This is a genomic window from Cupriavidus sp. GW823-FHT07A04, from assembly GCF_058794615.1.
The window spans coordinates 107,937-165,342 of sequence record NZ_JBXAHA010000009.1; the positions used below are offsets into that span (position 1 = coordinate 107,937).

General features: G+C 65.5%; 43 protein-coding genes, 5 tRNA genes and 1 other RNA gene. 14 read left to right on the plus strand and 35 right to left on the minus strand.

Annotation, left to right across the window (positions count from 1 at the left end; all coding sequences use genetic code 11):
- Window positions 1–84: 84 nt before the first annotated feature.
- The 10 genes from AC1Q7Q_RS17065 to AC1Q7Q_RS17110 form a co-directional block, all read right to left on the minus strand.
- Entirely contained in the window at window positions 85–1,131 is a 1,047-nt protein-coding gene (locus tag AC1Q7Q_RS17065) for an ABC transporter substrate-binding protein (protein WP_150993111.1), read from the minus strand.
- 232 nt (window positions 1,132–1,363) lie between these two features.
- Complete coding sequence (locus AC1Q7Q_RS17070; RefSeq protein ID WP_416049079.1) at window positions 1,364–2,401, minus strand: Bug family tripartite tricarboxylate transporter substrate binding protein; 1,038 nt, start codon at window positions 2,399–2,401, stop codon at window positions 1,364–1,366.
- A 146-nt stretch (window positions 2,402–2,547) separates the two neighbouring features.
- On the minus strand, window positions 2,548–3,516 hold the full coding sequence (locus AC1Q7Q_RS17075) for a hydroxymethylglutaryl-CoA lyase (RefSeq protein WP_492372444.1): 969 nt from the start codon (window positions 3,514–3,516) through the stop codon (window positions 2,548–2,550).
- Window positions 3,513–4,709: a CaiB/BaiF CoA transferase family protein gene (locus AC1Q7Q_RS17080; protein WP_492372445.1), complete on the minus strand. Its 1,197-nt coding sequence runs from the start codon at window positions 4,707–4,709 to the stop codon at window positions 3,513–3,515. Before AC1Q7Q_RS17080 ends, AC1Q7Q_RS17075 begins: the two co-directional genes overlap by 4 nt.
- A gap of 205 nt (window positions 4,710–4,914) precedes the next feature.
- On the minus strand, window positions 4,915–5,820 hold the full coding sequence (locus AC1Q7Q_RS17085) for a LysR family transcriptional regulator (RefSeq protein WP_492372446.1): 906 nt from the start codon (window positions 5,818–5,820) through the stop codon (window positions 4,915–4,917).
- Window positions 5,821–5,872: 52 nt separating this feature from the next.
- Window positions 5,873–6,487 (minus strand): recombination mediator RecR, encoded by a 615-nt coding sequence (recR, locus tag AC1Q7Q_RS17090; protein ID WP_492372447.1) that lies wholly within the window; start codon window positions 6,485–6,487, stop codon window positions 5,873–5,875.
- The gene (locus AC1Q7Q_RS17095) at window positions 6,484–6,801 is read right to left on the minus strand and encodes an antibiotic biosynthesis monooxygenase family protein (protein WP_174423318.1); all 318 of its coding nucleotides are present in this window, start codon (window positions 6,799–6,801) and stop codon (window positions 6,484–6,486) included. The genes recR and AC1Q7Q_RS17095 overlap by 4 nt, the downstream gene beginning before the upstream one ends.
- 18 nt (window positions 6,802–6,819) lie before the next feature.
- A complete protein-coding gene (locus AC1Q7Q_RS17100; RefSeq protein ID WP_006157727.1) occupies window positions 6,820–7,152 on the minus strand; it encodes a YbaB/EbfC family nucleoid-associated protein in 333 nt (110 codons plus the stop codon).
- Window positions 7,153–7,234: 82 nt separating this feature from the next.
- Window positions 7,235–9,544, minus strand: coding sequence for a DNA polymerase III subunit gamma/tau (locus AC1Q7Q_RS17105; RefSeq protein ID WP_492387188.1), 2,310 nt, complete (start codon window positions 9,542–9,544; stop codon window positions 7,235–7,237).
- 93 nt (window positions 9,545–9,637) lie between these two features.
- Window positions 9,638–12,148 carry an adenosylcobalamin-dependent ribonucleoside-diphosphate reductase gene (locus AC1Q7Q_RS17110; RefSeq protein WP_492373879.1) on the minus strand — a complete coding sequence of 837 codons (2,511 nt, stop codon included), beginning with the start codon at window positions 12,146–12,148 and terminating at the stop codon, window positions 9,638–9,640.
- A 116-nt stretch (window positions 12,149–12,264) separates the two neighbouring features.
- On the opposite strand from AC1Q7Q_RS17110, the gene ffs reads away from it, so the two are divergent.
- Window positions 12,265–12,363: signal recognition particle sRNA small type (gene ffs, locus AC1Q7Q_RS17115), an RNA gene on the plus strand.
- Between the two features lie 184 nt (window positions 12,364–12,547).
- On the opposite strand, the gene AC1Q7Q_RS17120 is transcribed toward ffs, so the two are convergent.
- The 3 genes from AC1Q7Q_RS17120 to AC1Q7Q_RS17130 all read right to left on the minus strand — a co-directional run bounded on the left by AC1Q7Q_RS17120 (window position 12,548) and on the right by AC1Q7Q_RS17130 (window position 19,470).
- A complete protein-coding gene (locus AC1Q7Q_RS17120; RefSeq protein ID WP_492373880.1) occupies window positions 12,548–16,165 on the minus strand; it encodes a UvrD-helicase domain-containing protein in 3,618 nt (1,205 codons plus the stop codon).
- Window positions 16,162–19,077 carry a PD-(D/E)XK nuclease family protein gene (locus AC1Q7Q_RS17125; protein WP_492373881.1) on the minus strand — a complete coding sequence of 972 codons (2,916 nt, stop codon included), beginning with the start codon at window positions 19,075–19,077 and terminating at the stop codon, window positions 16,162–16,164. Before AC1Q7Q_RS17125 ends, AC1Q7Q_RS17120 begins: the two co-directional genes overlap by 4 nt.
- Before the next feature lie 126 nt (window positions 19,078–19,203).
- Window positions 19,204–19,470, minus strand: a complete 267-nt coding sequence (locus AC1Q7Q_RS17130; RefSeq protein ID WP_150983336.1) for a hypothetical protein — start codon at window positions 19,468–19,470, stop codon at window positions 19,204–19,206.
- 532 nt (window positions 19,471–20,002) lie between these two features.
- Here AC1Q7Q_RS17130 and trxA point away from each other — a divergent pair.
- From trxA to AC1Q7Q_RS17160, 6 genes are all read left to right on the plus strand, one after another.
- Window positions 20,003–20,329, plus strand: a complete 327-nt coding sequence (gene trxA, locus AC1Q7Q_RS17135) for a thioredoxin TrxA (protein ID WP_010814265.1) — start codon at window positions 20,003–20,005, stop codon at window positions 20,327–20,329.
- Between the two features lie 188 nt (window positions 20,330–20,517).
- Window positions 20,518–21,780 (plus strand): transcription termination factor Rho, encoded by a 1,263-nt coding sequence (rho, locus tag AC1Q7Q_RS17140; RefSeq protein WP_043347534.1) that lies wholly within the window; start codon window positions 20,518–20,520, stop codon window positions 21,778–21,780.
- Between the two features lie 104 nt (window positions 21,781–21,884).
- Window positions 21,885–22,739: a M90 family metallopeptidase gene (locus tag AC1Q7Q_RS17145; RefSeq protein WP_492373882.1), complete on the plus strand. Its 855-nt coding sequence runs from the start codon at window positions 21,885–21,887 to the stop codon at window positions 22,737–22,739.
- Window positions 22,740–22,982: 243 nt separating this feature from the next.
- Window positions 22,983–23,246 (plus strand): type B 50S ribosomal protein L31, encoded by a 264-nt coding sequence (locus AC1Q7Q_RS17150; RefSeq protein ID WP_006157720.1) that lies wholly within the window; start codon window positions 22,983–22,985, stop codon window positions 23,244–23,246.
- 187 nt (window positions 23,247–23,433) lie between these two features.
- Window positions 23,434–25,221, plus strand: coding sequence for an ArnT family glycosyltransferase (locus tag AC1Q7Q_RS17155; protein ID WP_492373883.1), 1,788 nt, complete (start codon window positions 23,434–23,436; stop codon window positions 25,219–25,221).
- A 24-nt stretch (window positions 25,222–25,245) separates the two neighbouring features.
- Window positions 25,246–26,598, plus strand: a complete 1,353-nt coding sequence (locus tag AC1Q7Q_RS17160) for an MATE family efflux transporter (protein WP_492373884.1) — start codon at window positions 25,246–25,248, stop codon at window positions 26,596–26,598.
- Between the two features lie 250 nt (window positions 26,599–26,848).
- Here AC1Q7Q_RS17160 and AC1Q7Q_RS17165 read toward each other — a convergent pair.
- From AC1Q7Q_RS17165 to gltX, 4 genes are all read right to left on the minus strand, one after another.
- A tRNA-Asp gene (locus AC1Q7Q_RS17165) sits at window positions 26,849–26,925 on the minus strand.
- Window positions 26,926–26,993: 68 nt separating this feature from the next.
- Window positions 26,994–27,069: transfer RNA gene (locus AC1Q7Q_RS17170), tRNA-Glu, on the minus strand.
- A 110-nt stretch (window positions 27,070–27,179) separates the two neighbouring features.
- Window positions 27,180–27,255, minus strand: a tRNA-Ala gene (locus AC1Q7Q_RS17175).
- Window positions 27,256–27,535: 280 nt separating this feature from the next.
- A complete protein-coding gene (gltX, locus tag AC1Q7Q_RS17180; RefSeq protein ID WP_492387189.1) occupies window positions 27,536–28,942 on the minus strand; it encodes a glutamate--tRNA ligase in 1,407 nt (468 codons plus the stop codon).
- Window positions 28,943–29,190: 248 nt separating this feature from the next.
- On the opposite strand from gltX, the gene AC1Q7Q_RS17185 reads away from it, so the two are divergent.
- A complete protein-coding gene (locus AC1Q7Q_RS17185; RefSeq protein WP_492373886.1) occupies window positions 29,191–30,141 on the plus strand; it encodes a patatin-like phospholipase family protein in 951 nt (316 codons plus the stop codon).
- An 80-nt stretch (window positions 30,142–30,221) separates the two neighbouring features.
- Here AC1Q7Q_RS17185 and AC1Q7Q_RS17190 read toward each other — a convergent pair whose 3' ends face one another.
- The 5 genes from AC1Q7Q_RS17190 to AC1Q7Q_RS17210 form a co-directional block, all read right to left on the minus strand.
- Window positions 30,222–30,908, minus strand: coding sequence for a C40 family peptidase (locus AC1Q7Q_RS17190; RefSeq protein WP_150983330.1), 687 nt, complete (start codon window positions 30,906–30,908; stop codon window positions 30,222–30,224).
- A gap of 286 nt (window positions 30,909–31,194) precedes the next feature.
- Window positions 31,195–32,835, minus strand: coding sequence for an ABC transporter ATP-binding protein (locus AC1Q7Q_RS17195; RefSeq protein WP_492373906.1), 1,641 nt, complete (start codon window positions 32,833–32,835; stop codon window positions 31,195–31,197).
- A 101-nt stretch (window positions 32,836–32,936) separates the two neighbouring features.
- Entirely contained in the window at window positions 32,937–34,064 is a 1,128-nt protein-coding gene (locus AC1Q7Q_RS17200; protein WP_150983329.1) for an ABC transporter permease, read from the minus strand.
- The gene (locus AC1Q7Q_RS17205; protein WP_043347554.1) at window positions 34,061–35,113 is read right to left on the minus strand and encodes a microcin C ABC transporter permease YejB; all 1,053 of its coding nucleotides are present in this window, start codon (window positions 35,111–35,113) and stop codon (window positions 34,061–34,063) included. The genes AC1Q7Q_RS17200 and AC1Q7Q_RS17205 overlap by 4 nt, the downstream gene beginning before the upstream one ends.
- Before the next feature lie 18 nt (window positions 35,114–35,131).
- Complete coding sequence (locus tag AC1Q7Q_RS17210; protein WP_492373887.1) at window positions 35,132–37,012, minus strand: extracellular solute-binding protein; 1,881 nt, start codon at window positions 37,010–37,012, stop codon at window positions 35,132–35,134.
- Between the two features lie 238 nt (window positions 37,013–37,250).
- Between AC1Q7Q_RS17210 and fabI the strand changes: the two genes are divergently transcribed.
- Window positions 37,251–38,039, plus strand: a complete 789-nt coding sequence (fabI, locus tag AC1Q7Q_RS17215; RefSeq protein WP_492373888.1) for an enoyl-ACP reductase FabI — start codon at window positions 37,251–37,253, stop codon at window positions 38,037–38,039.
- Window positions 38,040–38,142: 103 nt separating this feature from the next.
- Here fabI and AC1Q7Q_RS17220 read toward each other — a convergent pair whose 3' ends face one another.
- The 3 genes from AC1Q7Q_RS17220 to AC1Q7Q_RS17230 all read right to left on the minus strand — a co-directional run bounded on the left by AC1Q7Q_RS17220 (window position 38,143) and on the right by AC1Q7Q_RS17230 (window position 40,618).
- Window positions 38,143–39,030: an alpha/beta hydrolase gene (locus AC1Q7Q_RS17220; protein ID WP_492373889.1), complete on the minus strand. Its 888-nt coding sequence runs from the start codon at window positions 39,028–39,030 to the stop codon at window positions 38,143–38,145.
- Window positions 39,031–39,194: 164 nt separating this feature from the next.
- A tRNA-Arg gene (locus AC1Q7Q_RS17225) sits at window positions 39,195–39,271 on the minus strand.
- Between the two features lie 129 nt (window positions 39,272–39,400).
- Complete coding sequence (locus AC1Q7Q_RS17230) at window positions 39,401–40,618, minus strand: GGDEF domain-containing protein (protein ID WP_492373890.1); 1,218 nt, start codon at window positions 40,616–40,618, stop codon at window positions 39,401–39,403.
- Between the two features lie 398 nt (window positions 40,619–41,016).
- On the opposite strand from AC1Q7Q_RS17230, the gene AC1Q7Q_RS17235 reads away from it, so the two are divergent.
- The 4 genes from AC1Q7Q_RS17235 (at window position 41,017) to AC1Q7Q_RS17250 (ending at window position 43,931) form a co-directional block, all read left to right on the plus strand.
- Window positions 41,017–41,093: transfer RNA gene (locus AC1Q7Q_RS17235), tRNA-Pro, on the plus strand.
- Window positions 41,094–41,829: 736 nt separating this feature from the next.
- Complete coding sequence (gene infA, locus AC1Q7Q_RS17240) at window positions 41,830–42,051, plus strand: translation initiation factor IF-1 (protein ID WP_006157708.1); 222 nt, start codon at window positions 41,830–41,832, stop codon at window positions 42,049–42,051.
- Between the two features lie 411 nt (window positions 42,052–42,462).
- Entirely contained in the window at window positions 42,463–42,939 is a 477-nt protein-coding gene (locus tag AC1Q7Q_RS17245) for a SixA phosphatase family protein (protein WP_150983323.1), read from the plus strand.
- 137 nt (window positions 42,940–43,076) lie between these two features.
- Window positions 43,077–43,931, plus strand: coding sequence for a GNAT family N-acetyltransferase (locus AC1Q7Q_RS17250; RefSeq protein ID WP_082054896.1), 855 nt, complete (start codon window positions 43,077–43,079; stop codon window positions 43,929–43,931).
- Between the two features lie 66 nt (window positions 43,932–43,997).
- On the opposite strand, the gene ppx is transcribed toward AC1Q7Q_RS17250, so the two are convergent.
- Entirely contained in the window at window positions 43,998–45,530 is a 1,533-nt protein-coding gene (ppx, locus tag AC1Q7Q_RS17255; RefSeq protein ID WP_043347570.1) for an exopolyphosphatase, read from the minus strand.
- 145 nt (window positions 45,531–45,675) lie between these two features.
- Here ppx and ppk1 point away from each other — a divergent pair, with 145 nt between their 5' ends.
- A complete protein-coding gene (ppk1, locus tag AC1Q7Q_RS17260) occupies window positions 45,676–47,799 on the plus strand; it encodes a polyphosphate kinase 1 (RefSeq protein ID WP_492373891.1) in 2,124 nt (707 codons plus the stop codon).
- A gap of 77 nt (window positions 47,800–47,876) precedes the next feature.
- On the opposite strand, the gene phoR is transcribed toward ppk1, so the two are convergent.
- From phoR to folP, 9 genes are all read right to left on the minus strand, one after another.
- A complete protein-coding gene (phoR, locus tag AC1Q7Q_RS17265) occupies window positions 47,877–49,220 on the minus strand; it encodes a phosphate regulon sensor histidine kinase PhoR (protein ID WP_492373892.1) in 1,344 nt (447 codons plus the stop codon).
- 116 nt (window positions 49,221–49,336) lie between these two features.
- On the minus strand, window positions 49,337–50,044 hold the full coding sequence (phoB, locus tag AC1Q7Q_RS17270) for a phosphate regulon transcriptional regulator PhoB (RefSeq protein WP_043347578.1): 708 nt from the start codon (window positions 50,042–50,044) through the stop codon (window positions 49,337–49,339).
- A 23-nt stretch (window positions 50,045–50,067) separates the two neighbouring features.
- Window positions 50,068–50,772 (minus strand): phosphate signaling complex protein PhoU, encoded by a 705-nt coding sequence (gene phoU / locus AC1Q7Q_RS17275; RefSeq protein WP_441636912.1) that lies wholly within the window; start codon window positions 50,770–50,772, stop codon window positions 50,068–50,070.
- 55 nt (window positions 50,773–50,827) lie between these two features.
- Window positions 50,828–51,616: a phosphate ABC transporter ATP-binding protein PstB gene (pstB, locus tag AC1Q7Q_RS17280; RefSeq protein ID WP_492373893.1), complete on the minus strand. Its 789-nt coding sequence runs from the start codon at window positions 51,614–51,616 to the stop codon at window positions 50,828–50,830.
- Window positions 51,617–51,669: 53 nt separating this feature from the next.
- The gene (gene pstA / locus AC1Q7Q_RS17285; protein WP_416049100.1) at window positions 51,670–52,560 is read right to left on the minus strand and encodes a phosphate ABC transporter permease PstA; all 891 of its coding nucleotides are present in this window, start codon (window positions 52,558–52,560) and stop codon (window positions 51,670–51,672) included.
- A gap of 11 nt (window positions 52,561–52,571) precedes the next feature.
- Complete coding sequence (gene pstC / locus AC1Q7Q_RS17290; RefSeq protein WP_174423342.1) at window positions 52,572–53,537, minus strand: phosphate ABC transporter permease PstC; 966 nt, start codon at window positions 53,535–53,537, stop codon at window positions 52,572–52,574.
- Between the two features lie 219 nt (window positions 53,538–53,756).
- Window positions 53,757–54,791: a phosphate ABC transporter substrate-binding protein PstS gene (gene pstS / locus AC1Q7Q_RS17295; RefSeq protein WP_174423343.1), complete on the minus strand. Its 1,035-nt coding sequence runs from the start codon at window positions 54,789–54,791 to the stop codon at window positions 53,757–53,759.
- Between the two features lie 274 nt (window positions 54,792–55,065).
- Window positions 55,066–56,412 (minus strand): phosphoglucosamine mutase, encoded by a 1,347-nt coding sequence (gene glmM / locus AC1Q7Q_RS17300; RefSeq protein WP_183035037.1) that lies wholly within the window; start codon window positions 56,410–56,412, stop codon window positions 55,066–55,068.
- Between the two features lie 88 nt (window positions 56,413–56,500).
- Window positions 56,501–57,298: a dihydropteroate synthase gene (folP, locus tag AC1Q7Q_RS17305; protein WP_492373907.1), complete on the minus strand. Its 798-nt coding sequence runs from the start codon at window positions 57,296–57,298 to the stop codon at window positions 56,501–56,503.
- Window positions 57,299–57,406: the final 108 nt, after the last annotated feature.

Consider the following 57,406-nt stretch of genomic DNA (forward strand, 5'->3'; position numbering starts at 1 on the left):
GATGCCATGCATGGCATCCGGTGCGCCAATGCAAAGGCCCGCTGCACGCAGCGGGCCGCCGGCACCCTGGGCGCGGGCGATGCCTTACTTGTACTTGGCGTTCGCCTTCTGCACGAAGGTGTTGGTGAAGGTGTTTTCCAGCTTGATGGTCTTGCCCTTCAGGTCCGGGTCGAACTGTTGCAGCGTGTTGAGCGCGGTCTTGGGACCGTCGGCCGGCATGGTGCCGTCCGGCGAGATGGCTTCCTTGACCTTTTCCCAGGCGGACAGGTACAGCGCGCGGTCGCCCAGCAGGTAGCTTTCCGGCACGGTCTTGACGATGTCCGACGGGCCAGCCTTCTGCAGCCACTTGAGCGCGCGCACCATGGCGTTGGTCATGGCCTGCGTGGTGTTCGGGTTCTGCTGGATAAAGGCGGTGGACGCGTACAGGCAACCCGACGGCATATTGCCGCCGAAGACAGCCTGGGTGTCCTTGAGCGTGCGGGTGTCAGAGGCGATGTGCACTTCATTCTTCTGGGTCAGCATCGACACCACCGGATCGAGGTTGGCCATCGCGTCGATCTGGCCGGAGCGCATGGCCGCCACCGCGCCAGCGCTGGCGCCGACACCGATGAAGGAGACGTCCGATGCCTTCAGGCCCGCCTTTGCCAGCACGAAGTTGGCCATCATGTTGGTGGAGGATCCCGGCGCGGTCACGCCGATCTTCTTGCCCTTGAGGTCGGCCACCGACTTGAAGTTGGGCATGGTCTTGTTGGAGACCACCAGCACGATCTGCGGGGCGCGGCCCTGCAGCACGAATTCCTGGTACTGCTGGCCCTTGGCCTGCAGGTTGATAGTGTGCTCGTAGGCGCCGGAAACCACATCGGCGCTGCCGCCCACCACGGCCTGCAGCGCCTTGGCACCGCCGGCGAAGTCGACGATCTCGACGTCGAGCCCTTCATCCTTGAAGTAGCCGAGGCGCTCGGCAATGGTCAGCGGCAGGTAGTAGAACAGGTTCTTGCCGCCCACGGCGATGGTGACCTTGGTCTTCTCGGGCTTGCCCTGTGCCTGGGCGTAGCCGCCAAAGGTGAACCAGCCCGCAAGGAACAGCGCCAGCGCGAGCAGCGCCTGCTTCCAGAATTTCTTGTTATACATTTCTCTCTCCTACCTGATTACCCGTCAACTGCAGCTCTCGCGCTGATGCATGCCGCTTGTGCTACGGCTTGCGTCGTGCCGCGTAGCGGCAAGTTGCGATGCTAGCCGATGCCGCAAAGGGCCGCATCGGGATCAACACCTATGCCACGCCGGCATCCGCACCAGCGTGTGGGCATCGAAGATACAGGCTGCGCCTTTCGGCCGGCTTACTACCGGCCCCAGGGCACAGGCATCATTCCGCGTGGATATCGGCCGCCTTGATGACCTTGGCCCAGCGGACCAGCTCGTTGCGCTGATAGGTCGCGAGTTGCTGCGGGCCCATGAACTTCGCCTCGGCGCCGAGCTCTTCCGCCTTCTTGCGGAAGGCCTCGGTCTGCATGATGCGCTCGATCTCGCCGGCGAGCTTGTCGATGATCGGCTTGGGCGTGCCGGCCGGCGCGTACATGGCGAACCAGGACGACACATCGAGATCGGGGTAGCCCGCTTCCGGCGCGGAGGGCACGTCCTTCAGGCTCGGCAGGCGCTGCTTGCTGGTGACCACCAGCGCTCGCAGCTTGCCGCCCGCGATATGCCCCATCAGGGGCGGCGGCGTGGTGATGGTGAGATCCACCGAGCCGCCCAGCAGGTCGGTCATGGCCGGGCCGGTGCCTTTGTACGGGACATGGGTGATCTGGATGCCGGCCATCTGGTTCAGCAGCTCGGTGGAGACATGCTGCAGGGAGCCGTTGCCCGACGAGGCGTAGTTGAGCTTGTTGGGGTTGGCCTTGGCATAGGCCACCAGCTCCTTGAGCGTCTTCACCGGCAAACTCGGGCGCACCACCAGCACCTGCGGGGCCGAGAGGATGTTGGCGACCGGCGCGAAGTCCTTCACCGGGTCCCACGCGTTCTTCATCAGCAGCGGCGAGATGACCTGGTAGCCCGAGTACTGCACCATCAGGGTGTAGCCGTCCGGCTTGGCGCGCGCCACCGTCTGCGCGGCAATGCCGCCCGAGCCACCGGGGCGGTTGTCCACGACCACCGGCTGGCCCAGGGCCTTGGACAGGGGCTCGGAGATCATGCGCGCGGCCAGGTCGGTCGTGCCGCCGGCAGCGGCGGACACCACCAGCGTGACCGGGCGCGTCGGGTAGGCGCCGTCCTGCGCCCATGCGGCCGTGCCGGCCAGGCCGGCGGCAGCCAGCGCCACGGCGGCGGCGAGCGTCTTGCGGCGCGCGCCGGATGCGCACAGGGAAGATTGGGGACGTGCGATGGCAGATGCCGGATTGCGAGGCATGAAGTGTCTCCTGCTTGGTGCTTGTTGATCTTGGTTTTCTGTTCAGCGCCCGCCGGCCCTCGCCGTGCGGTGCGCACCCGTCCTTCGGGATTCTTGCGGCGGGCCCGCTGTCAGCCCTAGCATCAGCCCTGGTGTCAGCCCTAGCATCAGCCCTGCCCGGCGAAATGCTCGGCCAGCCAGGCCGGCGGCTGGTGCGTGCGCAGGCGCGTGCCCGCGCGAAGCAACTGGCTGGCGGTGTCACGCTGGACCAGCGCGGGCAAGCCAGCCACCACGTCGAGCAGGCGCGCCAGGTCCACGCCGGTGTCCACGCCCATGGCATCGAACATATGCACCAGCTCTTCGGTGCTGACGTTGCCGCTGGCGCCGGGCGCAAAGGGGCAACCACCGAGGCCGCCGGCAGCGGCGTCGAAGCGGGTCACGCCCGTCTGCCAGGCGGCCAACGCGTTGGCCAGGCCCATCCCGCGGGTGTTATGCAGGTGAATGGTGAGGCCCGCCTGCGGCAGGCTTCGCTGGAAACGCTCGCACAGCGCCGCCACCTGCGTGGGATACGCCATGCCGGTGGTGTCGCACAGCGTGATACCTGCCGCGCCGGCATGGGCGAAGGACTCGGCCAGCGCCATCACGGCATCGGCATCGACCTCGCCCTCGAAGGGGCAGCCGAACACGGTGGACAGCGAAACATTGACCGGCACAACCGCCGCGTTAGCCGCCTCGATCATTGCCAGCAACTGCGCTTGCGACTGGGCGCGCGTCATGCGCAGGTTGGCGCGGTTATGCGTCTCGCTGGCCGACATCACCAGGTTGAGCTCATCGGGCCGGCACGACAACGCGCGCTCCAGGCCGCGCAGGTTCGGCACCAGCGCGGTGTAGCGCACGTCCGCGCCGCGCTGCATGCGGTGCATGACCGCCTCGGCATCGGCCAAAGCGGGGATGGCCTTGGCCGAGGTAAATGACGTGGCTTCGATGCGGGCAAAGCCACAGGCGGACAAGGCGTCGAGGAAGGCGACCTTGGCATCGGTGGGCACCACGGCCGGCTCGATCTGCAGGCCGTCGCGCGGTGCGACTTCGTTGATCTCGATGCGGGCCGGGCCGCGCAGCATGGATGACGCGCTCATGCCACCACCCCGCGTGCGCGCATGTCAGCGATGGTGGCAGCGTCGAAGCCGGCCGCCTCCAGCACGCTGTCGGTGTGTTCGCCCAACGTGGGCGCACGGTCGTGGATGGCGCCCGGGCTGGCCGAAAGCTTGGGCATGATGCCCGGCACTTCGACGGTCAGGCCGCTGGCCGCGGTCACGCTCTCGATCACGCCGCGCGCACGGTAGTGCGGGTCTTCCGAGATGTCCTTGACGGTGTAGATGCGCCCGGATGGCACTTCGGCCTGCTTGAGCACCACCAGCGCGTCTTCCACGCTTTGCGTGCGGGTCCACGCCGTGATGGCGGCATCGATCTCGTCGACGCGTTTCACGCGCCCGTCGTTGCGCACGAGCGCCGGGTCGTCGCCCAGGTCGGCGCGGCCGATCGCGTGCATCAGGCGCTTGAAAATGGCGTCTCCGTTGGCGGCCACCAGCACGTACTCGCCACTGGCGCAGGGATAGGCGTTGGACGGCGCGATGCCGGGCAAGGCGCCGCCAGCCGGCTGGCGCACGGCACCAAACGCCGAATACTCCGGCAGCAGGCTTTCGCTCAGGTTGAACAGCGACTCGTACAGCGCCACGTCGATCACCTGCCCTTCACCGCCGCGCGCATCGCGTTCGTACAGCGCCAGCAGCACGCCGAGCGCGCCATGCAGCCCGGCAATGGTGTCGCCTAGCGACAGACCGGCGCGCACCGGCGCACGGCCCGGCTCGCCCGTGAGGTAGCGCAGGCCGCCCATGGCCTCGGCCACCGCGGCAAAGCCCGGCTCGTCCTTCTTCGGGCCGGTCTGGCCGTAGCCGGACACGCGCACCATGATCAGGCCGGGGTTTTCCGCGCGCAGCGCTTCATAGCCCAGGCCCCATTTTTCCATGGTGCCCGGGCGGAAGTTCTCGATCAGCACGTCGGCCTCGGCGGCCAGCTTGCGCACCACGGCCTGCCCTTCCGGAATGCGCAGGTCGATGCAGATGGATTGCTTGTTGCGCGATTGCGCTTCCCACCAGACAGAGGTGTCCTCGTAAAGCATGCGCCATTTGCGCAGCGGGTCGCCCTGTCCGGGCGGCTCCACCTTGACCACGTGAGCGCCGAAATCGGCGAGGGTCTTGGCGGCGAAGGGGCCGGCAATCAGTTGCCCGAGTTCGAGGACCCGAATGCCTTCAAGGATCTGTCGCGCCATGGTGGGGGTGTCTCCGTGCGGTGTGGGTTACAGCGGGCGTGTGCCGATGGGAAGCGCCGCGGCTAGTGCGGCCGGTGCGGCTGGCAGCACGCCTTGTTTCGACGCAGTGTGCCCCAGCCGGGCGGCTGGCGGAATCGGCATTCGGAGAAGCGGGCCTTCTCGGAACGCGAAAGCCCCGAACGAGCCACGTTGAAGCCCAAGGGCGTCAGAACGGCGCGCGGTCGCCGCAGAGATGGGTAATGAGCAGCCGCGCCGACACCGTCAGCGCCGCAGGGTCACGCATGCCGATCAGCAGCGTGCGGCGTGCCCACGCATCCTGCAGCCCCACCAGCGACAACCCCATCGACTGCACGTGCGGCTCGGCCGCGATGCGCGGCAGCACGCCCACGCCCAGCCCCGCCATCACCATGCGGCACATGGCGTCGAAGCTGCGCACCTGGATGCGCAGGCGGAAAGGCCGGTCCAGCCGGCTGCTTTCCTCCAGCAGGCGAGCCGCCAGCGAGGTGACCTGCGGCAAACTGACGAAGTCGTATTCCAGCGTGTCCGCATAGCGCACGGGCCCGCGCTCCGACAGCGGATGGCCCGGCGGCGTGACCAGCACCAGTTCGTCCTGCCGGTACTCCACCGTGACCAGGCCCGCGCTGGGCGTGCGGTCGGCAAAGATGCCCACGTCCGCGCGGTTTTCCACCAGCGCGGCCACGATCTCGCTGCTGTTCTGCTCTTCGAGCTCGATGCGGATGGTGGGATGCAGCGCCATGAAGGTCGCCAGGTCGTCGGGCAGGAACTGCGTGATGGCCGAGGTATTGGCGCACACGCGCACCTGGCCACGCACGCCGCTGGCGTAGTCCGACATCACGCCGGCCATGCGCTCCACGTCCTGCAGGATGGTCAGCGCATGGTGGAAGCAGGCCTGCCCGGCCTCGGTCAGCTGCACCCCGGCCGCGTGGCGAAAGAACAGCGGCGCGCCAACGGCGGCCTCCAGGTCGGAAATGCGCTTGCTGGCCGCCGCCACCGCCAGGTGAGACTGGCGCGCGCCGGCGGAAATGCTGCCCTGGCGGGCCACGGCCACGAACAGGCCAAGTGTGACAAGGTCGAAACGGGCGAGATTCATGCGGTTGTGGCCCCGCGCACGGACCCAGGCATGGCAATACGACCGGGCACGGCTACACCGCGCGCCGGTCCATCACCGCGCGGGCAATGGTGCCGGCATCGACGTATTCGAGTTCGCCGCCCACCGGCACGCCGCGCGCCAGGCGCGACACCTTGAGGCCGCGCGCCTTCAGCATCTCCCCAACATAGTGCGCCGTGGCCTCGCCTTCGCTCGTGAAATTGGTGGCGACGATCACCTCCGTCACCGGGCCGCCCATGGCGGGGTCGGTGGCGCGCGCCAGCAACCGGTCCAGGTGGATTTCGCGCGGGCCGATGCCGTCGAGCGGAGAGAGCCGGCCCATCAGCACAAAATACTGGCCGCGATAGGTCAGCGTCTGCTCGATCATGATCTGGTCGGACGGCGTCTCCACCACGCACAGCAGCGAGGCGTCGCGCCGCTGGTCCAGGCAGGTCGCGCAGATTTCCTGCTCGGTGAAGGTATTGCAGCGCGAGCAATGCTTGATGCCGTCGGCCGCGCCGCGCAAGGCGTCGCCCAGCTTGCGGGCACCTTCGCGGTCGTGCTGCAGCAGGTGGTAAGCCATGCGCTGGGCCGACTTCGGCCCCACGCCCGGCAAGACCCGCAACGCCTCGATCAGCGCCTGCAGCGACGTCGGGGGGGCGCCCTTCATGCCGCCCCCCCGGACGCCGCCATGCTCACCACCGGCAAGTGATGCAGCACGGTGGGAAACGGCTCATAGAAATGATGCAGCAAGGCTTTCCACTGCTGGTACTCGGGCGAGCCGCGGAAACCCTCGGTGTGGTCTTCCAGCGTGCGCCAGCGCACTGTCAGCAGGTACTCCGACGGCTGCTCGATGCCGCGATGCAACTCAAGCCCAAGAAAGCCCGGCATGCCCGCGATGATATGACGCGCCTGCCCGAAGGCCGCTTCAAAGGCGGCTTCCTGGCCGGGGCGCACCGGCAGCACTGCGGATTCGAGAATCATGCGGGCTCCGTGTCAGGCTCAGAACGGCAGCTTGAAGCCCGGGGGCAACGGCAGGCCGGAGGTCATCGAGCCCATCTTTTCCTGCGAGGTGGCCTCGGCCTTGCGCACGGCGTCGTTGAACGCAGCGGCGACCAGGTCTTCCAGCAGTTCCTTGTCTTCGCCTTCGGCAAGCAGGCTGGGGTCGATGGAGACGCGCTTGACATCGTTCTTGCAGGTCATCACCACCTTGACCAGGCCGGCGCCGGACTGGCCCTCGACCTCGATCAGGGCAAGCTGCTCCTGCATCTTCTTCATGTTTTCCTGCATCTGCTGGGCTTGCTTCATCAGCCCGGCCAGTTGGCCCTTCATCATGGAGTGCTCCTGATTAGCGTTTGGATAGAAGTTACGGGCCGCCGCGCGTCATGGGCGCCGGCAGCCTGGCAAAAATAAGAGGTCAGGCGGCGCGCGGCTGGATCGATCCCTCCAGGATCGTGCCACCGAACTCGCGCAGCAGACCCTGCACGAAGGGATCCCCTTCGATGGTGGCCTCGGCTTCGCGCTGGCGCTCCGCGCGAGCCTGCGCATCCGCGGCGGCGGCGGTATCGGCTACCGCGCCAATCTCGCACTGCACCCGCACGTCGGTGCCGAGGTGCTCGGCCAGCGTCTGCTGCAGGCGCTCGACGACGCCGGCCTCGGTAATGGGCGCCACCGGCGCGCGCAGGTGGAAGGTACGGCCCACGACCTGGACAAGCTCGCTCTGGTAGGCCAGTTGCTGCGCAAGGCCCTTGAGCGGCAGGCTGGCAGCCAGTGCCGGCCACGCGCCGGTAAACACCGGCGGCGTGCCATCTTCGCCGGCCACCGGCGGCTTAGGCGGCGTGAGCCGCACCGGAGCCACGGGTTCGGCCGGGGCAGCTTGCACGGCAGCGGGAGCAGGCGGTGCGGCGCGCGGGGCAGGTTCGCGCCGGGGCGCGGCCTGGCGCGAGGGCATCGGCTCGGGATCGCTGTCGTACGGCCCGATCACGGGCAGGTCGGGCGGGAGGTCTTCCCAGGGCGGCACGTCGCTGCTGCCTGCGTGCTCCCACGGCGGGACGTCGTCGCTCGGGCCGCTGTCGCGGACATCGCGCGCATCCGCGGCGGCTTGCCGCGCGGGCGCAGGCTCCCGGCGCGAAGGGGCTGCGGCCTGGGCGGCAGGCATCGGGGCCGCCGGCCTCGACACCGCAGCGGGTGGGCCGGGCGGACGCAAGGGCTGGGCCGAGGGCGGGCGCGCAGCTGGCGCAGCAGCAGCTACGGCTGCAGGCGGCGGCGTGCGCGGGCTGCCCCCTGCGCGCGCGGCGGAGGCCAGGCGCGCCGCGGCCAGCGCCGCACGGGCCGGCGACATCGGCGCCCCGGCGGCGGGAGCGGCTGCCGGCGCGACAGCTGCCGGAGCCGGGCTCAGCGTCCTTGCGGGTGCTGCCGGCGTCGGGGCCGACACTGGCTGTTGTGCCTGGACTGGCGCGGGATCGCCGGCCGGCATCGGCGCGGCCGCACGCAAGCTCGGAGCAACAGGCGCCACGGCGGCGCTGGCTGCGGCCGCATCTGCCGCAACCCGGGCCACCGGCGCAGCGCCACCGCGTGCGCGCGGCGCCTGTTGGCCGCCACCCTGCGCCACCGCAGGTGTGGGGCTGGCCGACGGGCGGAACGCCAGCATGCGCAGCAGCGTCATGGTGAAGCCCGCGTACTCGTCGGGCGCCAGCGCCAGCTCACTGCGGCCAAGGTTGGCGATCTGGTAGAACAACTGCACTTCCTGCGCATCGAAGGCGGCGGCAAAGCGGCGCACTTCGGCGGCTTCCGGCCATTCTTCCTGGACCGAGGCGGGCACCGCCTGCGCCAGCGCGATCTTGTGCAGCAGCGAGGCCAGGTCCTGCAAGGCGCCGGCAAACGACAGGCTGCGATCCGCCATGCCGTCCGCCACCGCCAGCATGGCGGGGCCGTCTTCGGCGGCCAGCGCATCCAGCAACTGCACCAGGTAGCTCTGATCGATCGCGCCCAGCATGCCGCGCACGGCGGCCTCGGATACCTGGCCGGCGCTGTAGGCAATGGCCTGATCGGTCAGCGACAGCGCGTCGCGCATCGAACCGTGGGCGGCCTGGGCCAGCAGGCGCAGCGCATTGGGCTCGCGCACGATGCCCTCCTCGCCCAGCACGTGGTCGAGGTGGCTGACGATATGGCCCGGCGGCATCTGCTTGAGGTTGAATTGCAGGCAGCGCGACAGCACCGTGACCGGGATCTTCTGCGGATCGGTGGTGGCCAGGATGAACTTGACGTGCGCGGGCGGCTCTTCCAGCGTCTTCAGCATGGCGTTGAAGGCGTGGTTGGTCAGCATGTGCACTTCGTCGATCATGTAGACCTTGAAGCGCCCCGCCGTGGGCGCGTACACCGCCTTGTCCAGCAGCGACGCCATTTCATCGACACCGCGGTTGGAGGCCGCGTCCATCTCGATATAGTCGACGAAACGCCCGCTATCGATCTCGGTGCAGGCCTTGCACACCCCGCAAGGTTGCGCGGTGATGTCGCCCGTGCCATCCGGCCCGATGCAATTCAGCGCCTTGGCGAGAATCCGGGACAAGGTGGTCTTGCCGACGCCCCGCGTACCGGTAAACAGGTAGGCATGGTGCAGCCGCTGTTGTTCCAGCGCGTGCGTGAGCGCGCGGACCACGTGCTCCTGGCCGACCAGCGTGGTGAAATCCCGGGGGCGCCATTTGCGCGCTAGCACTTGATAACTCATGGCGGCGATTGTAGCAAAAGGCAGCCGTCCTTCAGGCGGGATTCACGCCCGCTTCACATGGTGGCCAGGTGCGTTGCCCTGCGCCCCAGGCCCCTAGCCACATTCCCCGACATACCCGCAGTTGGCGCACTTGGCGCAGCCATCGACCTTATGCAGGGCATGGGCACCGCACTCCGGGCATGGCTTGCCCGAGCGCAGCCCCATCCCGGCGGCCGGCATGCCAGCGCCACCCGTTGCCGGGGCCGCGCCACCACTGTCAACGGCACCCCCGCCTGGCCCTTCCAGCCCGGCCAGGCGGGCCGCAAGCGCCGCCACCGGCACTTGGATGCCCTCCGCATCGAGGAAACCCCGCTTGATCAGGATGCGCTGCAGGGCATACCCGATCGCCGCCACCTCGGAATCGTGGAAGCGCGGCACCTCGGTGCCGTCCTGGCGCGCCAGCATGCCATAGCGCACCGTGCCTTTATCCCATACAACATTGCGCATATCGGCCAATGCCTTGGCGATCGAGCCCCCGGAACGCGCCACCATCGACAGCAGCCGCATGGTGGACGTGATCCACTGCTGGCCGTCGTTGCGTTGCCCGGCCGGCATGAAAAACTCCACCGGACGCTCCACGGCCACCGGCTTGCCATCGAGCTGGCCGGCCACACGCATGAAATTGACCGTCAGGTAGACCGTCTTGTGCCCCTCGTAAGTCATGTACTCGACCTTGGACGTCACACCTTCGAGGTCACCCACGGGCCGGCTCGCGAATGGCTTGCGCAGCGGGTCATCCGTCACAGCGGCGGTGGCGGGTGCAGCCGGGGCGCCGGCCGGCGGCGGCGTCACCGACAGCACCGCGCCCAACACGCTATTGGGGCGGTAGGTGGCAAGCCCCTTCAGCCCCGCGCGCCAGGCTTCCAGGTAAAGATTGCGGAAGGCCTCGTATGGATAGTCCTCCGGCACGTTCACCGTCTTGCTGATGCTGGTGTCGATATAGGGCTGGACCGCCTCGAGCATCTTCATATGATCGAGCGCCGACATCTGCAGCGCCGTGACGAAACTGTCAGGCAACTGCGCCATATCACCGCCGAGGTGGCGATAAAGGCGCCAGGCATGATCGGCCACCTCGAACACCTTGTAGCTATCGTCCGCCATGCGCTTCTTGCGGTTGTAGGTCCACGAGAAAGCGGGCTCGATGCCGTTCGACGCGTTGTCGGCGAACGCCAGCGTGATGGTGCCGGTCGGGGCGATCGACAGCAGGTGCGAGTTGCGGATGCCGTCGCGGCCGATGGCGTCACGCACCGCCGCCGGCAGGCGCCGCGCGAAGCCGCTGGCCAGGTAGGCCTCGGCCTTGAAGAGGGGGAAGGCGCCCTTCTCCCGCGCCAGCCCGGCCGAGGCCAGGTAGGCTGTGTCGCGCAGGGTCTGCGCGATGCGCGCAGCCAGCGCGCGCCCCGCCTCGGCGTCATAGCGGATGCCCAGCATCACCAGCGCGCTGCCCAGCCCGAGGAAGCCCAGGCCAATGCGCCGCTTGGCATGCGCCTCGGCCTGCTGCTCCGGCAACGGCCAGTAGGTAACGTCGAGCACGTTGTCGAGCATGCGCACCGCCAGCCGCACCACCTCGGCGAAGGCTTCGAAATCAAAGCGGCTGTCCGTGCCGAAGGGCTGGCGCACGAAACGGGTCAGGTCGATCGAGCCGAGGTCGCAGCAGCCATAGGACGGCAGCGGCTGCTCCGCGCAGGGATTGGTGGCCTCAATGCGCTCGCAGTAATAAAGATTGTTGTCGTCGTTGATGTGCGACAGAAACAAGATGCCGGGCTCCGCATGGTCGTAGGTAGCCTGCATCACCTGATCCCACAACTGGCGAGCCGGCACGCGGCGATAGGCCCACTGGCCGTCGTCGCGCCGGTACGCGCCCGCGGCGATGGTTTCCGCCGCGGGCTCGGCCTCGTGCACCAGCTCGACCTCGCCATCGGCCTCGACTGCGCGCATGAAGTCATCACTGACGCCGATCGAGATATTGAAGTTGGTCAGGTCGCCGCGGTCCTTGGCGTGGATGAAGGTCTCGATATCCGGGTGGTCGCAGCGCAGCACGCCCATCTGCGCGCCACGGCGCGAACCGGCAGATTCCACCGTGGCGCAGGAGGCATCGAACACCTTCATGAACGACACGGGCCCCGAAGCGCGCGAGTGCGTGCCCCTCACCAGCGCGCCGGCTGGGCGGATCGCGGAGAAGTCGTAGCCCACGCCGCCGCCACGCCGCATGGTCTCCGCCGCCTGCGCCACCGCGGCGTAGATGCTCGGCTTGCCGCCACGCGCCTCGGAAACTGAGTCCCCCACCGGCTGCACGAAGCAGTTGATCAGCGTGGCCTCGATGCGCGTGCCGGCCGCCGAGTTGATCCGCCCCGCCGGCACGAAGCCCTGCTCCTGTGCCCACAGGAAGCGCTCGGCCCATTGCGCGCGCTGCGCCTCGGGCTCTGCCTCGGCCAGCGCGCGCGCCACCCGCTGGCGCACGTCGGCGGCGGTCGCCTCCTCACCCTTGGCGTACTTCTCCAGCAGGACTTCCGTGGAGATGTCCTGGGGCGGCAGCGTGGCGCGGAGCATCTGGTCTTTGGCATTCATCGTGGATCTCGCAGGTGTCTGGGTTGCATGGCTCAATCAAGCGACTCAATCAATTTACGCTATCAATTTCGCGGAAAACTGCCGGACCCGCCCGCTCTGGGTTACAATGCCGACCGGACGGGCCTCCTCGCATGGTGGCGCGGTCAACCTGGTCAGGTCGGGAACGAAGCAGCCACAGCCGTTTTCCGCCAGTGCCGAGGGTCAGGCTCGTCCCCCTAACATCCCCCTAGCTGTATTGCGCAGCTATCCAGCCGCAGCTGTCCAGCAGTAACTCCCCTCGCATCATCGCGCTTTCTTCAAGTCTGCGCATCAGGCCGCCGATAGCACAATGTTCGGCAGGGCCTCGCTGAATCCGCATCCACGCAATGCCCTCCCGTTTCCCATGATCCATGGACTCGCCTAGAACAGCGTGCCCTGGCGCGACGTTTGCAGCGCATCCGCCGCAATCCACTCCCCATCGGCCGTGGCCACGCCGGCCTCGACCCGCCGCCCGGGGAACATGGGCCTGACCGCTGCCACATAGCCTGCGAGCTGCTGCGCGTAGGCCGCGTGCTCCTGCGGCAGCAGGCGCAGCTTGTAATCGATGATCACCACCCGATCGGCAAACTCCACCAGGCGGTCGATCCGCAGCAGGCGGCCACGCGCATCGTAAAGCTCGACCTCATTGCGGGCGCTGAGCGCGCCCTGCGGGAACAGCAACGGCCGCAATGCCGGCGCCTCCAGCATCAATCGCGCGCCTTCGACCGCGGCATGCGCCTGGTCCCGCCACAGCGTGCGCGCCTGCGCTGTACCGGCTCCTGCCAGCGGGAACCAGCGCATCACCACCTCGGGCGTGGGCAAGCCCTCGAACGCCTCCGGGTAGCGCGTCACGCGTTCCAGCAGCGCGTGCAACAGTTCGCCATGGCGCGCCGCGTCGGCATCGAACACAATCGTGTGGTCGCCGTCCTCGCTCGTGGCGGCGCCCTGCCCCGCCTCCTCGTCCTCCCACGCCAGCACCGGCGCCAGGCTCTCGGCCGCTTCACGGTAACGCTGGCGAAAATCGGTAAAGCGCACGCATGCATCACTGCCGGCAGCGGCATCCGCCACGTCCTGCGCGGTGGCCGCCGGAAAGGGCTCGACTTCCACGCCGACGCCGGCCGCAAGCAGCCGCGCATACCAGCTACCGGCGATCTCGCGGTTGCCCTCGGCGCTGTCGGCGCTGCGCGATGCGCGCCCCTTGACACCGCTCACCAGCAAGCCCTGGCGCGCGCGCGTCATCGCCACATAGAGCAGGTTCCAGTTCTCGCGTTCGGCCAAGGCGGCCTCAGCCTCGAACAACGGCGCGCGAGCGAGCCCGCGCGTGCTGCGCTTGCCATAGGCGGAAAAATGCACCGGCACGCTTGAGGACGGCGGCCAGTCGATCAGGATGCCGCTCCGATCCGCGGCGGCGTCGCTATGATTTGCGTCGAGCAGCACGACGAACGGGGCCTCCAGCCCCTTGGCGGCATGCACGGTGAGGATGTGGACCGCGTCCTGCGCATTGTCGGTGGCGTCGTCGGCATCGGCCTCGCCTTCCGCGTCTTCGGCGCTATCGGCCATGCCGCCTTCATCCGGGCTTTCGCCTTCTTCGCCGCGCCGGATTTCCTGCAACTCGTCGATGAACTTGGGCAGGCTCGGGTAGCGCCCGCCATCGAGGTCAAGCGAGAGCTTGAGGAAGGCATCGAGGTTGGCTAGTACCTGGTCGCGGATCTCGGCCGGCGCGGCCTCGGCGTAGCGCCGGCGCACTTCGCCGCCATGGTAGATGTGGTCGATCAGGTCATGCACCGGGCGATGCGGCGCCACCTCAAGCCAGTGGCGCAGGCGCGCGACGCCATCGCGCAGCGCCGGGCTGCCGAATTCGGGCAGCCCCTGCTCCCGCAGGCAGGCCCACCAGCCTGGCCGCGGCTCGCGCGCCTGGGCCATCTGCGCGATGGCGATCAGGTCCTCGTCGGTCGCGCCCACCAGCGGGCTCTTGAGCACATGGGCCAGGTCCAGGTCAGACTCCGGCGTCATCAGGAACGCCAGCAGCGCGGACAGGTCGAGCGCTTCCAGCGTAGCCAGCAAACCGCCGCGGCGCGGGCTCAGGCAGGGAATGCCGGCCTCGCGGAAAGCGCGCTCGTACTCCGCCAGATGCGTCTTGCGGCGCACCAGCAAGTGCACATCGCTCCAGCGCGCGGGCCGCGGGCCATTGCTGTCGGCAACCGGCACCGTGGCGCGGACATGCTTTAGCCAGGCCGCCACGCGCCGGCCCTCTTCGAGCCGCAGCGAATCGCCTTCGTGCTGGCGCGGCTGCGTCAGCGTATCGCGGTGGATGGCGGGGTCCCGCTCGGCTTCATCGTCATCGCTAGCCGCGTCGTCCTGCGGTGCCGGCTCTGCCTCGGGCTCGACCAGTGGCAACAGCCACACCGGGCCGCCGGGCTCGTCCAGTGCGGTCGTCTGCGTCTCGAACAGCGGATAGCGCCCGTCGGCGCGCGCGGTGTCGAACACCGCGTTGACCCAATCGAGCACTTCCGGGCGGTTACGGCGGGTGCGGTTGGTCCGCAGCACGGTGGCGCCGAAACCCGACTGCAGCATCTCGCCGGCGGTCTGGAACAGGCGCGCATCGGCGCGGCGGAAGCGATAGATCGATTGCTTGGGGTCGCCCACCAGGAATACCGTGGGCCGCTCACCCAGGCCTGCGTAGCCGGCCAGCCAGCCCTGCAGGATGCGCCATTGCAACGGGTTGGTATCCTGGAACTCGTCGAGCAACAGGTGGCGGTAACGCGCATCGAGCCGGACTTGCAGGTAGGTCGCGGTCTCTTCGTCGCGCATCAGCCGCGCGGCCAGCCATTCGAGGTCGGCGAAGTCCATCGCGCGCTGCTCGGACTTGTGGTGCTGGTAGCGCGTCAGCAGCGCGTCGCCCAGTTCATACAGCGCCAGGTTGACCGCCAGCACCGCGGCCTCGCAGCGGCGTTGCGCGACCTGCTCCAGCGCGGCGCACATGTCGCCGTGCTCGGCGAGGAACGCATCGACCATCGCCTCGCCACCGAGCGCTTTGGTCAGCGCCGTGGTGGCGCGTAGCGATCGCGGCTTGCCGGCGGCGGTAAAAAACGCGTCGCGCAATATCGCGAAGGTGCGCTCGGCGGGCTCGCCCCCTTCGGCGCCCGCCTCGCGCCAAGCGCGGATCGCCAGGATCGCATCGGCCAGGCGCGTAGCGTGAGCCTGCTCGGTCTTGCCGCCCCGGCCCAGTTGCGACGCCATGCCCTGGCAAGCGTCAAGCCAGCCGTCATCGGCCAGCACGTACAGCAGCACGTCGACCTGGGCATCCTCGCCCAGGTCCGCGGCGAGCGCCTCGGCGGGATCGGCGCTTTCGCGGAACGCAAACCACTCGCTGCGCGCATGGAACATGGCGTCGAGCAAGGCCCGCGCCTGGAACTCGCCGATGGCATCCACCAGCCGCTCGAAGGCGACGCGCAGGTTGGCATACGGCGGCGTGGCCAGGGCCTGCCAGAACGGCGCCCAGGCCTCGCGCTTCATGCGCAGTGCGTCTTCGCGCAGCGTGGCGCCCGGCACGATGCCCGACGCCAGCGGCGCGCCGCGCAGCAGCGTGCCAAACCAGCCGTGGAAGGTATCGATGGCCATGCGCCCGGGCGCGGCCAGCACCTGTGCATGCAGGCCGCGCGCGCGCGGCAGCGCGGCGCGTGCGGCATCGGGCGACAGCCCGCGCTGCGTGAGCGCGGCAATCACCGCGTCGTCATCGTCGCGCGCGAGCTGCGCCAGCACTTCCAGCAAGCGCTCGCGCATTTCCTCCGCGGCCTTGCGCGTGAAGGTGATGGCGAGGATCTCGTGCGGCGCCGCGCCGGCCAGCAGCAGGCGCAGCAGGCGCGCCACCAGCAGCCAGGTCTTGCCGCTGCCCGCGCAAGCCTCGACCACCACGGAGCTGGCGGGGTCGCAGGCCGCGCGCGTGAACTCGGCCTCGGCCACCGGCTGGCCATCGCGCAGATAGGCGTGGATGCTCATGCGCGGCCTCCGATCCCCGGCGGCAACGCCGTGCTTTCCCAGAAGCCCTTGCGACACAGGCCGCGGGCGGTGCAGTAGGTGCATGCGCTGGCGTCCCCGAAGGCCGGCAGCGGCGCGTCCTGGCGCAGGCGCATCACGTCGCTGCGCAGTTGTTGTTCGAGCCACGCCACTGCGGCATCGAAGTCAGGCAGGCTCACTTCGCGCTGTGGCGCCGGCGGCCCGTCCTTCGCGCCTTCGAGCGCCACCCAGCTGCCAGCGGCAACGTCGGCGCGCAGCAATCCATAAAACGGCAACTGGCAATCCTCTTCCACGTCCCCGACCTTGCGCTTCAAGCGCAGCACGGTCTGGGTCTTGTAATCGAGCACCGCGCGGCTGCCGTCGCGCGCGCGATCGAGCCGGTCGATGCGGCCATTGACGCGCAGCGGCTGGCCGTCGGGCATGGGCAGGTCGACAGTGGCATCGAGCTCGCCATCGTCCCAAAACCATCCCTGTGCCTCGCGTTCAGCCTGCCATGCCACGTAGGACGGCAGCACTTCGCACCAGCGGCGGTAGTAGCCGATGGCGTTGCCGTCTTCCTTCATCAGCGCGCCGAACTCGTGATCGGAAATCTCGCGCAGGCGCGCCAGGCGAGCATCTTCACGGCGCAAGCCGTCCTGCGATGCTTCGCGGTGGTAACGCAGCAGCACGCGGTGCAGCAGCTCGCCGATGTCGCGTTTTTCGAGGTCGTCGCTGACGACTTCCAGCCCCGCCAGCCCGAGCATGCGGCCGGCAAAAAACTGGTAGGGACAGCGACGCAGCATGTTGTACGCCTGCGCGCTCCAGCGCGCAGGCACCAGCTCCGATGCCGCGGGCGCGGGCATGCCGTCCACCTCGGCGAAGGTCTCGTGCAGCACCGGCAGCGCGCTCGCCTCGATCGGCGCGCCCGCGCGCGAGCACAGCGCGCTGAGCCGCTCGATCCAGCCCGACACATGCTTGGGCTCGCCACGCGCGCCAAGGCGCTGCCAGGTGAGCACCACGTCGTCGTTGTTCAGCAGGACCTCGGCCAGGTCGCGCGCCTGCTGGGCGAAGCGCACCTCGCGGTCTTCCAGTGCGAGCTCGCGCCGCATCTGGTTGGAGAAGAACATCAGCTCGGCCGCGCTGGAGGGAAGCTGCGTGTCGTCGCACCCCACCACCACGACCCCATCGAAGCGGCGCATGCGCGCGCCGTTAAGCGGCAGGATGGTGATGCGCGCGGCGCCGCTGGCCGAAGGCTCCTTGTAGGCAACCGACTCAAGCAAGGCTGACAGCATGGAGCGGAATTCGCCGAGATTGAGCGTGGCGCCGGCACCCGTCTCGTCCTGCGGCAGGTCGGCAAGGCGCGCCAGCGCATCGAGCATTTGTGTGCCCGCATCGTCGGCAGACAATGCCTCGCGCATGCCGAGCACATCCAGCGTGGCATCGAGGCGTTCCAGCCAGGTCGAGACCGGGTGCTGTGCGTTGCCGCGCGGCCACGCGCCGGCTTCGGCCGCAAGGTGCTGCACCAGCTCGCAAGCGGCCTGCCGGGCGGCGCGGCGCGCGTCGTCTTGCGCGGCGTCGCCGGCGTTGCTATCGCCGCCGGCCTGGTCGGCCGTATCAGGACGGAAGCGCTGCTGCAAGCGGCGCCAGCCACCGCTGATGCCGTCGCGCCGGATCTGCCGCTCCAGCGCGGCAATGGCCTCGCCGCGCAACGCGAAGTCTGGCAGGCAAAACGGGCTCTTTAGCAGGTCGAGCAAGGCCGAGGTATCGCCGTCCTGGTTGAGCAGGTCGAACCATCGCATCAGCGCAGCCGCGGCTCGCGTGGTCGAGAGCTTCCAGCCGGTTTCATCGCGCACCGGCGCGCCGGCCCGCGCCAGCAACGCGCGCGCGCGCCGCGCTACTACGCGATCGTGCGCCACCAGCGCCACGTGGCGGCGGCCGTCGTTGAGCCACTGCACCAGTTGCTCGGCGGCAGCGCCGGCCTCGTCCTCGAAGCGCGCGCTGCCGATCACGCGCACGCGCGGGCGCTCGGCCGGCAGGCTACGTGGCGCGCGGCGCGCGGCGGCTTCGTTCGCGCCAGGCAGCCGCGCCTCGGGCCACAGTGCCAGCAAGGTGTCGTACCAGTCGAGCTCCCCGTCCTCATCGCCCAAATCGGCATCGAGCGCGCTGCTCGGCGCCTGCGCGGACTGCGCGGTCCAGTCGTAGCCGATGCGGATCACCGGCACGAGCTCGGCGGCCTGCCGCAGGAACGCTTCCTCGATCGGCTGGGGCGGCGTTGGCCCGAGCCAGATGACCGGGCCGTCCAGGTGCTGGGCCAGCCGGTGCAGCGCGCGCCGGCGCGCGGGCAGCGGATCGTCCGGGCCGGACAAGGCTTGCCAGAAGGCCATCACGATGCGGGCTTCCTCTCCGAGGAAGCGGGAGGACAGATGCGCGTAGGTCCGCTCCAGCGCGCCCTGCAGCAAGGCCGCGCGATCGTCCCCATCGACATCTTCATCGCGGATGGCGTCATCGTCGAGCCAGCGTGCGCTCAGTTCGTCGCTGATGGCGAGCAGCGTCTGCGCCAGCCCCCACGCCGCGGCCTCGGTCTGCGCGCCAAATGCGCGCCGCAGCCATTCCTGCGCACGGATGGCCTGCTGCACGGCCAGTAGCCGCGCCGCATGGCTGCGCACCGGGATCGGGTCGGGTGGCAAGTCGAGCAGCCAGTGGCCAATGGTGACGACCCGCGGCAGCAGCCGCGGCTTGCCGGCCGCGCGCGCGGCGGCATCCAGCGCCTGGCGCACGCCGGGGATCTGCGCAGCGGTGGGCACCACCACATGCGCGGCGGCTTGCTGCTCCCCGCAATGGTCGAGGAAATACCAGGCCGCGGCGGCGGCCTGCGGCAGGAAGTCGGGGCCGGGACGAAATTGCAGCGAGGTCATGAAGCGAGAGTAACGGCCGGATCGGATGCCATGGCGAGAAAGCGCACGGCGGTCAGCGCGCGCAGCCGGGCATCGCGCACGGGATGCGCGAAAGACGCGGGAATAACCGGCGAGCCCGGAGAGCCCTCAGTGACTGCCGGCCTCGAGGCGCGAGCGGATTTCGCGCGCGGTCTCCAGCAGGCCCTGGTAGCCGGAGCGTGCGTGCTCTGGCAGGTCGGGGTCGCCCACCAGCGTGCCCAGGGTCTCGATGACGCTGTAAAGGAGGCCCTTGGCCGCGCCGCCGGCAATGCTCTCTTGCTCGACCGCGGCATTGATGTGATCCAGCGCGTCGCTCAAGTGTTCCACTTCGGGGGGTTGCTGCGGATCCGGCTTGGAAGGGGTGTCTGGCGTCATGGTCTGTAGCCTTGTCTGTTGCGCGGGAAGGCGCCGGGCCGAGGCCGGGCGCATGATTCTATTCTACGCGCCCGGGGGCGCCGCGCGACCTTTGCATCGCATTGGATTGCGTTTGCTCAAGCCCCCCCCGCGCCGCGTATCAAAGCCGTGGCGGCGTTACTCATAAGTCACACATCAGGCACCTGACGGCGAGCTTCGGCGCGGCTCCCGATTGATAAAAGCTCTTGCGCCGATTAATACAATCATCCCACCAGGCTTGGCTTCGCGGGCAGAATGGTGCTACACGCCGCCGCATCGGCGGGTTTCATCACCGCGTACGGCAGCGCACCGTGAGGTTGATGGGCAGGGTATTGAATTCCAATCAACTGGTAACATATGAGCAACATCCCGCCAATCGTGGCTGTCCCGTCGCTCGGGACAAGCCCGCACCGGGTAAGGCGCGTGCCTACAGGTATGCGCAAACTCGTGTAATGTAGCGGTTCGGCAAATCCCGCCTTCAAATTAAACAGAGCGAAACCAGAGGTTTTCCGCCATGAGTGAACAAATCAAGTATGTGAGCGACGCCTCCTTCGACGCAGACGTGCTCCAGTCCGACAAGCCTGTCCTGCTCGACTTCTGGGCAGAATGGTGCGGTCCTTGCAAGATGATCGCCCCGATCCTGGACGAAGTGGCCAAGGACTACGGCGACAAGCTGCAGATCGCGAAGATCAACGTCGATGAGAACCAGCAAGTGCCGGCCAAGTTCGGCATTCGCGGCATCCCCACGCTGATCCTGTTCAAGAATGGCGCGGTTGCCGCGCAAAAGGTCGGCGCGCTGTCCAAGTCGCAGTTGACCGCATTCCTCGACGGCAATCTGTAATATGCCGGCCCGGGGCGCGGCGCCATCAGGCGCCCCCCCGGTGTAGCCACAATCCGACGTGCGTGCGCCTTCCCTGGCGCACCGTCCGGATTGTGCTAAGATGGCATCAACAACTTCCCCGAGCGTTCGCTCATTTCCTCCCCCTCCTTTAGGTCCAGCCCGTCCGGGCGCCTCTGTACCCCTCGTCTATGCACCTGACAGAACTCAAATCGCTTCACGTGTCTGCGCTTCTCGAAATGGCCGCGACCCTCGAGATCGACAACGCACAACGGATGCGCAAACAGGAGCTGATGTTTGCGATCCTGAAGAAGCGCGCCAAGCTGGGCGAAATCATCTTTGGTGACGGCACCCTGGAAGTCCTGCCGGACGGCTTCGGCTTCCTGCGCTCGCCCGAGACCTCCTACCTGGCAAGCACGGACGACATCTACATCAGCCCTTCGCAGATCCGCCGCTTCAACCTGCATACCGGCGACACGATCGAGGGCGAAGTACGGACCCCCAAGGACGGCGAGCGCTATTTCGCACTGGTGAAGGTGGACAAGGTCAACGGTCAAGCACCTGAAGCGGTCAAGAACCGCATCATGTTCGAGAACCTGACGCCGCTGCACCCGAACCGGCCGCTGACGCTGGAGCGCGAAATCCGCGCCGAGGAAAACATCACCGGCCGAATCATCGACATGATCGCGCCGATCGGCCGTGGCCAGCGCGCCCTGCTGGTGTCCTCGCCCAAGTCCGGCAAGACCGTGATGCTGCAGCACATCGCCCACGCGATTGCGAACAACCATCCGGAAGCGGACCTGTTCGTGCTGCTGATCGACGAACGCCCGGAAGAAGTGACCGAAATGATGCGCTCGGTGCGCGGTGAAGTGGTGGCGTCGACCTTCGACGAACCCGCCATCCGCCACGTGCAGGTCGCTGAAATGGTGATCGAAAAGGCCAAGCGCCTGGTCGAGCTCAAGCGCGACGTGGTGATCCTGCTGGACTCGATCACCCGCCTGGCACGTGCCTATAACACGGTGGTGCCGGCCTCGGGCAAGGTGCTGACTGGTGGTGTGGACGCCAACGCGCTGCAACGCCCCAAGCGCTTCTTCGGCGCTGCGCGTAACCTGGAAGAAGGCGGCTCGCTGACCATCATCGCCACCGCGCTGATCGAAACCGGCAGCCGCATGGACGACGTGATCTACGAAGAGTTCAAGGGCACCGGCAACATGGAAGTGCACCTGGAACGCCGCCTGGCGGAAAAGCGCGTCTATCCGTCGATCAACCTGAACAAGTCCGGCACGCGCCGCGAAGAACTGCTGATCAAGCCCGAGATCCTGCAAAAGGTCTGGGTGCTGCGCAAGTTCATCTCGGACATGGATGAAGTGCAGGCCATGGAGTTCATTCTCGACAAGATGAAGGCGACCAAGAACAACGCCGAGTTTTTCGATATGATGCGCAGAGGCGGCTGATCGTTCGCTATGCCGCGCGCTGCGGTTCGCGCGCTGGCAATGCACTGGAAGGGCGCGCCTCGGCGCGCCCTTTTGCATTTCCGCCCTGTGCCTGCAGGAGTCCCATGTTCGGCCGACTGAGCCACTTCCTGCGTGCGCGCTCGCGCGTGCGCAAACTCGAACACTACGCCATTCCCGACGCGCTGTGGGCGCACACGGTGGCCACGCTGCCGTTCGTGCAGCGCTATGGCGCCGCCGAGCTCGCCGCCTTGCGCGAGCTCGCCACCCTGTTCATCGCCGACAAGGAATACTCCACCGCGCACGACCTGCCGCTCACCGACGAGATGGTGACGAGCGTCGCGCTGCAAGCCTGCGTGCCCATTCTCAAGCTGGGCATCGAGTGGTATCGCGGCTGGCGCGGCATCGTGCTCTACCCCGGCGAATTCGTCATCCGCCGCACCGTCGAGGACGAGATCGGGCTGGTGCATGGCGTGGTCGAGCAAGCCAGTGGTGAAGCCTGGGAACACGGACCGGTCATCCTTTCCTGGCCTGATGTGCAGACGCCCGGCGCCGGACTGAATGCACGCCATGCCCACCACCCCGATGACACCTACAACGTAGTCATCCACGAGTTCGCCCACAAGCTCGACATGCTCGACGGCGAGCCGGACGGCGTGCCGCCCTTCTCACGCGTGCTCCATCCGGGCATCGACCGAGAGCAATGGGCCGAGTCCTTCCTCACAGAGTACGACCGCTTCGCGGACGCCTGCGAGCAGCAGTCCGACCATGCCTGGGACCACCCGGAACGGCTGCCGCCGGCGCTGCGGGTGATCGACCCATATGGCTGCGAGGCGCCGAGCGAGTTCTTCGCCGTGGCCTCGGAGACCTTCTTTGTCGAGCCGGCCGGCCTTCGCAGGCACTGGCCGGTCCTCTATGATTCGCTCGCGGCGTTCTATCGTCAGGATCCGGCCTCGATGTGATCGAAGATCAACCTTTCGGCACCCTCGGCCGCCGTGCGCATCGCGCACTCAAAACTTGCCCAGCTTTTTGTTTTTCTGCGATAATCCCGGATTGTCCGTTATCGGCAAGTGGTTCGTTCGCCGCAACGCTGCCAGTGCAATCAGCGCATCCAGCTTCTGGCGCTTTTTTTAGCGCTTTTGGCAATGGCAGCAGCAGCAGCACGGCAAACAACGGACTGGCTACCCAACCTGAAAGGAAACACCATGAAAGAAGGCATTCACCCGAATTATCGCGAAGTCGTATTCCTCGACGTGTCGAACGACTTCAGCTTTGTGACCCGCTCGACCATCCAGACGCGCGACACGATCACCCGCGACGGCAAGGAATACCCGCTGGCCAAGATCGAAGTGTCGTCGGAATCGCACCCGTTCTACACCGGCACCCAGAAGATCATGGACACGGCCGGCCGCGTCGAGAAGTTCCGTCAGAAGTTCGGCAGCAAGCTGAACAAGCTCACCGCGAAGTAATTCGCCGCGAGCCCGCTCGCTGCATGGCCTCGGACAAAATGCTCCGGCGCCGCGCACCCAAGCAAAGAGGCAGCATCGGCTGCCTCTTTGCTTTTGCAGCCTCCGCGCGATCGGCACCAACCGGCGCCCTGCGGACGCAGCTAACCGGGAGCGCCCCGCCCCGGCGGCCCCCTAGACCCACCAATCAATGAGCGCAGCCAAGACTTCCCGTGTCCACCTGACCGCAGCCGCCACCGGTACGCTTCCGCGCGCACTGTTGCTGGCCATCTGCATCATTTACGGCCTGGCTGGCCTGTTCGGCCGCGATCCGTGGAAAAACGAGGATGCGGCCGGCTTCGGCGTGATGTGGCAACTGGCCACCGGCGGCACCCAGGACTGGCTGATGCCCAATATCGTGGGCCGCCCTTACGGCGAAGACGGCCCGCTGGTGTTCTGGGTTGGCGCCCTGATGATCCGCCTGTTTGGCGGCTGGCTTGGCGCGCCGGACGCGTCGCGCATCGCCACGGCACTCTTTTACTTCGGCACCTGTTCACTGATCTGGTACGCGACCTACCTGCTCGGCCGGCGTGCCGAGGTCCAGCCTTTCGCCTATGTCTTCGGCGGCCAGCCCAACGCGCGCGACTACGGCCGCACGCTGGCCGACGGCGCCCTGCTGATCTTCCTGGCCTGCGTGGGCCTGGCCATGCGCGGCCACGAAACCACGCCACAGGTTGGGCAGGTTTGCTTTGTCGCCATGAGCCTGTATGGCATGGTGCGCAGCCTGGACAAACCAATCCAAGGTGGCATCTGGCTGGGCGTCGGGCTGGGCGCGCTGACCCTGTCCAGCGGGCCAGTCATTCCGCTGGTCTTGCTGGCGTCGGTCATCATCTGCGGCCTGGCCTGCAAGCCCCTGCCCCTGCCGCGCGTGCTGCTGGCAAGCGTGCCGCTGGCACTGGCGCTGGTGGCAGCCTGGATGGCCGCCGCCTACTTCGGCGCGACCGACCACAACGATGCCGTGACTTTTATCCGCGAGTGGTCGCGCTACGATCGCCGCACCTATGGCGCGCCGAACGCCGCTGCGCTCAACTTCATTGCACGCAACCTGCTGCTGTTTACCTGGCCGGTGTGGCCAATTGCCTGCTGGGCCTGGCTGAGCTGGTCGGGCATGCGCCGTGCGCCGCATGTGGCGCTGCCCCTGGCGATGCTGCTGCCGCCGCTGCTGCTGCTGTTTCTGCTGCGTGCGCCGGGCGACGTACAGTTCATCCTGCTGCTGCCGCCGATGGCCGTGCTTGCCGCGTTCGGGTTACCGACGCTCACGCGCGCCGCCATCAACGCGATCGACTGGTTCGCCTTGCTGTTCTTCACCATCTTCGGCGGCTTCGTCTGGTTCATGTGGATCGCCAGGACGACGGGCCAGCCTCCGCGCGTCGCGGCCAATATCTATCGCCTGCTGCCGGGCTTCCAGCAAGACTTCACCGTCAGCGCAGTCGTCTATGCGCTGCTGGTGACGGCAGCCTGGATCCTGATCGTGCGCTGGCGCCTGTCGCGCGCGCCGAAGCAGATCTGGCGCCCGGTGGTGATTTCGGCCGCCGGCACCACCCTGATGTGGGTGCTGGCCATGACGCTGTGGATGCCTTCGATCAACTACGGCAAGACCTATCGGGACGTGGCCCAGGCCGCCTCGATGGCGCTGCCCACGGCGTATAACTGCGTGCAGCCGATTCGCATGGGCGACGCGCAGCTGGCTTCGTTTGCCTATTTCGGCCATATCCGCTTTGGCGGCCCGGATGACGGCTGCGACGTCCTGCTGCGCCACGACCCCGTCGACTACGGCGAGCCCACCAGCATCTCGCACTTCGAATGGCGCCTGATCTGGGAAGGCCGGCGCCCCTCCGATCGCGACGAGCGCTTCCGCATGTATCGCCTGGTCGATATGTCCCGGGTCGCACCACCCCGGCCCAGCCTGCCTGGACGCCGGCTGCCAAGCCACCCCTGACGTGGCGGCGCCACGCCTGCCCGCATGAGCATGTTCCACGATATCCGCCGCATTTCCGTGCTGGCCGCGCCGGTCCTGGTCGGCCAGCTTGCGGTGATCGCCTTTGGCGTGATCGACACCATCATGGCCGGGCGAGCCTCTGCCATCGACCTGGCCGCCGTGGGGCTGGGCGGGTCCATCTACATCACGGTCTACATCAGCTTGATGGGCGTGCTGCAGGCGCTTTCCCCGATCGCCGGTCAGCTCCATGGCGCCGGGCGCGCGGCGGAAATTGGCAATGAAGTCAGACAGGCCGCCTGGCTGGGACTGGCGCTGGCCATCCCCGGCATGTTGCTGCTGTTGTTCCCCGGCCCGCTGCTGGAGTTTGCCCAGGCACCGCCGGAGCTGGTCGAGAAGGCAACGCAGTACCTGCATATCCAGGCGTTTGGCTTGCCGGCCGCACTGGGCTTTCGCATCTACTCCGCGCTCAACAACGCCTTGTCGCGCCCGATCATGGTGACCGTACTGCAGCTCGTCGGGCTGGTAGTAAAGATTCCGCTCAATGCCTGGTTCATCGACGGTGGCTTCGGCCTGGCCCCGATGGGCGGGCCGGGCTGCGCGCTCGCCTCGGCGCTGATCAGCTGGATCTGGTGCATCTCCGGCATCCTGATCCTGCGGCGCAACGCGGCCTACCGCCCTTTGCAGATCTTTTCCAGCTGGGCGTGGCCGCAAGCGCGGCCGATCCGCGCACTGCTGCGCCTGGGCGTGCCGATGGGGCTGACCTACCTGATCGAGATCACCTCGTTTACGTTGATGTCGATCTTCATCACGCGCATGGGCACCGTGGTGCTGGCTGGCCACCAGATCATTGCCAACCTGGGGGCCGTGGCCTATATGTTGCCGCTGTCGCTGGCGATTGCCACCTCCACGCTGGTAGCACAGTCCATCGGTGCGCGCGATCAGGACAGCGCACGCCGTATTGCCCGCCGCGGCATCTGCCTGGCAGCTACGCTGGCGATCATGGTCGGCGGCCTGCTGTGGATCCTGCGAGAACCGCTGCTGCATGCCTACGCAAAGGATCCGGCAGTGGTACGCGCCGCCCTTCCTCTCATGTTGTTCATCGCCTTCTACCAAGCATTCGACGCGGTCCAGGTCATGACGGCATTCATCCTGCGCGCCTACAAGATCGCACTGGTGCCGACCTTGATCTACGCGATATCTCTCTGGGGAGTCGGCCTGGGGGGCGGCTACGTGCTGGGCTTTGGCCTGATCGATGCCCTGCCCGCCTTCACGCGTGGAGCAGCGGGGTTCTGGCTGGCTAACAGCATCAGCCTCGCGATCGCCGGCTCGCTGCTGGTGCGCTACTTCGTCACAGTCAGCCGGCGCCGTACAAGCTGAGCAAGCCTGGAACGCGCAGCGGATGGATTATCTCCGCTGCGACAAGGGCATATAGCCGAACAAGCGCAGACCGCGACCAGCCACAACGCGATAATGCCTGCCTGGCTATCAGGCATGGCCCGGCATAATGTCGCCGCACCACCACCATGCGCGAGCCGAATCAAATAGCAGGGATTATCGGAAACTGATCGAGTGAATGCCGAACGGCAAAAGAAAAAACCCGCATGGCATAACCATGCGGGTTTAGTTTTGGCGGAGTGGACGGGACTCGAACCCGCGACCCCCGGCGTGACAGGCCGGTATTCTAACCAACTGAACTACCACTCCATACTCTTACTTATCATCGACAGTGATGCTTTCGACGACAAACCGAACGTTTGGTTACGTTCGTTATTTGGCGTCCCCAAGGGGATTCGAACCCCTGTACTCACCGTGAAAGGGTGATGTCCTAGGCCTCTAGACGATGGGGACAGAAACTTGTCTTTCGACTTATTCCGTCTGGCACCGTGAATATCCCAAAAACAAGATTTTCACAGAATCCTGGAAATCTCGATTTACTACACTCGAAACTTCCGGCATTTTGGTGGAGCTAAGCGGGATCGAACCGCTGACCTCTTGCATGCCATGCAAGCGCTCTCCCAGCTGAGCTATAGCCCCATGGTACTACGTTACCGCCCACTTCTTTTTTCTGCCGCCGCCTTCGCAGCGTTTCGCGTTTGTTTCTTCGTTTCAGCGAAGACAAGATTATATAAACAACCTTGCTTTTTTGCAACCCTTTTTTTAACTTTTTTCTGCGATCCACATTACTGCGGGATTACTTCTTATCGCTTCCATCCGTTATGCCCGCTTGGTTTTTGTCCGCGCTGCAGGGAGAACAAGATTATGCTGAATTCCTGGCAGTAGCGCAAGCCCCTGTCAGGAATTTCTGCAAATTATTTCAGGCGAGCCCGGCCTGGATGCGGCGCAGCACCGTATCGCGCCCAAACAACTCCAGCACGGCATCGATGGCAGGCGTCTGCAACTGCCCCGCCACCAGCAGGCGGACCGGCATGGCCAGCTTGGGCATCTTCAGGCCGAACTCGGCCAGCACCGCTTTGAAGGCCGCGCTGATCTCCTCGCGCTTCCACTCGGTGAGTGCCGCCAGCCGCGTGGCCAGGGCCTGCAGTGCCGGCAGGATGTCGGCGTTGAGGTGTTCTGCCTTGAGCGCCGGATCCGGCTGCGGCTCGCCGCGGTAGAACAGCAGCGCGGCCTGAGCCACGTCCTTCAGGGTATTGGCACGGTCCTTCACCAGCCCGATGACACCCTCCAGGCTTGCGCCCTCCACCTTGCCACCCAGCGCCTCGATGAACGGCTGGGTCAACCCGGCCAGGCGCGCATTGTCGCCTACCTTGATGTAGTGGTTGTTCAGCCAGGCCAGCTTTTCCGGGTTGTACTGCGCCGGCGACTTGCCCAGGTGCTCCAGGTCGAACCATTCCACGAACTGCTCGCGCGAGAAGATCTCGGCGTCGCCATGTGCCCAGCCCAGGCGGGCCAGATAGTTTAGGACGGCCTCGGGCAGATAGCCTTCGTCGCGGTAGCCGGTCACGGGCATGGCGCCATGGCGCTTGCTCATCTTCTCGCCCTGCTCGTTGAGCACGGTCGGCAAGTGCGCGTACACGGGGGCAACGCCACCCAGTGCGCGGATAATGTTGATCTGGCGCGGGGTGTTGTTGACGTGGTCGTCGCCGCGGATCACGTGGGTGATGCGCATGTCGAGATCGTCGATCACCACGCAGAAGTTATAGGTCGGCGTGCCGTCCGGGCGCGCGATCACCAGGTCGTCCAGCTCGTCGTTGGAGATTTCGATCCGGCCCTTGACCGCATCGTCCCAGACCACGCTGCCGCCAATCGGGTTCTTGAAGCGGATCACCGGCTGCACGCCGGCCGGCGGCGCCGGCAGGACCTTGCCCGGCTCGGGACGCCAGAACCCGTTGTAACGCGGCTTCTCGCCGCGCTCGCGCTGCGCGTCGCGCAGCGCGTCCAGCTCTTCGGTGCTCATGTAGCAAGGATAGGCCAGCTCGCTGTCCAGCATCTGCTTGACCACCTCGCGATAGCGGTCCATGCGCTCCATCTGGTAGAACGGGCCTTCGTCGATATCGAGATCGAGCCAGGCCATGCCTTCCAGGATCACGTCCACCGATCCCTGCGAAGAACGCTCGACGTCCGTGTCCTCGATGCGCAGGATGAAATCGCCCTTCATGCGGCGCGCAAAGGCCCAGGGGTAGAGCGCGGAGCGGATATTGCCGAGGTGAATGAAGCCGGTCGGGCTCGGCGCGAAGCGGGTGCGGACGCGTTGTTGTGTCATAGAGGAATGAAACAAAAAAGCCCGCGCACGAATGCGCGCAGGCCGGAGTGTAGGATCGCCGCATTATAGCAAGCAGGGCGCGGCATCCCGCCCCATCCGGCGCCGGGATGCCCGGCCGCGCGGAATCATTTATGCTCTGCCCGGTCTGAATGCTGTCGCGCGGGACGCGTGGCCAGCGCGGACGGCACATTCCTGCCGTCGCGGCGCTAGCTATGCCTAATGCGCCACTTCTCTTCCCTCGGTTATCCATGCAACGACGCAATTTCCTTGGCGCCGGCGCGGCAGCACTGCTGGCCGCCTGCTCCTTTGGCCCCAGGCCGGGCACCCTCACCGCCACACCGGAAACACCGGTCGTGCCGTCCCTGGTGCCCGTGGTGCCACCTCGCCCCATCAGGATCGGCCTCGCGCTTGGCGGCGGCGCCGCGCGCGGCTTTGCCCATATCGGCGTGATAAAGGCGCTGGAGGCGCAAGGCATCCACCCGGACCTCGTCACCGGCACCAGCGCGGGCGCGGTGGTCGCAGCGCTCTACGCTTCGGGCATGAGCGGCTTCCAGCTCAACAAGCTGGCGCTGACGATGGACGAAGCCGCCATCGCCGACTGGGCCCTGCCCTTTGGCACCCGTTTCGGCGGCTGGCTCAAGGGCGAGGCGCTGCAGAACTATGTGAACAAGCTGATCGCCAATCGCTCCATCGAGTCCATGAAACTGCCGCTGGGCATCGTCGCCACCGATCTCAAGACCGGCCAGGGCATCCTGTTCCGGCGCGGCAATACGGGCCAGGCGGTGCGTGCGTCGAGTAGCGTGCCGGGGGTGTTCCAGCCAGTCTCGATCCAGGGACACGACTATGTGGACGGTGGCCTGGTCGAGCCCGTGCCGGTGGACTCCGCGCGTACCATGGGCGCGGACTTCGTGATTGCCGTGAATATCTCCGCCGAGCCTTCCAGCCAGAAAAGCAATGGCCAGAGCGGCGTATTGCTACAGACCACCGCCATCATGGGGCAGTCGATCAGCAAGATGGCGCTGGCGCGAGCCGACATTGTGATCCGCCCCGACCTGCCGGACATGAGCGGCAGCGACTTCAACTCGCGCAACCGCGCCATCCTGGCCGGCGAGCAAGCCGCCGCCGCCGTGATGGCGAGCCTGCGCGACAAGCTCGCCCAGGCACGGCTGCGGCCCGCCGGCACAGTAGCCGCGCAGTAAGCGGCAGGCAGCACAAACGAAAAAAGGACTGCGTGGCAGTCCTTTTTCCTTGACTGGCGCGGACCGCGTCCGCGCGCCGATCAGCCGCCGTAGAGCGGGCGATTGACTGCATTCGGATCGAAACGCTTCAGGGTCTCGACCATATTGCCAAGGTTGTTGGCACTGCCGCTGTCCTGCGGCGCGTCATCGATACGGCGCGCGCCGTTATAGCGCGTCACCCAATACGAGGCACGCATGTCGTCGACGCGGATCTTGCTGCCGGTGGACGGCGCGTGGACGAACTTGTTGTCGCCAATATAGATGCCAACATGCGAGAAGGTGTGGCGCATGGTGTTGAAGAACACCAGGTCGCCGGGGCGCAGGTCGTTGGATGCCACGGTGGTGCCGACCTGGCTCATCTCGACCGAGCGGCGCGGCAGCACAAAGCCAAAGGTGTCATTGAACACGTAGCGAACGAAGCCGCTGCAGTCCAGGCCCGATTCGGGGCTGTTGCCACCGAAGCGGTAGCGCACGCCAATCAGCCCGAGGGCATTCATGACCAGGTCGCCGGCCTTGCTGGCCACATGGCTGGTGGAATTCATGACCGAAGAAAGCAAGCCGCGCTTGCCTTCCGGATGCGGGTCCGCACTCAGTTCGGTACGTGCATCGATGCGGGCGTCGGGATCCTTGAACACCGTATCAGCCAGCACTCCATTCGATAGAGTGGCACCGCAGGCAATGGCAATTCCTACGGCGCCGCGCGCCAGGGAATGAAGCATTCGCTGCATTGGTTCTCCTGATGAATCGTTCTTGACCGCCCCCGGGAAAACACACCGGGCGGGCTTGAAATCAATGGGATGACTCGCACGCAAAAAGCGGACCAAGTGATGCAAACCACTCGCCACACGCATAAGCGACGCGCGAACCACCCCCGAAAATAGTTCTCGCCGGATGGTATAAGGTTGTCATCCACATGTCAAAGTTCGTTACAAAATTCAAATAAAACGCTTTGCAATCAAGGCTATACGACGAAAGTCGCAGATGCTTTCTCGGTTTGATTATGTCAACCGCAGGTCAATCGGGTGACACCCTGAGTTCAGCTGCACCAAGTTGTGGCGGCGTCGGGTCGCTCGCACCAATTTCGGCCGCGATCATGAGCTTGCGGGTATATGCGTGCTGCGGAGCACCCAGGACGGCCTCGGTATCCCCTGCTTCGACCACCTCGCCGGACTTCATCACGATGACGCGGTGCGCCATGGCGCGGATCACCGCGAGATCGTGGCTGATGAAGAGATAGCTCAGGTTGTACTTGCGCTGCAATTGCGTCAGGAGCGCCAGCACCTGCTGCTGGATGGACACGTCGAGCGCCGAGGTGGGTTCGTCGAGCACCAGCACCTGCGGCTTGAGGATCAGCACGCGCGCGATGGCAACGCGCTGGCGCTGGCCGCCGGAAAACTCGTGCGGATACCGCCCCAGGGCAGTGCGGTCCATGCCTACCTCTCGCAGCGCCTCGGTGACGCGCTGGCGCATGGCATCGCGCGACAAGCCAGGCTGGTGCAGGGCCAGGCCCTCCCCCACGATCTGCTCAATGGTCATGCGCGGCGACAACGAGCCGAACGGATCCTGGAACACCACCTGCAAGCGCGAGCGCAAGGCGCTGCGCTCGCGCCGGGAGACCTCGTCCAGGCTCTTGCCCAGGAACTGGATATCCCCGGCGCCGCGGCGCTGCAGGTTCAGCACCGCATGGGCCAACGTGGTCTTGCCTGAGCCCGACTCGCCCACGATGCCGATGGTCTCGCCCTCGCGCAGCGCGAAATTCACGTCCTTGACGGCGGCAAACTGGTCGCGGCCAAACCATCCGGCCAGGCCGCGGCGCTTGCGCGCATAGTTCACGCACAAGCCGCGCGCCTCCAGCAACACGGGGGCTAGCGGCACAAGCGGAAGCACCTCGCGCCGCGGACGGCTGTCGATCAGCTTGCGGGTGTAAGGATGCTGGGGCGCTGCGAAGATCGCGGCAGTCTCGCCAACCTCGACCAGCACGCCCTTCTCCATCACCCCCACTCGCTGGGCGAAGGCCCGCACCAGGTTGAGGTCGTGCGTGATCAGCATCACGGCCATACCGAACTCCGCCTGCAGGTCGCGCAGCAACTCCAGGATCTGGACCCGGATGGTGACGTCCAACGCCGTGGTGGGCTCGTCGGCCAGCAGCAGCTTGGGCCGGCAGGCAAGCGCCATGGCAATCATGGCGCGCTGGCGCTGGCCACCCGAAAGCTGGTGGGGAAAGCTGTCGAAACGGTGCGCCGCGTCGCTGATGCCCGTGCGCTCGAGCAGCGCGATGGCACGCTCGCGCGCCGCGCGCCGGTCCAGGCCCTCATGCAGCGCCAGCGTCTCCACAATCTGGTTGCCAATGGTGTAGAGCGGATTGAGCGCGGTCATCGGCTCCTGGAAGATCATGGCGATGTCGGCGCCGCGGATGCCGCGCATCTCGCGCTCCGACACCTTGAGCAGGTCGCGCCCCTCGAAGCGCACCGAGCCCTGGTAGCGCGCATCGTCCACCAGGCGCAGCATCGCCAGCGCCGTGACAGTCTTGCCCGAGCCTGACTCGCCCACCAGCGCAAAGCGCTCGCCGGCGCGCAGGTCGAAGCTGACATCGCGCACCGCCCGGGTGGCATCCTCGCCATGACCGAAGGTGACTGACAGGCTGTCGATGCACATCAGCGGGCCGCCGGCATCCCCCTTGGCTTGCGCGGGTTGCGTTGGGTCGTTGGCGCTGGCTTGCGTGGCCCGTGTGGCCTGTGCGGCTTGTTGCATTGCGCTCATGACACCGCCTCGGCCGCGGGAGAACCCTCTGGCGCCTTCGGCTCAACACGGCCGCGCAGCTGGGCCAGGCCCAGGCGCGTATCGAAGGCGTCGCGCAGCGCGTCGCCCATGAACGTCAGCAGCAGCAGCGTCACCACTAGTACGGCAAAGGTCGACAAGGAAATCCACCAGGCATCGAGGTTGGCCTTGCCTTGCGCCAGCAGCTCGCCCAGGCTTGGCGTGGTGGGTGGCACGCCGAGGCCGAGGAAGTCGAGGCTGGTCAGGGCCAGGATGGCCGCACTCATGCGAAATGGCAGGAAGGTGATGACCGGTGTCAGGCTGTTGGGCAGGATATGGCGCCACATGATCTGTACATTGGACAGTCCCAGCGCCCGCGCCGCCTTGACGTAGTCGAGCGAGCGGTTGCGATAGAACTCGGCGCGCACGTAGTCGGACAAACCCATCCAGCCGAACAGCGAAAGCAGGATAATCAGCAGCGCCAGGCTCGGCGTGAAGATGGACGCGAAGATGATCAGCAAGTAGAGCTCGGGCATCGAGCTCCAGATCTCGATGGCGCGCTGCGAGATCAGGTCGAAGCGCCCGCCGAAGAAACCCATCAGCGCGCCCGTCAAGGTGCCGATCACCACGCCGATCAACGTCAGCGCCAGACTGAACAGCACCGAGACGCGGAACCCATAGAGCAGCCGCGCCAGCACATCGCGCCCGCGGTCATCGGTACCCAGCCAGTTCTCCGCAGAAGGCGGCGCCGGGTTCGGCTCCTTGGAGAAATAGTTGATCGAGTCGTATGAGTACCGGTTGGGCGGGAAAATGGCGAAATTGCCGTTGCTGGTGATGCGGTCGCGGATAAACGGATCGAGATAGTCAGCCTTGGTGGGAAAGTCCCCGTCGAAGGTGCTCTCGGCGTAGGTCTTGACGATGGGGAAATACCACTCGCCCTTGTACTTCACTACCAGCGGCCGATCGCTGGACAAGGTCTCGGCAACCATGCTCAGCAGGAAAATGGCGACGAAGAGAATCAGGCTCCAGTAGCCCAGGCGATTGCGGCGAAAGCGCTGCCAGGCGCGCTGGCGCGGTGACAGGGAATGCGGCAGCCCGTTGGGGAGCGTGCGCGAGCTGAATTTCATCGGTGCACCGCCTCGAAGTGGATGCGCGGGTCGACCATCACATAGCAAACGTCGGAGATCAGCCGCGTCACCAGGCCGATCAGGGTGAACAGGTAGAGCGTGCCCAGCACAACAGGATAATCCCGCCGCAGCACCGCCTCGTAGGACAGCAGGCCAAGCCCGTCGAGCGAAAACAGGGTTTCGATCAGCAGGGAGCCGGTGAAGAAAGCGCCGATGAAGGCTGCCGGGAAACCGGTCACGAGCGGAATCAGCGCGTTACGGAAGACGTGTTTCCAGAGCACGCGCCGCTCCGCCAGCCCCTTGGCGCGGGCGGTCAGGACGTACTGCTTGCGGATCTCTTCCAGGAACGCGTTCTTGGTCAGCATGGTGACGACCGCGAAGCTGCCCACCACCGAGGCGGTGATCGGCAGCACGAGGTGCCACAGGTAATCCATCACCTTGCCCATCAGCGTGAGCTGGTCCCAGTTATCCGATGTGAGGCCGCGCAAGGGGAACCACTGCACAAAGGTACCGCCTCCGAACAGCACCAGCAGCAACACGCCCAGCACGAAGCCTGGAATGGCATAGCCCACCAGCACCACCATGCTGGTCACGACATCGAAGCGGCTGCCCGCCCGGATCGCCTTGGATATGCCGAGCGGCACCGATATCAGGTAGGTCAGGAAAAAGGTCCATAGCCCCAGGCTGACCGAGACCGGCATCTTCGACTTCACCAGCTCCCACACGCTACGGTGCTGGAAATAGCTCTGCCCCAGGTCAAACCGGGCGAAGCGCTTGAGCATCATGAAATAGCGCTCCAGCGGCGGTTTGTCGAAGCCATACAGGGCCTGGATCTCCTTGATCTTGTCGGGGTCCACGCCGCGCCGGCCGCGATACTCCGCGCCGCCGCCGCTGGCCTCCCCGCCACCGCCACCCCGCCCCTTGAGTTCCAGCATCATTTGTTCGACCGGCCCTCCCGGAACGAACTGGATCACCGCGAAGGTCAGCGTGATGACGCCGAGCAGGGTCGGGATCATCAACAGTACGCGCTTGAGCAGATAGGCGAGCATCTTGTTTCCTTGTCGCGCTTATTGTGCGGCCGGCTTGGTGTCGGCACGCCACCAGTTGCTCAGGACCCAGCCCTCCGCCGTGTAGTAGTACGGCAGGCGCTGCGGATAGACCAGCTCTTTCCGGTATGCCACCCGATGCGACGCGCTATACCAGTTGGGCACGATGTAGTAGCCGTGCATCAGCACGCGGTCCAGCGCACGCCCGGCATTGATCAGTTCTTCGCGAGTATGGGCGTGCAGGACATTGTCCACCAAGCGGTCGATCGCCGGCGATTTCAGGCCAAACAGATTGTCGGAGCCAGGCGTGCCGGCCGCCTCGCTGTTGAAGCGGTCGCGCAACTCGTTGCCCGGGCTCTGCGAATCAGGGAAACGGATCGACACCATGTCGAAGTCGAAGTCTTCCAGCCGCTTCTGGTACAACGCGAAATCGGTGGTGCGCTGGTTCACCTCGATCCCCAGCTTTTCCAGGTTGCGCACGTAGGTGGTGATGACGCGGCTCATGGCCCCGCCGTCGTCCAGGAACTCGAAGACAAATGGCTCGCCCTTGGCATTGCGCAGCGCACCATCCGCGTAGGTCCAGCCGGCCTGTGCCAGCAGCCGGCGCGCATCGCGCAGGTTGTCGCGCAGCGAACGCGGCGGATTGGTGGTGGGCATCGACACGATGGGGCCAAACACCTCGGGCGCCAGCTGCGCGCGCAGCGGCTCGAGCAGTTCCAGCTCGCCGGGGCCGGGCCGGCCGTCGAACGTGGCGCTGGCGGCCAGCTCGCTGTTGGAAAACCAGCTATCGAGGCGGCGATACGCGCCATAGAACAGCTGGCGATTGAGCCACTCGAAATCCAGCGCCAGGATCAGGGCCTGCCGCACCCGCACATCCTGGAACATCGGCTTGCGCATGTTCATGACGAAGCCTTGCATGCCGGCTCCGTTGCGGTGCGGAAAATCGGTCTTGAGCAGTTCGCCATTGGAAAAGCGCTTGCCCTCGTAGCTCTTGGCCCAGCTCTTGGCCTTGTACTCGACGATGGCATCGAACTCGCCAGCCTTGAAGGCTTCGAGCTTGGCGGTCTCGTCCTTGTACAGGCGATAGACCACCCGGTCGAAGTTGAAAGTGCCGCGGCGCACCGCCAGGTCCTTGCCCCAGTACGACGGATCGCGCTTGAAGGTGATGCCGCGCCCGGCATCGTAGCGCTCGATCAGGTAAGGCCCGCTGGCCACTGGATCCTCGAAGGTCAGCTTGTCAAACGGCACCGTGGCGGTCCACTTCTTGGAGAACACCGGCAAGGAGCCAACGATCAGCGGCAGCTCGATGTTGCGCTGCCTGAAATCGAACCGTACCGTGCGCGAATCCACCACCGTGACGGCCTTCACGTCGGTGCACATGCTGCGGTAGCCAGGGCTGGATGCCTTGCTCATCAGCATGTCGTAGGAGTACTTGACGTCGCCGGCCAGCACCGGATCGCCGTTGCTGAAACGCGCCTGCGGCCGGATGTGGAAGGTAACGGACAGTTCGTCCGGCGCCACGGTCACGTCATCCGCCAGCAAGCCATAGGCGCTGGCGGTTTCATCGCTGCTGGCAATCAACAGCGACTCGAACATCAGCGCGTTCACACCCGGGGCGGAGGTACCCTTGAGCGTGAACGGGTTGAACTTGTCGAAGCTGGTGCGGCGGTCCGGGTTGGCAAGCGTCAGCGTGCCGCCGCGCGGCGCGTCCGGGTTAGCGTAGTCGAAATGGGTGAAATCGGCGGGATACTTGAGGCCGCCATACTGTGCGAAGCCATGGGCGGCTCCGGCTGACAAGGGAAAACCCGCGGTACACAGGGCTACTAATCCACAGCCCAGCGCCGCAAATGTGCGGAAGCGCTGCCATGCCGCCTGAAGCGGTCTACGTGCGCGAATATGCATCCGGTTTGGGTCCTCCACCTGAATCGGATCGTCCGCAGCCTTCGGCGGCGCGGTCAAGTTATGAGACAATTTTACATGGGTTCGGCTGGCATCCAGCCATCCGGACATTCCAGTACGCGGCACCGCTGTTTTGCCGGTCGTCAGCCTGCTGAAAAGCAGCCGCCGCGCGGTGCGCGCCGCAACCCGGACGCCATTGCACGAAACGTGCCCGTCCACCTCGAACATCATTGGAGAAGTTATGGGATTTCTCGCAGGTAAGCGAATCCTGATCACCGGCTTGCTGTCCAATCGCTCGATCGCCTACGGCATCGCGACGGCCTGCAAGCGCGAAGGCGCCGAGCTCGCCTTCACCTATGTCGGCGAGCGCTTCAAGGACCGCATCAACGACTTCGCCAAGGAATTTGGCAGCAGCCTGGTATTCGAATGCGACGTTGGCAGCGACGAACAGATCGCCGCCACCTTCGCCGCGCTTGGCCAAAGCTGGGACAAGCTCGATGGCCTGGTGCACTCGATCGGCTTCGCGCCGCGCGAAGCCATCGCCGGCGACTTCCTGGAAGGCCTCTCGCGCGAGTCCTTCCGCATGGCGCACGACATCTCCGCCTACAGCTTCCCCGCGCTGGCCAAGGCCGCCTTGCCCATGCTGTCTGACAAGGCCTCGCTGCTGACGCTGACCTACCTTGGCGCGGAGCGCGTGGTCCCGAACTACAACACCATGGGCCTGGCCAAGGCATCACTGGAAGCCAGCGTGCGCTACCTGGCCGCTTCGGTGGGCCCGCGCGGCATTCGTGCCAACGGCATTTCCGCCGGCCCGATCAAGACCCTGGCCGCATCCGGTATCAAGGGCTTCGGCAAGCTGCTGGGCCACATCGAGGAGGCAGCGCCGCTGCGCCGCAATGTGACCATCGACGAGGTCGGCAACGTGGCCGCCTTCCTGCTGTCGGACCTGTCCAGCGGCGTGACCGGCGAGATCACCTACGTGGACGCCGGCTTCAATACCGTGGGTGCGAGCCTGCCCGAAGAAGCGTAATCCCGGCGCGGCCGCCTCTCACGGCGGCCATCGCGAAAAAGGGGCGTGCGGCTTTGGCCGACGCCCCTTTTTCGTGCCCGCCCGGCGGCACAGCGTGCGCGGCCTATTTGGCGACCTGCCCGCCCAGGCAGCCCGAGCGCAGATAGGTGACGATAGGCGCCCAGAACGCGTCCTGGCGCTCCGGCAGGATCGCCGCATCGTGCGGCAGCGCCGACAGCGCCACCAGCCGGCTGGGGCCACCGGCGGCGCGCTCCAGCCGCTCGGCATATGCAAAGGGAATCACTTCGTCCGCGCGGCTGTGCACAAGCAGCAGCGGCAGCATTGAATTTCGCAATTGGTCCTCGTTGTCCCACGGTTCCGGAAGCAGCCTTGCCACCCACGCCGGCACCCGCCCGGTCACCACCGCCGCCTCGCGTGCGGACGTGAAGCCGGCGGCAATCACCAGGCCAGCGGGCGCCGGGCGCAAGGCGGGGATCACGTCCAGCAGCACCCCGGAACCCAGCGAAAAGCCCATCACATAGCGCCGGCTGGCACGCGGCGTCATGGCGAGGAACTGGCCATACGCGGCCAGGCCGTCCTCATGCAGGTTGACCACGCCGGGCTTGCCGCCGCTGGCGCCATAGCCGCTGTAGTCGAATACGCAGGACGAGATCCCATTGTGGTAGAGCAACGCCTGCGCGCTGGCCCAGTCCGACAAGTTTTCCTCGTCGCCGTGGTAGATCAGCACGGCGGGCGCGTCACCGCCCTGAGCCAGGACGCAAGAGGCGCGCAGCATGCGCGCGCCGCTGGCAAACGCGAACTGGCGCGACGCGACCCCCAGGCGGTCCGGCGTCATCGCGTCGGCCGCATCGGCCGGCTTGGGCTCGAACGCGTCCTCCTCGACCGCCAGGAACAAGGCATGGCGGGCAATGGCGGCCAGCATCAGCAGGCACGCGCCGCCGGCCAGCCAGTAACGGAGCTTCCTGCCTGCACCTGTGTTGAACTTCGCCATGGGACTAGCCTCGGGAAAGGCGCCGTGCCAGAAAAAACCACGACATCCCCGAAATCTTAGACCGGACTGGCGGCCATCGGCAGCCCATCGCCTGAGTTCGCGATGCGATGGCGCCTCTGGGCGATGGAGAATGCTGGGGGAATGCTGAGGAATGCGGGAGAAAATGGTCCGCCCTACACGATTCGAACGTGTGACCGCTCGCTTAGAAGGCGAGTGCTCTATCCAACTGAGCTAAGGGCGGACAGGAGGAACTACTGAAATGCAGAGGGCTTCGCATGCTGCTGAACGGCTTAGCATGCGAAGCCCGGTATTCTACCTCAGCCCCGCGGCCGATCCTACCGTGTCGGCATGCGGCCCGACACAGCCCGGCTCAGGATGCCTGCGAAACCCGCATTCGCGGCGTCGTGGCCATGCCGGCAAGCCGGTCAATGGGTTGCGTGGACACACAGTTGCGCCCCATGGTTTTGGCATCGTAGAGGGCATTGTCGGCGCGGCGCATGAGCGTATCCGCCCCCTCCCCCGGCAGCCGCTCCGCCATGCCGATGCTTACCGTGTAGGAAATCGCATCCGGCTCGGAAGGGCACGGCGTGGTGCGCACAAGCGCACTCAGGCGCAGGCTGATCGCCCGGCCCTGGTCCAGCGCGGTGCCGGGCATCACGATGCCAAACTCCTCCCCACCCAGCCGGCCGACGAAATCGTCCGCGCGCACCGACTTGCGCAGCAAGCCGCTGAAGTGGCGCAGCACGCTGTCGCCGGCCAGATGGCCATAGAGATCATTGATGGCCTTGAAATGATCCAGGTCGATGAACGCCACGGTCAGCGGGCGTTGCTGGCGGTCCGCTTGCTTGCAGGCCTCTTCCAGCGCCTCCCAGTAAGGGCCGCGCGACAGGACGTCGGTCAGGTCGTCATAGCTGGCGCGGTGCTCCAGACGTCGGCGCAGGCTATCGTGGGCAAGCAGCGCGAAGCTCACGGCCAGGCTGACAATGCCAAAGGCGTGCAGAACGGCAAAGGTTTCCCGGGGCGGGCGCTTTGCCAGCCAGGCCAGGCCAGCGGGGAGCAGCTTGAGGTCGATGGCTTGATAGAGGCCCATGACCGCGCAAGCGAGCGCGATCAGCCCGAGCGACAGCGCCGCCAGGCGGCCGGTGCCGCGCCTGGCGCGCACTTGCGGCGCCACCACGCGCAGCAACAACAGCGGAAGATAGGTATTGGCCAGGATAAAGACGAGCGCCGGCTCCGCCGGCGACACGCCCGCCCAATCGAAGTACGCGGCGTTGGCCAGCACGGCAAGGTTCAGCAAGCAGAGCGCAGCCGCACCCCCGCGCTTGCCGAAAAAGCGGCGCGTGCCATAGACCATCAAGGACAAAGCCGCCGTCATGACCAGATCCACCAGATTGAGCGTAAGCCATTCCGGCAGATAGTCCTGCGCAGCGAGCAAGACGGTGGCTGCGGTGACCAGCAACGCGCCGGTCACCCAAGAATTCAAACCGGCGCGGCCCATGCCGGGTGTGCGCTGCAAGACTGCGAACACCACCGCCATCTGCAACCCGAATAGGCCCGCGACCAGCACACTAACCTGCGACTGAAACATGATTTCCCCGTCCAACTTGGCAGGCAGCGTTCCGTCACGCCACCATGCGCCCCGGGACCCGCGCGGACCCGAGGTTTTCGCCATTCTTTCTTTTTAAGCTTCTGACCGTCTTCATGCGCCCCGGCGGACAGGGGCTGGGCCTCGCGATCGTGGCGAGGGCACTCTTATTCTCATGTTCGGCGCCAGTCCCGCTAGCGGCACGGATTGCCTGTGCGCCTGACCGGGCGCGGGGCCTGGCCGCTGCGGTGTGCGGATTATGTCAGCGCTTGCGACCAAGTCAAGCGAACCTTTTATCCATCAAATCCTGCGGCGACCCCCACATCTGCCGGCGCCTCGCTTGGCCGGTGCAAAAGTAAAATTTGACCCCGGCCCCGCCGCCGAGCTACAATCCACGGCTTCGGGGCGTAGCGCAGCCTGGTAGCGCATCTGATTTGGGATCAGAGGGTCGCATGTTCGAATCATGTCGCCCCGACCAGTATTTAGCAATAAGATCAAAGGCTTAGACCGCAAGGTCTAAGCCTTTTTTTGTCGCCTGATTTTGTCCGGGCCAGTGCCGGCCGCTGCGCCGGGCACCCACCTCACTGCACCGCAGCACCCAATGGCAATGCCATGAATATGGGATCCCCTGCGCGCTTGAAACACAGACACTGGCAGCGGGCGGGTCTGCGAACCGCCCGCACCACTTTTAAGCCCGCAACCCACCCGGCGGCGGGCTTTTTCTCTTGTTTTCGCGGCCATATCCGGGTAAGGCGGCCATGCGCGCGCCACGCCTGGACTGCACACCCATGATATAATCGCGCGTTAGCCCGGGGTTTATGCAGCATGCCCTGTAACCGGGCGCCCTTGCCGAGGAATGCAGCCATCACACTGCAGCGCAGTTCGGCAAGCCACCGGGAACATCTTGCCCGCTTCATTGCCCCCGCGCCTATCACGGTAGCACGGCCGCATTAGCTTGCGACCGCAACCGGCAAGGCAATCTGCCGGGCACTGACGCGCCCCCCGGCGATTCCCTAACGTGGACTTTTTTGCACGCGCTTTTTTGCCGTGCCGGTCCGGGTCAGCTTGCCTCCCGCAACTTCAAGGCGCAACCAAGCAAGCCGGCGCTTGTCACTGCTGGCACCCGGACCTCGCGAGCATGCAGGCATGCCAGCGCTCGCCTCACCGGATTTACCTAAATTCATGCAGCCCAAGGCTGCCGTAAAGGAAGAAGATTGGCTAAGGAAGAACTTATCGAATTTGGCGGTGTTGTCTCGGAAGCCCTGCCGGACAATCGTTACCGCGTGACGCTGGAAAACGGCGTGGAAATCTGGGCCTATGCCTCGGGCAAGATGCAGAAGCACCGCATCCGCATTCTGGCTGGTGACCGCGTGACGCTGGAAATGTCGCCCTACGATCTGACCAAGGGCCGCATCAACTTCCGCCACAAAGTCTGATCTTCTTCCACACTCGCCCCCGGCGAGCGTTGCGCTAGACCGCATTCCAGGGCACCGCATCGCGGCGGTCCCGCCCTGGGAGACATCTGGCCATAGCCACCTGCACGCATCGTGCATTAGCGGCTCCACTGAAACAATCATGATGGCTATTCCATCCTGATGCCTCAGGCCTGGAGCGCTGGTCGATGCCGGTGGCTTGTCGGCCATTGCCCCCCCTATCGCTTCACCCCACGCTGCGGCAGCTTCCGCCATGTATGGCTCGCCACGTGCGTGTCATTTGGCAGTGCCATGCTGCGTTCCCGCCCGGTGTTTGCCCGTCTTGCACGCACCTGCGCGCGTGGCCATACTCGAAACATCCATTTCCCGTTTTCCCTTTCCCCTTTTCCCCTTTAGCTTGAGCACACCGCTCTCATGAACCTGATCCTGTGGCGTCATGCCGAAGCCGAGGAGTTGTCTGGCGCGCTTGGCTTTTCCCGCAATGCCGACCTGCAACGCCCCCTGACCAAACGCGGACATAAGCAGGCGGATGCCTCCGCCGCATGGCTGCGCAGCCATCTGCCTCCCGGTACGCGGGTGGTCTGCAGCCCGGCCCTGCGTACGCGCGAAACCGCCGCCGCCCTGCGCGAGAACGCAGAGGTGTTGCCCGAGCTTGCCCCGGGCGCCGATGTCAGCGCGGTGCTGGCCGCGATCGATTGGCCTCAAGGCGCCGAGCACACCGTGCTGGTCGGGCACCAGCCTTGGCTTGGCCAACTTGCCAGCCTGCTGCTGGCGGGCTCGGAAATGAACTGGAGCGTGCGCAAGAGCGGCATCTGGTGGCTGTCGGGGCGCACGCGCGAAAGTGAATCGCAGGTCGTGTTGCGCGCAGTCATCAATCCGGAATTTCTCTAGCATTTTTGGGCACCCCGCAACGGCGCGGCCCGGCTTTCCGGGCCGCCGTCACTGAACCGTCACGACCGCTTCACGGCACTGTCACCTGCCCTCTCTACATTCGACCGCAACAGTTTCGTCACCGAAAGGACATACTGATGCGAGAGCTCCCGACGCCCACCCAGCCGTTGTTCGATTCCCTGCCCAGTGGCCTGTCAGGCCATTCGGCGCGGAGGCGTCTTCATCGCCAGCAACCTGCACAAGCACATGAACAAGCGCATGACCAGCCTGCTTTCAGCGTGGCGTGGGCGCGCCACCAGGATGAAGTAGAAGAAGCGCAGCGCCTGCGCTACAAGGTCTTCGCCGAAGAAATGGGCGCCAGGCTGAACCCGTCGAGGCCTGAACTCGACGTGGATATGTTCGACGCCTACTGCGACCACCTGATCGTGCGCGATACGGCCACGCTCAAGGTGGTCGGCACCTACCGCGTTATGGCGCCCCACCAGGCCAAGCGTATTGGCTGCCTCTATGCCGAGTCGGAATTCGACTTGGTGCGCCTGGCTCACCTGAAGCCCAAGATGGTGGAACTGGGCCGCTCGTGCGTGCACCGCGACTACCGCTCGGGCAGCGTGATCATGGCGCTGTGGGGTGGCCTGGGCGAGTACCTGCAGCGCTGGGGCATCGAGTCGATGCTGGGATGCGCGAGCGTGCCGATGAGCGATGGCGGCCACTATGCGGCCAGCCTGTACCGGGTCTTCGCCGAGCGCGCCCTGGCGCCGATCGAATATCACGCGTTCCCGCGCCTGCCTCTGCCGATCGACGAGCTCAATCAGACGCTGGACGTAGAGCCGCCGGCGCTGATCAAGGGTTACCTGCGGCTAGGCGCGCGAATTTGCGGCATGCCGGCGTGGGATCCCGACTTCAACGTGGCGGACTTCCTCACGCTGCTGCGCGTAAACGACATGAACCCCCGCTATGCGCGCCACTTCCTTGGCCTGAACCGCGACGCCTGAGCCTGTGCGGGCGCTCGGCCTGCTGATCGAAACGGGGGCCGCCATCTGGCCGCCCCTGCGCTTGGCTCAGGCGTACACCACCTTGTAGCGCTTGCCGATGCGTTCCCACTCGTCGGCTTCCTGCGCCAGGCTGTATTCGACCAGCGGGTTGGCCTCGATCCAGGCCTTGGGCAAGCGCACCTCGAAACCTTCGTCCAGTGCATCCGAACGCTGGCCCACGGTGATCTCGGGCAGCGGCTCGTCGGCACGGCGCCGGCACAGCACGAATGCCAGGCGCAGGCTGAAGAGCATCCGCCAGTCGAGGAACTTGCCGCTGCCGGAAAGCTTGCCTAGCTTGCCGGCATGCCCGAGCAACAGCGTTGCCAGCCGTGCCTGGTCGGTCTTCGAGAAGCCCGGCATATCGGCGTGCGTAGCGATGTACGCCGAGTGCTTGTGGTAGCCGCTGTGCGAGATGGTCATGCCGATCTCATGCAGCCCGCCGGCCCAGCCCAGCAGTGCCAGATTGTCGTCGCGGCGCTCATTGCGCGGCTCGGGAAACTGCGCCAGCAAACCCAGCGCGGCCTGGCGCACGCGTTGGGCTTGCGCGCGGTCTACGCCATAGCGGCGCATGAACTGATCCACGGTGATGGTGCGCATGTCCTCGTGGTGCGTGCGGCCCAGCAGGTCGTACAGCACACCCAGGCGCAGCGCGCCGTCGGTGACGTCCATGCGATCGATGTCGAGCTCGGCGAACACGCCGAGCATGATCGACAGGCCACCTGGCAGCACGGGGATGCGGTCCGCCTTCAGGCCCACCAGCTTGACCCGGTTGGCGTTCTCCGCCTTGACCAGCGCGCGCTTGAGGCGCTCCAGGCCTTCGCGGGTGATGCCGTGCTCGGCCGGGTTGTCGTTCATGCCGTTGAGCTCGATCAGTTCGGCCAGCGCGCGCGCCGTACCCGACGAACCCACCGCCTGCTGCCAGCCGGCCGCCCGGTACTGGCGCACGAGCACCTGGATCTCCCTGCGCGCGGCCAGTTCCGCTTGCTTCATCGCGTAGTCATCGACGTTGCCGCTGGGGAAGAACTGGCGGCTGTGCGAGACGCAGCCGATGTAGAGGCTCTCCATCAGCTTGGATGTGTAGCCGCTGCCGATGATGAACTCGGTCGAGCCGCCACCGATATCGACCACCAGCCGGTTGCCGGCACAGGCCGGCGCATCGTGCGAGGCGCCCAGGTAGATCAACCGCGCCTCTTCGCGCCCGGCAATCACTTCAATCGGGAATCCGAGCGCGTGCTCGGCCTCGATCAGGAATTCCGACGCGTTCTTGGCTACCCGCAGCGTATTGGTCGCCACCGCCCGCACCTGGTCAGGGGAGAAATCGCGCAGGCGGTCGCCGAAACGCCGCAGGGCGTCGATGCCGCGCCGGCGGGCCGGCTGGTCCAGGTACTTGTCTGGCGTCAGGCCCGCGGCCAGGCGCACCGGCTCGCGCAGCGCATCGACCTGGAATAGCTGGCTGGCCGGCCCGGATGCGGTCAGGCTCTCATCCACCCGCCCGATCATCAGGCGGAAGCTGTTTGAGCCCATGTCGACGGCAGCCAGCAAGCGAGGGGTTTGGTTCATCGCGGTAGGGGAATGTGGGTAAAAGCCGCAAGCCGCGGCGTCAATAACGGTGTCGGGCAGTCAGGTTCGCCCAACCTTAGAAAATATGTCTTTATCATGTCTGCATCGTGACAAAATCACATTGTCATCAATTTGACATGATTCTATGAAAAAGTCGCCGCATTACCAAAAGAAGGTCATGCCTATGTCGACAAGCCCACCCGGCACGCTGCTCAACCGCGAAATGGGCATTCTGGAATTCAATACGAGAGTCATGGCACAGGCAGCTGACGCCAGCGTGCCGCTGCTCGAACGTCTGAAATTCATCTGTATTGTTTCAAGTAATCTGGACGAGTTCTTCGAGATCCGCATGGCCGGCTTGAAGGAGCAGATGCGTGACAATCCTTCCGGCATCACGCCCGACGGCCTTTCCTTGCAGCAGGCATACCAGATTGTCACGGAGCGCGTGCAAAAGCTGGTGGCCATGCAGTATGACATGCTGCAAAACGTGATTTTCCCCCTGTTGGAAAAAGAAGGGGTGTTCTTTCACCTCGCCTCCACCTGGAACGAGGCGCAGCGCGAATGGGCGCGCAGCTTCTTCACGCGCGAGCTCGGCCCGGTCCTGACGCCGATCGCGCTGGACCCGGCCCACCCCTTCCCGCGGGTGCTTAACAAGAGCCTGAATTTCGTCATTGAGTTATCGGGCAAGGATGCCTTCGGCCGGGAGGCCGACCTGGCCATCGTGCAGGCACCCCGCGCGCTGCCGCGCGTAGTCAGGATGCCCGAGGAACTCTCGGGCTATCCCTACGGATTTGTGCTGCTGTCGTCCTTCATGCAAGCCTTCGTGCATGAGCTGTTCCCCGCTATCAAGGTCAACGGCTGCTATCAGTTCCGCGTCACCCGCAACTCTGACCTGTTCGTGTCGGAGGACGATATCACGGACCTGCGCGAGGCACTGCAAGGCGAGCTGCCGACCCGCCACTTCGGCGACACCGTGCGCCTGGAAATCTCGGCCGACACCCCGCCGGCCATGGCGCGCCGCCTGCTGCTCGAATCCGGCCTGGGCGAGCAGGACGTGTACCGCGTGAGCGGCCCGGTCAACCTGGTGCGGCTGATGCAGATCCCCGACCTGGTCGACCGCCCCGCCCTCAAATACCCGCCGCACGTGCCGGCGCCGGTCAAGGTGTTTGCGCCCGGCGCTTCGATGTTCGACGCGATCCGCCAGCAGGACGTGCTGCTGCACCATCCCTACGAGAGCTTCAGCTCGGTGCTCGACCTGCTGCAGCAAGCCGCCGTCGACCCTGCCGTGGTAGCCATCAAGCAGACCGTCTACCGCACCGGCAACGAGTCGCCGGTGATGGAGGCGCTGATGACCGCGGCGCGCAATGGCAAGGAAGTCACTGTAGTGGTGGAACTGCTGGCGCGCTTTGACGAGGAAACCAACATCAACTGGGCCGAGCGGCTCGAATCCGCCGGCGCGCATGTGGTCTATGGCGTGGTTGGCCACAAGTGCCATGCCAAGATGCTGCTGATGGTGCGCCGCGAACTGGAAGGCGCCAAGAGCAAGCAGTTCAAGCTGCGCCGCTATGCGCACCTGGGCACCGGGAACTATCATCCGCGCACCGCGCGGCTATACACCGATTTCGGCCTGCTCACCGCCAACGAGAAGATCTGCGAGGACGTCCAGCACGTGTTCCAGCTGCTAACGGGCACCGCGGGCACCATCCGCCTGAATCACCTGTGGCAGTCGCCGTTCACCATGCAGAGCAATCTGGTGGAGCATATCCGCGCGGAGGCCCGCAACTCCCGTGCCGGCAAGCCCGCGCGCATCATGGCCAAGATGAATGCGCTGCTGGAACCATCCATCATCGACGAGCTGTACAAGGCATCACGCGCCGGCGTGAAGATCGACCTGATCATCCGTGGAGTGTGCGCGCTGCGCCCAGGGGTGCCGGGCCTGTCGGAGCACATCACGGTGCGCTCCATCGTCGGGCGCTTCCTCGAGCATCACCGGGTCTATTACTTCCTGGCCGGCGGCACGGAGGTGGTCTACCTGTCCAGCGCGGACTGGATGGACCGCAACCTGTTCCGTCGCGTCGAGGTGGCATTCCCGGTACTGGACAAAGTACTGAAGGCGCGGGTCATCAAGGAGAGCCTGCGAGTACATCTGCACGACAATGCCTCCGCATGGATCATGCAGCCCGACGGCAGCTACATCCGCAAGCACACCAAGTCCAAGCAGCCGCACGTCAGCCAGAACGACCTGCTGGCCCTGTTCGGCAGCGCCTGAGGGTGAGGGTGAGGTGAGGTCGGCACGGCGCGCCTCGCGTGCGCCGTGCCATGCACCACGCCGCGAGCAGGCGCTGCTCAGGCCGCCTTCTGCGGCGACTCTCCCGGCCGCGGCAAGGCGCTAGGCATATAGCCGCTGCGATCGACAGGGAAGACCACGCGGAACACGCTGCCGCGCCCCACTTCGCTGGTGATGCGCAGGTCGGCATGGTGGCGCGACAGCACATGCTTGACAATGGCGAGCCCGAGGCCGGTCCCACCGGTATCGCGCGAACGGCTGCGGTCGACCCGGTAGAAACGCTCGGTGAGGCGCGGGATATGGTCGGCGGCAATGCCCAGGCCCGTATCGGTGACCGAGAAAATGGCGTGCTCGTTCTCGTAGTTCAGCGCGATGCTGATGCGCCCGCCCTCCGGCGTGTAGCGCACCGCATTGGAAACCAGGTTGCCGAAGGCCGACAGCAGTTCACGCTCCGCACCGCGGATCATGACGGCCGGGTCGATCTGCGCGGAGATCTGGTGCTCGCCCTGGGACAGCGCCTCGGCGTCGTGCACGAGGTGCGCAACCAGCTCGGCCAGGTCGATCCGGTCCTGGCTCGGCGGCTGCTCGTCGCTTTCCAGCTTGGCCAGCACCAGCAAGTCCTCGACCAGGTGCTGCATGCGCATGGACTGCACCAGCATCATGTCGAGGTAGCGGTTGCGATCCTGCTCCGACACAGGCAGGTCGCGCACCGTTTCCAGGAAGCCGGTCAGCACCGTCAGTGGTGTCTTCAGTTCGTGCGAGACGTTGGCGACGAAATCCCTGCGCATCGCCTCCGTGTTCTCCACCTTGGTGATGTCGTGTGTCAACACCAGCTTGCGGCTTTCGCCGTAAGGCAGGATCTGCACGGCGATCACGCTGCGCTTGTGCTCGCCCATGTCGCGCATCACCAGCGGCTCATCGAAACGCTGCAAGTGCAGGTACTGGACGAATTCCGGCCGCCGGATCAGGTGGGTGATGCGCTGGCGCACGTCGCGCCGCGCATTGAGGCCAAAATGCTGCTCGGCCACATCGTTGCACCATTCGATCTGGTCGGCATCATCCAGCATCAGAACGCCATTGGGCGACGCCTGGATGGCCTGGATAAAACGAGTATGTTGCTGCTCGACCTGCAACACCTGGGTGCGCCAGCGCTTGACCAGGCGATGCAGGCGGTAATACACCTCGCCCCATAGCCCCAGCGCGCTGGGAATCTCGCCGTAGGCAGGCGCGTCCAGCACTTTCCAGAGCCGGTTGATCTGGTAGATGTAATAGAGCAGATGCCCCAGCAACCCGACGCACAGCACGGCCAGCGCAGGCACGGGGCCAAGGAAGAAGTACAGCCCGGCCGAAGCCAGGGCCAGGAAAATCAGGATGGCCGCCGAACGGGCCCAGATGACGTTCATGAAGAAGTGAGAAGGTCAGGCAGGCGGCAAGACCGCATGGAATGCGGTGGAGTGTGCCACGAAACAGGCAAGCTGTAACAGGCGCCACGCCGGAAACGACGTGGCAAGCCTGCCCATCAGTGGCTGGGCGCGCGAGCCAGGCGGTAGCCGCTGCCGCGCACCGTCTCGATCATGTTGCTGTAGCCACCAGGGGTCAGCGCGGCGCGCAGGCGCTTGATGTGTACGTCGACGGTCCGCTCTTCCACGAACACGTGATCGCCCCACACCTGGTCCAGCAACTGCGAACGGCTGTGAACGCGCTCCGGATGCGTCATCAAAAAGTGCAGCAAACGGAACTCGGTAGGACCCAGGTCCAGCTTGATCAGGCCAGATTCATCCTGGCCGGTGACCCGGTGCGTAGCCGGGTCAAGGCGCAGGCCATTGATGGCAACGACGTCGTCGGTCAGTTGGGGGGCGCGGCGGCGCAGCACGGCCTTGATGCGGGCCAGCAGTTCCTTGGGCGAGAACGGCTTGGTGACGTAGTCATCCGCGCCGGCCTCGAGCCCCAGCACCTTGTCCTGCTCCTCGCTGCGCGCGGTAAGCATGATGATAGGAATCTGCTTGGTGCGGTCGTTATTGCGCAGCTCCTTGGCGAAGGTGGCTCCCGACTTGCCCGGGAGCATCCAGTCGAGCAGCACCAGGTCGGGCAGCACGTCGCTCATCAGTGACAGCGCCTGCTCGGCGTTATAGGCCCGGATCGGATAGTGTCCCGCGTGTTGCAGGTTAACCGCGATCAGTTCGGCAATCGCGGGTTCGTCTTCGACAACAAGAATGCTGCTTGGCATGTAATTTTCTCCGCGGTGGCGCCTTAACTCAGCGCTTCGCGCTCCATGTCCTCACGCGAGGCGTGGCGGACGTCGGTTCCCTTGACGATGTAGATGATGAATTCAGCGATGTTCTTGGCGTGGTCGCCAATGCGCTCGATCGCCTTGGCGATAAAGAGGAAATCCAGCGCGACCGAGATCGTGCGCGGGTCTTCCATCATATAGGTGATGAGCTTGCGCACGAACGCACGGAATTCGTCGTCGATGGCCTTGTCGTCCTTGACGATCCGGGCGGCAGCCACGGTGTCCAGGCGCGCAAAGGCATCGAGTGCCTGGCGCAGCAGCGCGATGGCCAGATCACCCGAGAGCTTCACCTCGGAGTAATTGATCTGGTGGGCGCCTGCGTCTTCCATGATGTGCTTGGTGCGCTTGGCGATCTTCTCCGCTTCGTCGCCGGCGCGCTCCAGGTTGGTGATGGTCTTCGAAATCGCCATCACCAGGCGCAGATCGCGCGCGGTCGGCTGCCGGCGCGCGATGATGTTGCCGCAATCGGCATCGATCTCGAGCTCCAGGGCATTCAGGTGGTGCTCGCGCGCGATGACCTGGTCGGCCAGGCCCGCGTCGAACTCCGAAAGCGCCCGCATGGCGTTTTCGATCTGCGACTCGACCAGACCGCCCATCTGCAGCAGTTTCGTGCTGATGGCGTTGAGGTCGGCGTCGAATTGGGTCGACAGATGCTTGTCAGACATGTTGCTCTCCTAGCCGCTCTATTCGTATGCTATGCGTTATGTGCGTAACGCTCAATCAGCCGAAACGGCCGGTGATGTAGTCTTCGGTTTCCTTGCGATGCGGCTTGATGAAGATCTTCTCGGTCTCGCCGAACTCGATCAGTTCACCCAGGTACATATACGCGGTGTAGTCCGAGCAGCGCGCGGCTTGCTGCATATTGTGGGTCACGATCACCACCGTGTACTCGTCCTTCAGCTCCGCGATCAGCTCTTCGATGCGGCCGGTCGAGATCGGGTCAAGTGCGGAGCACGGCTCATCCAGCAACAGCACTTCGGGGCGGATGGCAATACCGCGCGCGATGCACAGGCGCTGCTGCTGGCCGCCGGACAGGCCGTAGCCCGACTGGTTGAGCTTGTCCTTGGCTTCGTTCCACAACGCCGCCTTGGACAGTGCCCATTCCACGCGGTCGTCCATCTCGGAGCGCGACAGCTTCTCGAACAGGCGCACCCCAAAAGCGATATTGTCATAGATCGACATGGGGAACGGCGTGGGCTTCTGGAACACCATGCCAACCTTGGCGCGCAGCAGAGCGATGTCTTTCTTGGCGGTCAGCAGGTTCTCGCCATCCATGTTGATCTCGCCCTCGGCACGCTGCTCCGGATAGAGCGCGTACATCTTGTTGAAGGTACGCAACAGGGTCGACTTGCCGCAGCCGGACGGGCCGATAAAGGCCGTCACCTTGCGCTCGGGGATCGACATATTGACGTTCTTCAACGCATGGAACTGGCCGTAGTAGAAGTTCAGGTCGCGCACGTCGATCTTGGCGCGGGTCGTGTCGGGAATGTCGATGACGGTCGAGGTCATGCTCGTCTCTCGCAAAGAATTTGGGGTAGGCCGTGCGGCTATCGCGCTGCCGGTCATTTCTTGAACAGCATGCGTGCCAGGATATTGAGCGCCAGCACACCAACGGTAATCAGGAACACGCCGGCCCAGGCCAGTTGCTGCCACTCGACGAACGGGCTCATGGCGAAGCGGAAGATGGTCACCGGCAGGTTCGCCATCGGCTTGTTCAGGTCGCTGGTCCAGAACTGGTTGGACAAGGCCGTGAACAGCAGCGGCGCGGTCTCGCCGGCGATACGCGCAACCGCCAGCAGCACGCCGGTGACGATGCCTGCATATGACGACTTCACCGTGATCGACAGCACCATCTTCCACTTGGGCGTGCCGAGCGCGAAGGCGGCCTCGCGCAGCGCATTCGGGACCAGGTTCAGCATGTTCTCGGTCGTGCGCACCACGATCGGAATCTGCAGCAACGCCAGCGCGCAGATGCCGGCCCAGGCGGAAAAATGGCCCATGCGGGTCACCACCAGCGCGTAGACGAACAGGCCGATCACGATCGACGGCGCCGACAGCAGGATGTCATTGATAAAGCGGATAAAACTGGCCAACGGCGACGTCTTGCCGTATTCGGCCAGGTAGATGCCGGCCAGGATGCCCAAGGGCGTTCCGCACAGCGTGGCGAGGCCCACCATCACGAAGCTGCCGTAGATCGCATTGGCCAGGCCGCCGCCAGCGGTATTCGGCGCCGGCGTCATCTGCGTGAACAGATCCATCGACAGGCCGCCCACTCCCAGCGAAATGGTGGTCCACAGGATCCAGGCCAGCCAGAACAGACCGAACCCCATGGCGCCCAGCGACGCCGTCAGGGCATAGAAGTTGGTGCGGCGGCGCCGTGCCTGCAGACGCGTGCGCGTGGCATCCGCATCCGGACTGACTGCCGGAATCGACGTAGAGGAAGAGGAAGACATGGCGGCTTGGCTCATTTTGCACCCTCGTTCTTGGCCAGGCGGAGCAACAGGATCTTGGACAGCGCCAGGACCACGAACGTGATAAAGAACAGGATCAGGCCGAGCTCCATCAGCGCGGCGGTATGCAGGCCGGCGCCGGCTTCGGCGAACTCATTGGCCAGTGCCGAGGTGATGCTGTTGCCCGGCGAGAACAGCGAGGCGTTGTCCAGCAGGTTGGTATTGCCGATCACGAAGGTGACCGCCATGGTCTCGCCCAGCGCGCGGCCCAGGCCCAGCATCACGCCGCCGATCACGCCGGCACGGGTGAAGGGCAGCACCACACGCCACATCACTTCCCACGTGGTGCAGCCGATGCCATAGGCCGATTCCTTGAGCAAAACCGGGGTAACTTCGAACACATCGCGCATCACAGACGCGATGTAGGGAATGATCATGATCGCCAGGATCACGCCGGCGCACAGCAGGCCGATGCCCAGGGGCGCACCCTGGAACAGCTTGCCGATCAGCGGCACCTGGCCCACGGTGGCGGCCAGCGGCTTCTGGAAGTACTCGCCGAAGATCGGCGAGAAGACCAGCAGGCCCCACATGCCGTAGACGATCGAGGGTACGGCAGCCAGCAATTCGATGGCGGTGCCGAGCGGGCGGCGCAGCCAGGCCGGCGACAGCTCGGTCAGGAACAGCGCGATGCCAAAGCTGATGGGCACCGCGATGATCAGGGCGATCAGGGAGGTGACGATGGTGCCGTAGATCGGCACCAGCGCGCCATAGACGTCCGCGGGTGGATCCCACTCTGCGGTCCACAGGAAGCGCAGGCCGAAGGCCTCGATCGAAGGCCAGGCGCTGATTGCAAGCGACACGATGATGCCGCCAAGCAGCAGCAAGGTCACGATGGCGGCGCCGCGCGTCAGGCCACCAAACAGGATGTCACCGGTACGGCTAGGCGGCCGTACTGCGGATAGATCGGATGTAGTCGCCATGATGTGGTATTGGAGTTCGTTTAATAGGCGGCTGGCTGGCCGCGCCGACCGCTCGGGCCAATAGGCCCTTGCATTGCGTCGCGCTTGCCCGCGCGGGTTGCCGCGTTTGCTGCGCTGCTTCTACTGCTGCTTCTACTGCCTTGCTGTCTTCAATGCTGCCGGTCCGGCGCCCTTGGGGCACCGGACCGGCACGGCGCGGCTGCCGTGGCGGCCCGCCGATCAGTTGTACAACGCCTTGCCCGAGCCGTCCTTGACCGAGTTCTTCCAGGTCGCGCGGATCTGGTTCACCACGGCGTCCGGCAGCGGTACGTAGTCAAGTTCGCTGGCCATGTTGCCACCGCTCTTGTACGCCCAGTCGAAGAACTTCAGCACTTCGGCGCCCTGCGCTGCCTTTTCCTGGTTCTTGTGCACCAGGATGAAGGTCGCGCCGGCGATCGGCCATGCCGTCTTGCCCGGTTCGTTGGTCAGGATCTGATAGTAGGTCTTGCTCCAGTCGGCGCCTGCTGCCGCTGCCTTGAAGCCGTCGTCACCAGGCTGAACCACTGCACCGGCAGCGTTCTTCATGTTCAGGTGGGTCATCTTGTTCTGCTTGGCGTAGGCGTACTCAACGTAGCCGATGGCGCCGTTCAGGCGTTGCACGAAAGCGGCCACGCCTTCGTTACCCTTGCCGCCAGTGCCACCGCCCGGCCAGTTGACCGTGGTGCCCTCGCCCACCGAGCTCTTCCAGTCGGTGCTGACCTTGGACAGATAGTTGGTGAAGATGAAGGTGGTGCCCGAACCATCAGCGCGGCGCACCGGCAGGATGTCCTGGCTCGGCAGCTTGGCGTGCGGGTTCAGTGCCTTGATGGCGGGATCGTCCCACTTCTTGATCTTGCCCAGGTAGATGTTCGCCAGCACGTCGCCGGTGATGGTCAGTTCGCCCGGCTTGATGCCTTGCAGGTTGATCACCGGCACCACGCCGCCGATCACCGTGGGAAACTGCACCAAGCCTTGCTTGGCCAGTTCTTCATCCTTCAGGGGCGCGTCGGAAGCACCGAAGTCGACAGTCTTGGCGCCGATCTGCTTGATGCCGCCAGACGAGCCGATGGATTGATAGTTGACCTTGTTACCCGTTGCCTTTTGGTATGCATCGGCCCACTTGGAATACACGGGCGCCGGGAAAGAAGCGCCAGCACCGGTAATTTCCGCCGCGAACGCAGTGCCCGCTACCACCAACGACACAATGCCTGCAACGGCAGTCTTGACCAGCTTCATATGTCCTCCAGAGACATGGTTGGGGAATGACAATTTTTTGACAAGTCGAACTTTAAGCTCCGACTATGACAATTCAATGACATCACGAGATCTTCTTCAAAGTCAGCGGAAGCAGCCTCCTACATCACATTGATCCACTCGTCGGCAACGCCCTCCCCGGCCCGCATCCCGCGGCAGACAAGCCTAAAACTTGCGGCTAATTGCCTTCCAACAAAAAATAACGCCGGGCGAAAAGCCCGGCGTTTTGGCAACAACTGGCGGCGATGACGCGGTTTCAGGCCCGCAAGGCGTCCGCCAGCGTCTGCGCTGCCTGCTCCGCGGTCTCGACCTTCTCCGCTTCGACCATCACGCGCACCACCGGCTCGGTCCCCGATGCTCGGATCAATACCCGGCCCCGGCCCTCGAGCTGCGGCTCGATCACGGCACGCGCCGCGCTCAGGCCCGCGTGGGACTGCCAATCAAAGCCCTTTTCGACGCGCACATTGATCAGCGTTTGCGGGAACAGCGAAACCCCTTCCAGCAATTGCGACAGGGTCTTGCCGCTACGGCGCAACGCGGCCAGCACCTGCAGCGCGGAGACAATGCCGTCGCCGGTGGTGTGGCGGTCCAGGCAGAGCAGATGACCCGAGCCCTCGCCGCCCAGCGTCCACTTGCGCTTGTTCAGCTCTTCCAGCACATAGCGATCGCCCACCTTGGCGCGCACGAACTCCACGCCCTGGCGCTTGAGCGCGAGCTCCACCGCCATATTGGTCATCAGCGTGCCCACCGCGCCCTCCACGGCCTGGCCCGCCTGCAGGCGGTCCTGGACGATCAGGTACAGCAGTTCATCCCCGTTGAACAGGCGTCCATCGCGGTCCACCACCTGCAGGCGGTCCGCGTCGCCGTCGAAGGCCAAGCCGAGATCAGCGCCATTGGCCTTGACCGCTTCGATCAGTTTTTCCGGGGCCGTCGCGCCGTAGCCGGCGTTGATGTTGCGGCCATCCGGCTGGTTGCCGATCGAGATCACGTCAGCGCCAAGCTCATGGAAGACGTGCGGAGCAATGTGGTAAGCGGCGCCATGCGCACAGTCCACCACCAGCTTGAGCTTGTGCAGGTCCTGCTCGTAGGGGAACGTGCTCTTGCAGAATTCGATGTAGCGGCCCGCGGCGTCCTCGATGCGGCGCGCGCGGCCGAGATCGTCCGAGCGCACGCAGACCATCGGCTCTTCCAGCGCTTGCTCGATCGCCATTTCCACGGCGTCCGGCAGCTTGTCGCCATCGGCGGAGAAGAACTTGATGCCGTTGTCGTAGTACGGGTTGTGGCTGGCGGAGATCACCACGCCTGCCGACAAGCGCAGCGCACGCGTGAGATAGGCCACGCCCGGCGTCGGCAGCGGCCCGGTCAGCAGCACGTTGACGCCTGCCGAGGTAAAGCCGGCCTCTAGCGCAGCCTCCAGCATATAGCCGGAAATGCGCGTGTCCTTGCCGATCAGGACGGTCGGACGCGCCTGATCTTGCTGCTTCGCGCCATGGGCGAGCACCATGCCCGCCGCATAGCCCAGGCGCATCACGAAGTCGGGCGTGATCGGCGCCTCGCCAACCCTGCCACGAATCCCATCCGTGCCGAAATACTTGCGTGTCATATGATCATTCTCCCGTTGTTCGATGTTGCGGATGCCGAATGCTAAAGGCTAAGCGCGCAATGCTGGATGCCCGCAATCAAAACAAATGTTAACAGGCAATAGTTTCATGACGGATGGCCCACCAGATCTTGAGGGCATCCACAGTTTGTTCCACATCGTGCACACGCACGATATACGCACCCCGTTCCGCGGCGCATACCGCCGCTGCCAGGCTGGCGGCGATCCGCTGCTGCGGCGGCCGCCCGCCCAGGATCGCGCCGAGCGTCGACTTGCGCGACAGGCCAACCAGCAAGGGCAGGCCATCCACCGCCAGTTGCGGCAACTGGCCCAGCAGCCGCAGATTATGATCCGGCGCCTTGCCAAAGCCAAAGCCCGGATCGAGCGTGATGCGGCTTTCAGCCACGCCGGCGGCGCGCAGCGCGCCCACCCGCTCGCGCAGGAAACCAGCCACCTCTTGCACCACATCCTCGTACTGGGGTTGCTCCTGCATGGTCTGCGGATCGCGCTGCATATGCATCACGCATAGTCCGGCCTGCCCCGCCTGGGCCTCACTCACCGCCTCGACGGCGCCAGGCATGCGAAAGCCCCAGATGTCATTGATCAGGTCCGCCCCGGCAGCCAGCGCCGCACGCATGACTTCCGGCTTGTAGGTATCGATGGACAGCGGCCGGCCACAGTCGCGCAGCGCCTCGACCATCGGCACCACACGCGCCAGCTCCTCGTCCAGCGGCAATGCCGCCGACCCCGGCCGGCTGGACTCGCCGCCGATATCGATGATGTCCACGCCTTCGGCAATCATGCGCTCGGCATGGCGCAAGGCGGCATCGCGGCCAGCATGCTGGCCGCCATCGGAAAAGGAATCGGGGGTGACGTTCAGGATGCCCATCACCAGCGGACGGCGGTCGCGCGCGAAGCGGTAGCGGCCGCACTGGAAACTCGAATCGGTTGAGATCGACGGCAAGATACGAAAGGACGAAAGCCAGGAAAGTGGAAA

Excerpts from the sequence above, each read along its gene's own strand:
- AC1Q7Q_RS17245 (WP_150983323.1), top strand. The coding sequence starts at position 42,463 with ATGAACCTGATCCTGTGGCGTCATGCCGAAGCCGAGGAGTTGTCTGGC.
- recR (WP_492372447.1), bottom strand. The coding sequence starts at position 6,487 with ATGAAGGGCGCCCCCCCGACGTCGCTGCAGGCGCTGATCGAGGCGTTG.
- AC1Q7Q_RS17230 (WP_492373890.1), bottom strand. The coding sequence starts at position 40,618 with ATGTTTCAGTCGCAGGTTAGTGTGCTGGTCGCGGGCCTATTCGGGTTG.
- phoB (WP_043347578.1), bottom strand. The coding sequence starts at position 50,044 with ATGCCAAGCAGCATTCTTGTTGTCGAAGACGAACCCGCGATTGCCGAA.
- AC1Q7Q_RS17155 (WP_492373883.1), top strand. The coding sequence starts at position 23,434 with ATGAGCGCAGCCAAGACTTCCCGTGTCCACCTGACCGCAGCCGCCACC.
- AC1Q7Q_RS17160 (WP_492373884.1), top strand. The coding sequence starts at position 25,246 with ATGAGCATGTTCCACGATATCCGCCGCATTTCCGTGCTGGCCGCGCCG.
- AC1Q7Q_RS17205 (WP_043347554.1), bottom strand. The coding sequence starts at position 35,113 with ATGCTCGCCTATCTGCTCAAGCGCGTACTGTTGATGATCCCGACCCTG.
- pstB (WP_492373893.1), bottom strand. The coding sequence starts at position 51,616 with ATGACCTCGACCGTCATCGACATTCCCGACACGACCCGCGCCAAGATC.
- AC1Q7Q_RS17190 (WP_150983330.1), bottom strand. The coding sequence starts at position 30,908 with ATGCAGCGAATGCTTCATTCCCTGGCGCGCGGCGCCGTAGGAATTGCC.
- AC1Q7Q_RS17210 (WP_492373887.1), bottom strand. The coding sequence starts at position 37,012 with ATGCATATTCGCGCACGTAGACCGCTTCAGGCGGCATGGCAGCGCTTC.
- AC1Q7Q_RS17105 (WP_492387188.1), bottom strand. The coding sequence starts at position 9,544 with ATGAGTTATCAAGTGCTAGCGCGCAAATGGCGCCCCCGGGATTTCACC.
- AC1Q7Q_RS17085 (WP_492372446.1), bottom strand. The coding sequence starts at position 5,820 with ATGAATCTCGCCCGTTTCGACCTTGTCACACTTGGCCTGTTCGTGGCC.
- gltX (WP_492387189.1), bottom strand. The coding sequence starts at position 28,942 with ATGACACAACAACGCGTCCGCACCCGCTTCGCGCCGAGCCCGACCGGC.
- AC1Q7Q_RS17145 (WP_492373882.1), top strand. The coding sequence starts at position 21,885 with ATGTTCGGCCGACTGAGCCACTTCCTGCGTGCGCGCTCGCGCGTGCGC.
- AC1Q7Q_RS17100 (WP_006157727.1), bottom strand. The coding sequence starts at position 7,152 with ATGATGAAGGGCCAACTGGCCGGGCTGATGAAGCAAGCCCAGCAGATG.
- phoR (WP_492373892.1), bottom strand. The coding sequence starts at position 49,220 with ATGAACGTCATCTGGGCCCGTTCGGCGGCCATCCTGATTTTCCTGGCC.
- AC1Q7Q_RS17185 (WP_492373886.1), top strand. The coding sequence starts at position 29,191 with ATGCAACGACGCAATTTCCTTGGCGCCGGCGCGGCAGCACTGCTGGCC.
- trxA (WP_010814265.1), top strand. The coding sequence starts at position 20,003 with ATGAGTGAACAAATCAAGTATGTGAGCGACGCCTCCTTCGACGCAGAC.
- AC1Q7Q_RS17080 (WP_492372445.1), bottom strand. The coding sequence starts at position 4,709 with ATGGCGCGACAGATCCTTGAAGGCATTCGGGTCCTCGAACTCGGGCAA.
- phoU (WP_441636912.1), bottom strand. The coding sequence starts at position 50,772 with ATGTCTGACAAGCATCTGTCGACCCAATTCGACGCCGACCTCAACGCC.
- folP (WP_492373907.1), bottom strand. The coding sequence starts at position 57,298 with ATGGGCATCCTGAACGTCACCCCCGATTCCTTTTCCGATGGCGGCCAG.
- pstC (WP_174423342.1), bottom strand. The coding sequence starts at position 53,537 with ATGGCGACTACATCCGATCTATCCGCAGTACGGCCGCCTAGCCGTACC.
- rho (WP_043347534.1), top strand. The coding sequence starts at position 20,518 with ATGCACCTGACAGAACTCAAATCGCTTCACGTGTCTGCGCTTCTCGAA.
- pstS (WP_174423343.1), bottom strand. The coding sequence starts at position 54,791 with ATGAAGCTGGTCAAGACTGCCGTTGCAGGCATTGTGTCGTTGGTGGTA.
- AC1Q7Q_RS17125 (WP_492373881.1), bottom strand. The coding sequence starts at position 19,077 with ATGACCTCGCTGCAATTTCGTCCCGGCCCCGACTTCCTGCCGCAGGCC.
- fabI (WP_492373888.1), top strand. The coding sequence starts at position 37,251 with ATGGGATTTCTCGCAGGTAAGCGAATCCTGATCACCGGCTTGCTGTCC.
- AC1Q7Q_RS17150 (WP_006157720.1), top strand. The coding sequence starts at position 22,983 with ATGAAAGAAGGCATTCACCCGAATTATCGCGAAGTCGTATTCCTCGAC.
- glmM (WP_183035037.1), bottom strand. The coding sequence starts at position 56,412 with ATGACACGCAAGTATTTCGGCACGGATGGGATTCGTGGCAGGGTTGGC.
- AC1Q7Q_RS17130 (WP_150983336.1), bottom strand. The coding sequence starts at position 19,470 with ATGACGCCAGACACCCCTTCCAAGCCGGATCCGCAGCAACCCCCCGAA.
- AC1Q7Q_RS17070 (WP_416049079.1), bottom strand. The coding sequence starts at position 2,401 with ATGCCTCGCAATCCGGCATCTGCCATCGCACGTCCCCAATCTTCCCTG.
- AC1Q7Q_RS17065 (WP_150993111.1), bottom strand. The coding sequence starts at position 1,131 with ATGTATAACAAGAAATTCTGGAAGCAGGCGCTGCTCGCGCTGGCGCTG.
- pstA (WP_416049100.1), bottom strand. The coding sequence starts at position 52,560 with ATGTCTTCCTCTTCCTCTACGTCGATTCCGGCAGTCAGTCCGGATGCG.
- AC1Q7Q_RS17110 (WP_492373879.1), bottom strand. The coding sequence starts at position 12,148 with ATGAATGCCAAAGACCAGATGCTCCGCGCCACGCTGCCGCCCCAGGAC.
- AC1Q7Q_RS17095 (WP_174423318.1), bottom strand. The coding sequence starts at position 6,801 with ATGATTCTCGAATCCGCAGTGCTGCCGGTGCGCCCCGGCCAGGAAGCC.
- ppx (WP_043347570.1), bottom strand. The coding sequence starts at position 45,530 with ATGAACCAAACCCCTCGCTTGCTGGCTGCCGTCGACATGGGCTCAAAC.
- AC1Q7Q_RS17220 (WP_492373889.1), bottom strand. The coding sequence starts at position 39,030 with ATGGCGAAGTTCAACACAGGTGCAGGCAGGAAGCTCCGTTACTGGCTG.
- AC1Q7Q_RS17075 (WP_492372444.1), bottom strand. The coding sequence starts at position 3,516 with ATGAGCGCGTCATCCATGCTGCGCGGCCCGGCCCGCATCGAGATCAAC.
- AC1Q7Q_RS17200 (WP_150983329.1), bottom strand. The coding sequence starts at position 34,064 with ATGAAATTCAGCTCGCGCACGCTCCCCAACGGGCTGCCGCATTCCCTG.
- AC1Q7Q_RS17120 (WP_492373880.1), bottom strand. The coding sequence starts at position 16,165 with ATGAGCATCCACGCCTATCTGCGCGATGGCCAGCCGGTGGCCGAGGCC.
- AC1Q7Q_RS17195 (WP_492373906.1), bottom strand. The coding sequence starts at position 32,835 with ATGTGCATCGACAGCCTGTCAGTCACCTTCGGTCATGGCGAGGATGCC.
- AC1Q7Q_RS17250 (WP_082054896.1), top strand. The coding sequence starts at position 43,077 with ATGCGAGAGCTCCCGACGCCCACCCAGCCGTTGTTCGATTCCCTGCCC.
- ppk1 (WP_492373891.1), top strand. The coding sequence starts at position 45,676 with ATGAAAAAGTCGCCGCATTACCAAAAGAAGGTCATGCCTATGTCGACA.